Annotated in this window: 59 protein-coding genes; 46 read left to right on the forward strand and 13 right to left on the reverse strand. The window is 51.3% G+C overall.

The window, feature by feature from the left end:
• Positions 1-145: 145 nt before the first annotated feature.
• The 10 genes from KOI40_RS03275 (at position 146) to KOI40_RS03320 (ending at position 6,399) form a co-directional block, all read left to right on the forward strand.
• Positions 146-820: a hypothetical protein gene (locus KOI40_RS03275; RefSeq protein WP_216096044.1), complete on the forward strand. Its 675-nt coding sequence runs from the start codon at positions 146-148 to the stop codon at positions 818-820.
• 33 nt (positions 821-853) lie between these two features.
• A complete protein-coding gene (locus tag KOI40_RS03280; protein ID WP_216096045.1) occupies positions 854-1,153 on the forward strand; it encodes a hypothetical protein in 300 nt (99 codons plus the stop codon).
• Between the two features lie 95 nt (positions 1,154-1,248).
• Positions 1,249-1,611: a hypothetical protein gene (locus KOI40_RS03285; RefSeq protein ID WP_216096046.1), complete on the forward strand. Its 363-nt coding sequence runs from the start codon at positions 1,249-1,251 to the stop codon at positions 1,609-1,611.
• A gap of 113 nt (positions 1,612-1,724) precedes the next feature.
• The gene (locus KOI40_RS03290; protein WP_216096047.1) at positions 1,725-2,045 is read left to right on the forward strand and encodes a hypothetical protein; all 321 of its coding nucleotides are present in this window, start codon (positions 1,725-1,727) and stop codon (positions 2,043-2,045) included.
• Positions 2,046-2,144: 99 nt separating this feature from the next.
• The gene (locus KOI40_RS03295; protein WP_216096048.1) at positions 2,145-2,975 is read left to right on the forward strand and encodes a S1 family peptidase; all 831 of its coding nucleotides are present in this window, start codon (positions 2,145-2,147) and stop codon (positions 2,973-2,975) included.
• A gap of 78 nt (positions 2,976-3,053) precedes the next feature.
• Positions 3,054-3,887 (forward strand): pPIWI-associating nuclease domain-containing protein, encoded by an 834-nt coding sequence (locus KOI40_RS03300; protein WP_216096049.1) that lies wholly within the window; start codon positions 3,054-3,056, stop codon positions 3,885-3,887.
• A gap of 98 nt (positions 3,888-3,985) precedes the next feature.
• The gene (locus KOI40_RS18820; RefSeq protein WP_216096050.1) at positions 3,986-4,909 is read left to right on the forward strand and encodes a DUF4253 domain-containing protein; all 924 of its coding nucleotides are present in this window, start codon (positions 3,986-3,988) and stop codon (positions 4,907-4,909) included.
• A 62-nt stretch (positions 4,910-4,971) separates the two neighbouring features.
• On the forward strand, positions 4,972-5,448 hold the full coding sequence (locus KOI40_RS03310) for a hypothetical protein (RefSeq protein WP_216096051.1): 477 nt from the start codon (positions 4,972-4,974) through the stop codon (positions 5,446-5,448).
• Between the two features lie 45 nt (positions 5,449-5,493).
• A complete protein-coding gene (locus KOI40_RS03315) occupies positions 5,494-6,021 on the forward strand; it encodes a hypothetical protein (RefSeq protein ID WP_216096052.1) in 528 nt (175 codons plus the stop codon).
• Positions 6,022-6,033: 12 nt separating this feature from the next.
• A complete protein-coding gene (locus KOI40_RS03320) occupies positions 6,034-6,399 on the forward strand; it encodes a cupin domain-containing protein (RefSeq protein WP_216096053.1) in 366 nt (121 codons plus the stop codon).
• 238 nt (positions 6,400-6,637) lie between these two features.
• On the opposite strand, the gene KOI40_RS03325 is transcribed toward KOI40_RS03320, so the two are convergent.
• Entirely contained in the window at positions 6,638-6,853 is a 216-nt protein-coding gene (locus KOI40_RS03325; RefSeq protein WP_216096054.1) for a dodecin, read from the reverse strand.
• Between the two features lie 292 nt (positions 6,854-7,145).
• On the opposite strand from KOI40_RS03325, the gene KOI40_RS03330 reads away from it, so the two are divergent.
• Positions 7,146-7,445: a YnfA family protein gene (locus KOI40_RS03330; protein ID WP_439653224.1), complete on the forward strand. Its 300-nt coding sequence runs from the start codon at positions 7,146-7,148 to the stop codon at positions 7,443-7,445.
• Positions 7,446-7,503: 58 nt separating this feature from the next.
• Here KOI40_RS03330 and KOI40_RS03335 read toward each other — a convergent pair whose 3' ends face one another.
• Positions 7,504-8,163 (reverse strand): FMN-dependent NADH-azoreductase, encoded by a 660-nt coding sequence (locus tag KOI40_RS03335; RefSeq protein WP_216096056.1) that lies wholly within the window; start codon positions 8,161-8,163, stop codon positions 7,504-7,506.
• 114 nt (positions 8,164-8,277) lie between these two features.
• Here KOI40_RS03335 and KOI40_RS03340 point away from each other — a divergent pair, with 114 nt between their 5' ends.
• The 8 genes from KOI40_RS03340 (at position 8,278) to KOI40_RS03375 (ending at position 16,447) form a co-directional block, all read left to right on the forward strand.
• Positions 8,278-9,162, forward strand: a complete 885-nt coding sequence (locus KOI40_RS03340) for a LysR substrate-binding domain-containing protein (RefSeq protein WP_216096057.1) — start codon at positions 8,278-8,280, stop codon at positions 9,160-9,162.
• A gap of 230 nt (positions 9,163-9,392) precedes the next feature.
• Complete coding sequence (locus KOI40_RS03345; protein ID WP_216096058.1) at positions 9,393-9,890, forward strand: hypothetical protein; 498 nt, start codon at positions 9,393-9,395, stop codon at positions 9,888-9,890.
• Between the two features lie 287 nt (positions 9,891-10,177).
• Positions 10,178-10,699 carry an isopentenyl transferase family protein gene (locus KOI40_RS03350; protein ID WP_216096059.1) on the forward strand — a complete coding sequence of 174 codons (522 nt, stop codon included), beginning with the start codon at positions 10,178-10,180 and terminating at the stop codon, positions 10,697-10,699.
• Positions 10,700-10,844: 145 nt separating this feature from the next.
• Positions 10,845-12,146: a DKNYY domain-containing protein gene (locus tag KOI40_RS03355; RefSeq protein ID WP_216096060.1), complete on the forward strand. Its 1,302-nt coding sequence runs from the start codon at positions 10,845-10,847 to the stop codon at positions 12,144-12,146.
• A 158-nt stretch (positions 12,147-12,304) separates the two neighbouring features.
• Complete coding sequence (locus tag KOI40_RS03360; protein WP_216096061.1) at positions 12,305-12,814, forward strand: O-acetyl-ADP-ribose deacetylase; 510 nt, start codon at positions 12,305-12,307, stop codon at positions 12,812-12,814.
• Positions 12,815-12,977: 163 nt separating this feature from the next.
• Positions 12,978-15,245: a sensor domain-containing diguanylate cyclase gene (locus tag KOI40_RS03365; protein ID WP_216096062.1), complete on the forward strand. Its 2,268-nt coding sequence runs from the start codon at positions 12,978-12,980 to the stop codon at positions 15,243-15,245.
• A gap of 168 nt (positions 15,246-15,413) precedes the next feature.
• A complete protein-coding gene (locus tag KOI40_RS03370) occupies positions 15,414-15,779 on the forward strand; it encodes a hypothetical protein (RefSeq protein WP_216096063.1) in 366 nt (121 codons plus the stop codon).
• A 152-nt stretch (positions 15,780-15,931) separates the two neighbouring features.
• Positions 15,932-16,447: an OmpH/Skp family outer membrane protein gene (locus KOI40_RS03375; protein ID WP_216096064.1), complete on the forward strand. Its 516-nt coding sequence runs from the start codon at positions 15,932-15,934 to the stop codon at positions 16,445-16,447.
• An 11-nt stretch (positions 16,448-16,458) separates the two neighbouring features.
• Here the strand turns inward: KOI40_RS03375 and KOI40_RS03380 are convergent, their stop codons facing one another.
• Positions 16,459-17,985 (reverse strand): glycosyl hydrolase family 79 N-terminal domain-containing protein, encoded by a 1,527-nt coding sequence (locus KOI40_RS03380; protein WP_233710000.1) that lies wholly within the window; start codon positions 17,983-17,985, stop codon positions 16,459-16,461.
• 190 nt (positions 17,986-18,175) lie between these two features.
• On the reverse strand, positions 18,176-18,382 hold the full coding sequence (locus tag KOI40_RS03385; RefSeq protein WP_216096065.1) for a hypothetical protein: 207 nt from the start codon (positions 18,380-18,382) through the stop codon (positions 18,176-18,178).
• Positions 18,383-18,653: 271 nt separating this feature from the next.
• Between KOI40_RS03385 and KOI40_RS03390 the strand changes: the two genes are divergently transcribed.
• Positions 18,654-19,835, forward strand: coding sequence for a magnesium transporter (locus tag KOI40_RS03390; RefSeq protein ID WP_216096066.1), 1,182 nt, complete (start codon positions 18,654-18,656; stop codon positions 19,833-19,835).
• A 32-nt stretch (positions 19,836-19,867) separates the two neighbouring features.
• Here the strand turns inward: KOI40_RS03390 and lpxC are convergent, their stop codons facing one another.
• Positions 19,868-20,818 carry a UDP-3-O-acyl-N-acetylglucosamine deacetylase gene (lpxC, locus tag KOI40_RS03395; protein WP_216096067.1) on the reverse strand — a complete coding sequence of 317 codons (951 nt, stop codon included), beginning with the start codon at positions 20,816-20,818 and terminating at the stop codon, positions 19,868-19,870.
• Between the two features lie 146 nt (positions 20,819-20,964).
• Between lpxC and KOI40_RS03400 the strand changes: the two genes are divergently transcribed.
• The 5 genes from KOI40_RS03400 to KOI40_RS03420 all read left to right on the forward strand — a co-directional run bounded on the left by KOI40_RS03400 (position 20,965) and on the right by KOI40_RS03420 (position 26,054).
• Positions 20,965-21,963: an AraC family transcriptional regulator gene (locus tag KOI40_RS03400; protein ID WP_216096068.1), complete on the forward strand. Its 999-nt coding sequence runs from the start codon at positions 20,965-20,967 to the stop codon at positions 21,961-21,963.
• 60 nt (positions 21,964-22,023) lie between these two features.
• Positions 22,024-23,043: an alpha/beta fold hydrolase gene (locus KOI40_RS03405; protein WP_216096069.1), complete on the forward strand. Its 1,020-nt coding sequence runs from the start codon at positions 22,024-22,026 to the stop codon at positions 23,041-23,043.
• Between the two features lie 270 nt (positions 23,044-23,313).
• Positions 23,314-24,282, forward strand: a complete 969-nt coding sequence (locus KOI40_RS03410) for an NAD(P)H-dependent flavin oxidoreductase (protein WP_216096070.1) — start codon at positions 23,314-23,316, stop codon at positions 24,280-24,282.
• A gap of 65 nt (positions 24,283-24,347) precedes the next feature.
• Positions 24,348-25,535, forward strand: coding sequence for an aminotransferase-like domain-containing protein (locus KOI40_RS03415; RefSeq protein ID WP_216096071.1), 1,188 nt, complete (start codon positions 24,348-24,350; stop codon positions 25,533-25,535).
• 96 nt (positions 25,536-25,631) lie between these two features.
• Entirely contained in the window at positions 25,632-26,054 is a 423-nt protein-coding gene (locus KOI40_RS03420; RefSeq protein ID WP_216096072.1) for a TrbC/VirB2 family protein, read from the forward strand.
• A gap of 53 nt (positions 26,055-26,107) precedes the next feature.
• On the opposite strand, the gene KOI40_RS03425 is transcribed toward KOI40_RS03420, so the two are convergent.
• Entirely contained in the window at positions 26,108-27,295 is a 1,188-nt protein-coding gene (locus tag KOI40_RS03425; protein ID WP_216096073.1) for a PilT/PilU family type 4a pilus ATPase, read from the reverse strand.
• Between the two features lie 191 nt (positions 27,296-27,486).
• Positions 27,487-27,792 (reverse strand): AMP-binding protein, encoded by a 306-nt coding sequence (locus tag KOI40_RS03430; protein WP_216096074.1) that lies wholly within the window; start codon positions 27,790-27,792, stop codon positions 27,487-27,489.
• A 237-nt stretch (positions 27,793-28,029) separates the two neighbouring features.
• Here KOI40_RS03430 and KOI40_RS03435 point away from each other — a divergent pair, with 237 nt between their 5' ends.
• A complete protein-coding gene (locus tag KOI40_RS03435) occupies positions 28,030-28,800 on the forward strand; it encodes a TonB-dependent receptor plug domain-containing protein (protein WP_216096075.1) in 771 nt (256 codons plus the stop codon).
• Positions 28,800-29,021, forward strand: a complete 222-nt coding sequence (locus KOI40_RS03440) for a hypothetical protein (protein WP_216096076.1) — start codon at positions 28,800-28,802, stop codon at positions 29,019-29,021. Before KOI40_RS03435 ends, KOI40_RS03440 begins: the two co-directional genes overlap by 1 nt.
• A gap of 227 nt (positions 29,022-29,248) precedes the next feature.
• On the opposite strand, the gene KOI40_RS03445 is transcribed toward KOI40_RS03440, so the two are convergent.
• The 3 genes from KOI40_RS03445 to cysQ all read right to left on the reverse strand — a co-directional run bounded on the left by KOI40_RS03445 (position 29,249) and on the right by cysQ (position 31,227).
• Complete coding sequence (locus tag KOI40_RS03445; protein ID WP_216096077.1) at positions 29,249-29,758, reverse strand: hypothetical protein; 510 nt, start codon at positions 29,756-29,758, stop codon at positions 29,249-29,251.
• Positions 29,759-29,910: 152 nt separating this feature from the next.
• The gene (locus KOI40_RS03450) at positions 29,911-30,135 is read right to left on the reverse strand and encodes a hypothetical protein (protein ID WP_216096078.1); all 225 of its coding nucleotides are present in this window, start codon (positions 30,133-30,135) and stop codon (positions 29,911-29,913) included.
• A 252-nt stretch (positions 30,136-30,387) separates the two neighbouring features.
• The gene (gene cysQ / locus KOI40_RS03455) at positions 30,388-31,227 is read right to left on the reverse strand and encodes a 3'(2'),5'-bisphosphate nucleotidase CysQ (RefSeq protein ID WP_216096079.1); all 840 of its coding nucleotides are present in this window, start codon (positions 31,225-31,227) and stop codon (positions 30,388-30,390) included.
• Between the two features lie 331 nt (positions 31,228-31,558).
• Between cysQ and tkt the strand changes: the two genes are divergently transcribed.
• From tkt to doeB2, 9 genes are all read left to right on the forward strand, one after another.
• Entirely contained in the window at positions 31,559-33,559 is a 2,001-nt protein-coding gene (gene tkt, locus KOI40_RS03460; RefSeq protein WP_216096080.1) for a transketolase, read from the forward strand.
• 130 nt (positions 33,560-33,689) lie between these two features.
• A complete protein-coding gene (gene gap, locus KOI40_RS03465; RefSeq protein ID WP_216096081.1) occupies positions 33,690-34,748 on the forward strand; it encodes a type I glyceraldehyde-3-phosphate dehydrogenase in 1,059 nt (352 codons plus the stop codon).
• Positions 34,749-34,805: 57 nt separating this feature from the next.
• Positions 34,806-35,969 (forward strand): phosphoglycerate kinase, encoded by a 1,164-nt coding sequence (locus tag KOI40_RS03470; RefSeq protein WP_216096082.1) that lies wholly within the window; start codon positions 34,806-34,808, stop codon positions 35,967-35,969.
• Between the two features lie 80 nt (positions 35,970-36,049).
• Entirely contained in the window at positions 36,050-37,114 is a 1,065-nt protein-coding gene (fba, locus tag KOI40_RS03475) for a class II fructose-bisphosphate aldolase (protein WP_216096083.1), read from the forward strand.
• Positions 37,115-37,216: 102 nt separating this feature from the next.
• Complete coding sequence (locus KOI40_RS03480; RefSeq protein ID WP_216096084.1) at positions 37,217-38,212, forward strand: alpha/beta hydrolase; 996 nt, start codon at positions 37,217-37,219, stop codon at positions 38,210-38,212.
• 115 nt (positions 38,213-38,327) lie between these two features.
• Complete coding sequence (locus KOI40_RS03485) at positions 38,328-38,852, forward strand: peroxiredoxin (RefSeq protein ID WP_216096085.1); 525 nt, start codon at positions 38,328-38,330, stop codon at positions 38,850-38,852.
• An 11-nt stretch (positions 38,853-38,863) separates the two neighbouring features.
• Positions 38,864-39,058 (forward strand): CPXCG motif-containing cysteine-rich protein, encoded by a 195-nt coding sequence (locus KOI40_RS03490; RefSeq protein ID WP_216096086.1) that lies wholly within the window; start codon positions 38,864-38,866, stop codon positions 39,056-39,058.
• 301 nt (positions 39,059-39,359) lie between these two features.
• On the forward strand, positions 39,360-39,716 hold the full coding sequence (locus KOI40_RS03495; RefSeq protein ID WP_216096087.1) for a hypothetical protein: 357 nt from the start codon (positions 39,360-39,362) through the stop codon (positions 39,714-39,716).
• 97 nt (positions 39,717-39,813) lie between these two features.
• Positions 39,814-40,995 (forward strand): N(2)-acetyl-L-2,4-diaminobutanoate deacetylase DoeB2, encoded by a 1,182-nt coding sequence (gene doeB2, locus KOI40_RS03500; RefSeq protein WP_216096088.1) that lies wholly within the window; start codon positions 39,814-39,816, stop codon positions 40,993-40,995.
• Positions 40,996-41,053: 58 nt separating this feature from the next.
• Here the strand turns inward: doeB2 and KOI40_RS03505 are convergent, their stop codons facing one another.
• Complete coding sequence (locus KOI40_RS03505) at positions 41,054-41,926, reverse strand: hypothetical protein (RefSeq protein WP_216096089.1); 873 nt, start codon at positions 41,924-41,926, stop codon at positions 41,054-41,056.
• 700 nt (positions 41,927-42,626) lie between these two features.
• Here KOI40_RS03505 and ectB point away from each other — a divergent pair.
• The 4 genes from ectB to KOI40_RS03525 all read left to right on the forward strand — a co-directional run bounded on the left by ectB (position 42,627) and on the right by KOI40_RS03525 (position 47,490).
• Positions 42,627-43,877 carry a diaminobutyrate--2-oxoglutarate transaminase gene (gene ectB, locus KOI40_RS03510; protein WP_216096090.1) on the forward strand — a complete coding sequence of 417 codons (1,251 nt, stop codon included), beginning with the start codon at positions 42,627-42,629 and terminating at the stop codon, positions 43,875-43,877.
• 5 nt (positions 43,878-43,882) lie between these two features.
• On the forward strand, positions 43,883-45,232 hold the full coding sequence (doeA, locus tag KOI40_RS03515; protein ID WP_216096091.1) for an ectoine hydrolase: 1,350 nt from the start codon (positions 43,883-43,885) through the stop codon (positions 45,230-45,232).
• A gap of 97 nt (positions 45,233-45,329) precedes the next feature.
• The gene (locus tag KOI40_RS03520) at positions 45,330-46,706 is read left to right on the forward strand and encodes an NAD-dependent succinate-semialdehyde dehydrogenase (RefSeq protein WP_233710001.1); all 1,377 of its coding nucleotides are present in this window, start codon (positions 45,330-45,332) and stop codon (positions 46,704-46,706) included.
• Positions 46,707-46,794: 88 nt separating this feature from the next.
• On the forward strand, positions 46,795-47,490 hold the full coding sequence (locus KOI40_RS03525; protein WP_216096092.1) for a class I SAM-dependent methyltransferase: 696 nt from the start codon (positions 46,795-46,797) through the stop codon (positions 47,488-47,490).
• A 25-nt stretch (positions 47,491-47,515) separates the two neighbouring features.
• On the opposite strand, the gene djlA is transcribed toward KOI40_RS03525, so the two are convergent.
• Positions 47,516-48,316: a co-chaperone DjlA gene (djlA, locus tag KOI40_RS03530; protein ID WP_216096093.1), complete on the reverse strand. Its 801-nt coding sequence runs from the start codon at positions 48,314-48,316 to the stop codon at positions 47,516-47,518.
• A 216-nt stretch (positions 48,317-48,532) separates the two neighbouring features.
• Here djlA and KOI40_RS03535 point away from each other — a divergent pair, with 216 nt between their 5' ends.
• A complete protein-coding gene (locus tag KOI40_RS03535; RefSeq protein ID WP_216096094.1) occupies positions 48,533-51,439 on the forward strand; it encodes a DUF748 domain-containing protein in 2,907 nt (968 codons plus the stop codon).
• A 54-nt stretch (positions 51,440-51,493) separates the two neighbouring features.
• Positions 51,494-53,086, forward strand: coding sequence for a phospholipase D family protein (locus tag KOI40_RS03540; protein WP_216096095.1), 1,593 nt, complete (start codon positions 51,494-51,496; stop codon positions 53,084-53,086).
• A gap of 17 nt (positions 53,087-53,103) precedes the next feature.
• On the opposite strand, the gene KOI40_RS03545 is transcribed toward KOI40_RS03540, so the two are convergent.
• Positions 53,104-53,673, reverse strand: a complete 570-nt coding sequence (locus KOI40_RS03545; RefSeq protein WP_216096096.1) for a DNA-3-methyladenine glycosylase I — start codon at positions 53,671-53,673, stop codon at positions 53,104-53,106.
• A 245-nt stretch (positions 53,674-53,918) separates the two neighbouring features.
• On the opposite strand from KOI40_RS03545, the gene KOI40_RS03550 reads away from it, so the two are divergent.
• The 4 genes from KOI40_RS03550 (at position 53,919) to KOI40_RS03565 (ending at position 57,285) form a co-directional block, all read left to right on the forward strand.
• Complete coding sequence (locus tag KOI40_RS03550; RefSeq protein WP_216096097.1) at positions 53,919-54,530, forward strand: hypothetical protein; 612 nt, start codon at positions 53,919-53,921, stop codon at positions 54,528-54,530.
• Between the two features lie 26 nt (positions 54,531-54,556).
• Positions 54,557-55,528 (forward strand): prolyl aminopeptidase, encoded by a 972-nt coding sequence (gene pip, locus KOI40_RS03555; RefSeq protein ID WP_216096098.1) that lies wholly within the window; start codon positions 54,557-54,559, stop codon positions 55,526-55,528.
• 46 nt (positions 55,529-55,574) lie between these two features.
• Complete coding sequence (gene dtd / locus KOI40_RS03560) at positions 55,575-56,012, forward strand: D-aminoacyl-tRNA deacylase (protein ID WP_216096099.1); 438 nt, start codon at positions 55,575-55,577, stop codon at positions 56,010-56,012.
• 148 nt (positions 56,013-56,160) lie between these two features.
• Positions 56,161-57,285 (forward strand): HD domain-containing phosphohydrolase, encoded by a 1,125-nt coding sequence (locus KOI40_RS03565; RefSeq protein WP_233710002.1) that lies wholly within the window; start codon positions 56,161-56,163, stop codon positions 57,283-57,285.
• Positions 57,286-57,369: the final 84 nt, after the last annotated feature.

Genomic DNA, 57,369 nt, shown 5'->3' on the forward strand with positions numbered 1-57,369 from the left:
AATAATGAGGAATTTGCGCGCAAATGTCATCTGGGTCAGTGTGACTACACAAAGACCGAATAGATATATGCAGTCGAATGTGGTTTTATCTTGATTACCTTGCAAACCGAGGAGAGTCCATAGATAAGATGTTACGTGAAACAATATGGAAAGATTTGAAACATATTCCCGCTTAGGTGGAGACGATAGGTTTAGATGGATTGCGGAGAGCAATCTAGATACCTTCGAGAAAATCAATCCAAAGGTGCAAAAACTTTGGGATGATATTTCTTCATTGCTATCAAACTGTGATGACCCTGAAAACCCACCGCCAGAATACTATTCTCTGCATATAGAATTAGATCCACTAGAAGAAACTAGAGACCAATCCTGTATTATTGCTGTCGTATTTACAGCAATGTACTTTGAAGCTTTCATTTATGACTATGCTGCATCTTGCTTGGGTGACAAATATTCTAAAGATCATTTAGATAAATTGGACTTCATATCAAAGTGGTTAGTTATCCCTAAATTAATCACAGGAAAAGAAATATCTAAATCAGGTCAAGCCTACGAATCACTAAAGCGTCTACACAAGGATCGAAATTCTCTAGTTCACTTGAAATCAAGAGAAATGAATTTTGATAGTGAAGAAATGGCAAACTTCCTAAACGCTCGTGAGCAAGATATACAAGAATCTACAAAGAACTGTAGAAAAGCATTAAAGCACGTAATACAAGAGCTTTTGGTAATTGACCCAGATCATCCAAAGGTTATGCTTGCAAGTCAATCACGTAACAAGTCAAAGCACTCGGACGCCGTAAACGGCGCCGGTGTTTGAGGCGTTATAGGTCACGCCGTAAGGAAGTTTAGTGTGGAAGAAGAGATTCTAATAGAAAGAGCAAGAATAGCTTTTAGTTCATATTTAAAACTCACCGCCGTAATGGGTGTGTGCTTGGGGTTCTTGCTGCTCATCATTAACGCAGTTTCATATTTAATCCAAATTATTGGTGGCGACCCTGATGCAACCATTGGGGGTTTTTTGCTTAACTTTGTGGTTTTACTTACTGCGCCACTGTCAGCTGTAATAACTGGTCTTCTTTCTTATCCTATGTATAAGTGGCTGGCTAACAATAAGTTCAGCATGAATTTGGTTGTATATAAATTAAAATAACCTATAACAAGGCGGTGTTGTCGCCTTCGGCTGGGACGGCCATTCCGCTGGCGCTCCATGTCCGCCCCAAACCGCGGCGTTAAGTGAATATGCTCATGGAGTTCATCGTAATTTTAGCATCTGCATTTTCGGGACTTATTCTCGGTTCGGTATTTGGCTTTGCTATTACCGGCCATACTCAAATTATGGAAGGCTGTGAATTTTATCCTCGCAACCCAATAATGCGCTTTTTCGTAACTGCACCAAAAGACCGAACAATCACGCAAAATCTAATATATTTTGTGCTTATGGTATCTTGGTTTTTTGTTTTTATTGGTCTCGTTGCTTTACCTTTTATATTGAGTGAATCCTTTGGGCCACTGCGATCTTGGTCAGATATAGCAATATTCATGTTTCTAGGTTTAGGCTTATTCTGTGGAAAAATTATAGGCGGTATGTTATGGCTACGGTGTAGATAGCGTCACTTAACAATCCGCTCAAATTCGTTCCGGCCACAAAAAGCGTGGCCTCCACCGGACTCGCTGACGCTCGCCGTTTAGCGTGGCGTTATAAGCCATTTTGAGTTCGAGCTATGTGGGAAGAAATCGATTCAAAAGATTGGAAAAATATTCCAGTAATCTCCGGCAGGACTGCTACTGAAAAGGACGTAGAGGAAGGTAGGGCTGTATTTCACGTTCCATCTGGCAGTGAACCTTACAATACAGAATTGCCCTTGTTTGCGGTGCAGTTAGATAGTGAAAATAATTCCAGAGTACCTTGCGTCGTCATACAAATCGAGAATTACCCAGAAGGCACTGCGGTTGGTGTCAGGTACTTCAATGGGGGCAATGGAGTTGGCATGGCAAACGAGTTTGAGTTTTACAGTGAAATTACCGAAGAGTTCAGCTTATAACAAGCCGCTCAAATACGTTCCGGCCACAAAAAGCGTGGCCTCCACCGGACTCGCTAACGCTCGCCGTTTAGCGGGGCGTTAGAAGCTCGGATATAAAACATGCAATCATTAGCGGAAGAACTTTTACATACGACAGTCAGGCTTGAGGGTCAAACCAAAAATGGAAGCTCTGTTGGAACAGGCTTCTTCTTTCTGCATGAACAGAGGCTTTTTGTTGTTACGAATAAGCATGTAATTGATGGAGTGGTTCAAGGAAACTTCGTGATGTTGCGAGGTGAAATAAAAGAAGAATCTAAAGAGCCTCTAATAGGTCAGGGAGTTGCATTTCCATATAGTCAATCGACATTTATAGGTCATCCCGACCCATCTGTGGATGTAGCTGTAATGAATGTCTCGGTAATGATCTCATCTGCTGAACAGGCCGGGCAGATTTTATTTTGGAAGAATGTTACGAAAGACAATTTTCCTAATGATGAACACTATGAGAAATTCATCGGGCCAATGGAGGAAGTCATTTTTATTGGCTATCCAAGTGGGATCTGGGATCAGAAGAATATACTTCCTGTAACTCGTAGGGGACTTACTGCAACTCCTTGTTACACCGACTTTAATGGAGAAAAAGTCTTCCTAATTGATGCGTCTGTGTTTCCAGGTTCAAGTGGAAGCCCTGTTTTCATATATTACGCAGGTGGACATCCAGATAAAGCCGGTGGCTTGTATGCGGGAAATAGAATGCATTTTCTCGGTCTCGTAGCGAAGGTATATCAACGTCAAGAACAGGGCGAGATTAAAGTTATCGATATACCAACCAATCAAAAGGCTGTGGCAGAGGTAAATCAGATGATTGATTTGGGTATAGTCTACAAGGCTGAAACTATATTGGAGGCCACCGATCATTACCTCAAGGTGGCCAACGCTTCTAACAAATAAAGGCACAGGACGCCAAAACCCGCCGCTTCGCTTTGGTTTTGTCGCCCGTGCTTTAAGCGTTAAGTTCCATAGGAAGCTATGAAGCTAAAGAAACTACAAAGCTTAGACTTTATGAAGGAATTTCAATCTCTCTTAGAGACTGAATTTGAGAAAAAGCTATTCGTCGCAAGTCTGAGAAACTATGCATCCCATGGGAATCCGCTAAGATTTCACAATTTTGCATTCTCAATGCGTGAGCTTGTGCTCCATGTGCTTAAACGGAAAGCGCCCGTCAAAAAAATCAAGACAGTTTCATGGTATGAGCGGGAAAGTGAAAAACATGAAGTAACCAGACGCCAGCAACTAAAGTATTGTGCTCAATCAAACATATCAGATGAATATCTAGGGCAAGATGTGCTGGAGCATCTGAATGAATGTATCTCAGAGTTCTTAGATGAATTTCGCTTCTTTAATAAATATACACACATCACTGAAAAATATTTTAAAGCATGTCCCAGAAAGTTCTTTGAAGATGCACGGCAAGTTATAAAGATAGCAAGTGATTCCTTGAGCCAAATAGATGACCTGGAACATATCGTTATCGAAGCTCTTGAAGAGAAAGTCCATGATTCAGTGGTAACGACAGCCGTTGGGGCTATACCCGATAGCCTTTCCATTATTGCAAATCACGTATTTGTCGATTACTCAGAAGTAGAAGAAATTGAGTGTACGAGTATTGATCATGAGTACATTTTCGTCACTGCAAGAGGCACTGTTCATGTTACCCAAGAGTACGGGCCGAAAGATGATTTATGCATCATGAATGAAAGTTATCCATTTTCATTAGATATGAAATCACACGTTGAAAATCCTGATGATTTTCAGGTCGAAGCAGAAGAATTGGATGTTGATACATCATCTTGGTACGAATAGAACTTAACAAGGCGCTGCTACGGAAAATTTACTCGCTAGCGCTCGCAAATTTCCGCAGAGCGCGGTGTTAGATTTTGGTTGCACGAAGGAAGTCACAGGTGAATCGGATTCTTGAAGAGATTGAAAAGTTTGGGAAAAAGAATGGCGAACTGGTCGAATTACCCCTGCCAGGCTGTTCCAAGAAAGCGATTGCGGTAAAAATCTCGCCCGAAGAGAGATACGAGATCTGGGATCATTTCTTTTACCTTAGAAAGGAATCCGGATTATATCCAGTGGTAACCGCTATATGGTCCGGAGCATCCTCTGGCTGGCGCGAAGCGGTACTTAATGAAGATATATTCTCAAGATTCTACTTCACCGAAGAGGAATCAGGAGAGAATGCGCTCCCGAGCCAAATATTGGCTTCGGTCCAGCCTGCAAGCATAGAAACAATGCTAAATGAGCATAATCGGATTTATACGGAAGACGCCGTTGATTCTATTGGCTGGCTTATAGACTCCTCCCAACGTAACTTCGGTAGCGCACCAGCGGAGCAGGATATCCTATCGAGAATGTCATCTGGAGAGATTTCAGACTACTTCGGACTCAACGAGTGGTTTCTTAGGTGGCAGGTTGAAAATATTGGACTGGAAAAACTGGCCGGAGAAGATCGCACTTGTATGAGTTGGTTTGAACCAACCGACCCTCAACTTGAACAGCTAATATTGCTGCCGGTATCAGCTGGCCCACACATTCTAGCGTACCTGCACTGGTATGGCGCCTGTAATAACCTAACACCTCCATCCATTAAGATGTTGATGATGTGGCAGGAGTTATATGGCGCAGAAATCACCGCGCACTACGGGACGATGCTTCATGTGAAAGTAACAAAGCCGCCCAAAGATATAGAAGATGCATTTGCTCTCGCAACCCAAATAGAGGCTTTTGCTCCATGTACAACCGCCCTGCCAGGTGTATCTCTGCCGGAGTTGGCGGTAGGCCTCATTGGGCGAAATACGTGGTTTCTACATGAGAGGCCATGAAAATCCAACAAGGTTGAGCGCGCGACAAACGCGTGTCAGCGGTGTTAAAGCGAGAACGTGCCGTGCGTAAGCCAACCATAATTACAAATGTCTTCTTGGGCATGCTTGCCCTGATGGTAGCCGTTGACCTGACTTTAGCCATTCACCATGAGCACAAATACGGCCCATATGAAGTTACCCGCATAGAGGTATTATCTTCATCGGAACAGTGTGTCTGGAATGTAAACCAATACTCTGTTGAATACGAAGTCGAGCTCGTCCTTGATCAACAGAATAAATTAATCCGGTCACCTTACGTTGGGCTTTATCCCATGAGAGTTTGCGCTTTCGGGAGATACTATCCGCTCTATGAAACATTAGGCATTGCATCTTTAGAAAAAGGCGAAGCATACTTGGGAAATAACGGAGAGGTATTTTTGAATCGTACGCCATATCTCTTCAACGGCATTCTCCTTTTGGTTCTCTGTACCGCCATGGGTGCTATATTCCGTTTTAACAGGCACAGGCAAGCGGACGCCGCAAAATGCGCGGAGCCTTAGTTATGAACGTTAGGCTCCAGGAATAACCGAAGAGATTGCATCCATATGGAAATATATCATCGTAGAGCATGGTGGCTAGGTCTTGTGTTTATTGCTCCTTCAGTTTGGCTTTCCTTGTCTCTGGCTGGATTTACTTCAACGAGTATTGCCAAATCAGAAGTTGTAGCTGTATACGTAATAATAGGTGTTTGTCTTCTCGTATCCATGCAGTGTTTTTTTGGAAGTACACGTTTCTATTTTGACAACCGCGCTGGAGCGGCGGTACAAGTCAGGAAACATTTCTATGGTGAAAAGGTAATTCATTTTCCTTACTCAACAATTATTGATATCTCTGTTCTCTGCTATCAACGGGGAAAGGATGGTAATAAGTCTTATCGGGTTGGTATCACTCAGAGCGAAGTAATGTTTGGGAAAAATTCCAAAAAGTTTACAGAGATGAGATCTTTTTGTGGTACCGAAAATGATCGTAAAGCAGCGCTGGATTTCGTTAAAGAAATTAGTACGTATACACAGATAAGTATCAATGATAACTCTGATGTTGTACGGCCAGACACTGGGCATCACTATCACTGAAAAGGAGTTTACATGAACTATCAGGCGATTAATTTCAAAAACAAGCTCGGCCTCTTCGATGAGCAATGGTCACCGAAAGTCATCGCTGAGATGAATGACTATCAGTTCAAAGTCGTAAAAATCCAGGGCGAGTTTGTGTGGCATGATCACAAAGACACAGACGAAACTTTCATAGTCCTTGAGGGCAGTCTTAGAATTGATTTCAGAGACGGGCATGTGGATCTGTCTGAAGGCGAAATGTATGTGGTTCCAAAAGGCATCGAACACAAACCTTTTGCGGAATATGAGGCAAAGGTTCTGCTCATCGAGCCACGAGGCGTTGTGAATACTGGTGACGAAACTGGTACCAAGACGGCAGCGAATGACGTTTGGGTTTAAATCAGTTAACTAAACCATTAAGTCTGTTGCGGGCCGATGGCCCTCCACTGACGTCTTTGGTAGGGCGCCGCTTATGGCCGGCGTTATGTGTCCGAGTTACCCACGAGTTGTAGACACCCTCTATAGTTATATTGAACTGGATGGATGTGTCCAAATGGGACGTAAAAGGCAGAAGACTATACTGATGCGTTTCGCCACGAGGCGGTGAAACGGTCAGAAAAGTCTGATGAGAGATATATCAACTGCCCTCAATACGAAAACCAATTTTCAGCGTGACCTGAAAGTGGCCAACCTGATCATGGACGATATGCCCGCGGGTCTCGACAACTTCGAACCACTCCAGGTTTTTTACGGTCACCGCGCATTCCTGAATCGCATTTCTGATGGCTTCATCGATACTGTTTTTTGAAGAACCGACCACTTCGAGCTTTTTGTAGGTGTGATGATCCGACATAAGGCCTCCTTCCGTCAGGGATTTAGCTTTTGTCCCCAGTATAGACCACGGTGGCTGGTCCGGCCGAAACGCTAATGACTCTCCTCAGACGTTATAGCCTAGGGTTATGAATATCGCCTGATGCCGTAAGGTCAAAAAGCATTGCCCCTGGAAAGACTTACCCCTGGGAAGACTTGCCGCATTGCCCAACCCGGTATTCCTCAGCATAATATTCATCTAATCCCATACATCGCGAATCACAAACCAGAGGTAGCATCTTTTGCCTGAAGTCAAAACAGTAGGTCTTTTTTTAATGACGGCGTTGGCAGAGATTGTTGGCTGTTACCTGCCATATCTTTGGTTGCGTGAGGGCAAGTCAGTCTGGTTACTGATTCCCGCCGCGCTTAGTCTTGCTGCATTTGCCTGGTTGCTGTCGTTACATCCAACCGCTGCGGGCAGAGTGTATGCCGCTTATGGTGGTGTCTATATTTTTATGGCTATTTTGTGGTTGTGGGTTGTCGATGGTATTCGCCCAACCAGCTGGGATCTGGTGGGTTCTGCGGTAGCCCTTTTGGGCATGGCCATTATCATGTTTGCGCCACGCAGCACATAACCATCACCGGCAGTCAGGGCAAACCCTTCACTGGCGTTCCAGGTTTGCCCGGCGGGTTTTAGGCGCTCATAGCCAGACTTGTAGAGAGCTTACTGACCATTTCAGGGATCGCTTTGTAAGCCTGCTCGATGGATGCTTTATGCCTGGCATCACCGAACTCCTGATATTCGACGCGGAGTTCATGGGTTTCCTCCACACCAAGGTATTTACTGACGGTTCGAAGGTGAGGCGTCAAATGGTTCATGTTTTCTCTCGCTTCGCCCTTTCCAAAACCAAATTCTCCACAGGATGTCAGCAATACAAGGGCTTTGCCTGAAAGAATGGGTTCCAGCGGAAAATCACCTCGGCTCAGGTCAAAGCTGAAGGTTTTGTTAACCCTGACAATTTGATCAACCCAGGCTTTCAATGCTGCGGGCATACCGTAGTTATACATGGGCGTGGATATGACGATGACCGATGCTTCAGATACTTCATCAATCAACAGGTCAGATTGGCTGAGCAGTGAAGCCTGCTCTTCTGTCCGTTCATTTTCCGGAGTGAACGCAGCGTCTATCCAGCTTTCACCAATAAACTCCGGAGGCGCACTACCCACATCTCTATAGATGAATTTATCTTCTGCATTAGCCGAGAGCCACTGGGTTTTAAACGCGGTGCCCAGCGATCGTGTAATCGAGCGCGATTTGCGCGCACTCGCGTCGATATGAAGTAAAGTTGCCATTGTGTTTACCTGCGGTTGCCGTGATGTTTGTTATGGATTATTCGCAGATGCGGCTGTCTTGACAAATGGTCAAAATGCACTTATAGATGAATTTTATGCATCTATAGGGGCGCTATGTTTACCCATTTACCGCCATTGAATCAGCTGCGGGGGTTTGAAGCCGCTGCCCGGTCAGGCAGTTTTAAAGCAGCAGGCGAGGAACTGAACCTCTCTCCTACGGCGATCTCTCACCAGATATCCAATCTGGAAGACAAGCTGGGCGTTTCACTGTTTGAACGGCAAACACGGGCAGTCGTACTAACCCCTGAAGGCGCTCAGTTGGCAGAGGCGGCGTATCAGGCATTGCAGAGGTTGTCTGCAACCATTGAGGATATATCAAACGCCAAATCGGTTTTGAGAGTCTCTACCACTACATCGTTCGCATCGATGTGGCTGGTTCCGAATTTGGCGGATTTCCAAAAGCAGTACCCGGAGATTCAGATAGAGATAAATGCCACAGAAGAGTTGGTCGATATCCATCGGGATCGGAGCGTTGACCTCGTCATCAGATATGGCAGCAATACCGATAACCGTGATGACGCAACCAAACTGCTAACCGAGAACATCAGTGCGTATGCAACAGAAGCGTATTTAGCCAGACATCAAAATCTCGAAGAGGCCACGTTTATCGAGACCCAGTGGAAAAACAAAAGCTTGCCGCAGGTCTCATGGAGCATGTGGTTAGCGGCGTTTCGCCCGGATCTCTCTCCTTCAAATATCATAAGCTTCGATCAAGAGCATCATGCCATCCAGGCGGCGTTGGCTGGTCAGGGTCTGGTGTTGGCCAGCTCGTTGTTGGCCAACATGGCAATACAGCAGGGTTGGTTAAAGCCTTTTGATCGTGATTGCGCAATGCCAGGGCTTACTTACTGTGTACTGGTTTCACCTCATAGTGATCATTTGAAGAAAACCCTGGCCTTTAAAACGTGGTTGGTTGACACATTGGCGGCGAAGGCCTGACAAATTATGTCGCAAGGGAAAACAATTCACTGTGCTGAGTTCGCTCACCTTTATTCATGGATTCCTGACACTGTAGGCGAAGGGGGGGCAAAACCGAACCTTGTAGTGAAAGGCAGCCTGGTTGACAATGGCGGTAGATTAGCGCGCCATGAGCCGGGCAAGGAATCTTGACTAAAATACGGTACGCCGCACGGAAGGCGTGAAGCAATAAGCCTCGGAGACATCGATCAATGCAAGCATCTCAAGCTGTCATCATTCTTCTTCTGGTTGCCAACCTGGTTGCAACCGTATGGTTTGGCCTCAATGACGAGCCTGTGACTATAGCTACGCAAACACAGACAGAGAAAACCGCGGAGCATGAATTGCCGGCTGTGATAACTTATGAAGTCAGAGACCGGTTGTACAACAGGTTCGTGAGAGCCTTTAACGCCAAAGATTACGATGCGCTGTACGATATGTTTGGTCCCGGTGCAAAAGCTCAATTTTCCAAAGAGTTGGCAAACGCCGAGTTTCAGAAATTAACGAAGTACTTTCACTCGGTTGAAGGTGGGGGCTTTACTTACTCTGAGTTATCCGGAACACAGGGCAATACCAAAGTTTATATTTTAAATTATGCGGTCACGTTCCCGAAAAGCAGTGAGCTGGGTACATCCGGCACCCTCAAGATAACGGTTGCCGTACAGGGTGGTGATTATCAGGTCTATGGTATTAGGATCAATGCTGGATAAAGAATTTAAGGTCGTAGTCTTTCGAACTGAAGGTAAGAGACAAACTATTTCTTTTGATGGAAACGAACTACTGAAACAATAAGATATTTTTTACAAGTTGACTTTGAATGGCTTGTCGGTAATCATCAAGCTATGAATACAAACACTTCTTGCCCATCTTTTCGAATTATTACCATCATTCCATAGGAATGGTGGGTTCTGATGCGTAAGCCGTTTTCTAACCCGCCCAAGAGGCGGGTTTTTTGTTGTCTGCTCCTTGGGTTTTTACAATAGCCACAGGAGGCAACATGAAGAAGGTCGCCATATTTGGCAATGCCGGCGGCGGTAAATCTACGCTGGCCAGACACTTGGCCGAAGCCACGGGTCTTCCGCTTTTTTCTCTGGACAAGATCAAGTGCCAGACAGGTGGCGGAGACATTCCGCACGATGAATACCTCAAGATCCACTCCGACCTTTTAGGTCAGGAGCAATGGATCATTGACGGGTTTGGCTGTGTGCCATCGGCCTGGGAGCGATTTTCCGCTGCCGATACGCTAGTGTATATTGATTTGCCTTTACCACACCATGCACTCTGGGTGACAAAACGCTGGCTTAAAGGGATGTTTGTAAATCCTGAAGGTTGGCCTGACGATAGCCCAATTTTTAAAGGAACCATGAACAGCTATCGGGTGTTGTGGTTGTGCCATCGCAAGTTAACACCCGCATACCGACAGTTGGTTACCGATTCTAAAAGCTCAAAACAGGTTCATCATTTAACATCATCGCGGGAAATCTGGCGCTTTTTAAATAATTTTAAGTCGGGTAGATAGGCATGCCATATAGCCTGACATATATTGGACGGGGTCTCAGAAAACTCCATTTCGTATTTCAGGGTGTTGACAAGTCGGATACCATTTTAAATAAATCTGTTCACTGAATGTTCGGCTCTTGCCAGGAAAGGAATCAAAAAGACATATGATGAAATGGTTGTTGATAATTGCAGGTATTGTCTGCGTGCCGTTTATGCTGGGTATGGTTGGCTTTGGTGTGTTTAATTCTGCTCGCGTGAATGGTGTCGAAGCCTTCGACAAATCCCGGAGTGAGCAGTATTACCACGATGGCGATCATGTGTATTACGTGCAGGGTGGGAATTTCTTCGAACTGGGTAAACGACTTCTGGAAATGGCTGATCTGGAGACCTTTACGGTATTGTCGAATGCTTATGCCAAAGACAAGCAGCAGGTGTATTTTTCTGGCGAAGTCATTCCCGAGGCCGATGCGCAAACGTTCGAGCTGTTGTTTGCCGATAGTGATCAAAAGGAGTCCATTTACTCGCGAGATTGTCAGCAGGTGTTTTTCTTTCGGCTGCCTGTTGCTGGTGCGGATGCTGAGACCTTCGTGAATATTGGTGGTGGTTACGGTGTCGATAAACATCAGTTCTATTACGATGGTGAGCCGATGTCGGTTCCTGCTGCATCCTATGAATATCTCGGTGCTGACGGTGGTCATGCTTACCTGGCGATCGAAGAACAGGTCTATTATCAGGGCAGGCTGCTAGTGGGTGCTGTGCCAGAGAGTTTTACCGTATTGGAAAACAATTTTGCCAGGGATAAAGATAAAGTCTATTTCTATGGCACTCCGGTGGTTGAAGCTGACGCGGACAGCTTCGAGGTAATAAACCAGTGGATTCAAAAAGACGATCAGCGTGTCTTTTTTGATGCGGAACCCCTGCCTTTTGGTGACCCGGCGACAGCAGAAGATGTTGACGGGTATTTCTGGAAAGACAAGGACGCGGTCTACGAAGGGAAAAAGCGTTTGCTGGGTGTTAAACCCGCATGGTTTGGTAAAACGGATGCGGACAGCTTCCGAGAATATAAGTATCAGGAAGTAAAGATTGATGAATATACGTCCCGCTATGTGAAACGCAGCAAACTGGACTGGTTGAGTGAAGGCTACTTCACCTATGAAGGCGCGGTATTTCATCATTCTCAGGGGTTGCTGGAAGCGGCTTCGGCAATCAATGTAAAAGTCTATGGTGCGGGCTTTGAGCACTGGTATATTGTTCTCGATGGCAAGGCTTACTTTGGCAACACGGTTATTGACGGTGCAGATGCTGATCACTTTCAGCCTTTGGGACGTAATTTTTCTACAGACGGAAAGCAGGTGTTCTGGAGTGCCTTTCCTGTGGTAGGGCTGCATCCGGCTGATTTCAATGTAGAGGAAGCAGATTACCCGGAGGAGGGGGAAGACGGTCGCTATTATCTGAAAGAGGCTTAAGCGACCAATAGCATTGATGTCAACGTAAATGGTCTCGATACCGAGGGGCTGACTGATGATGTCACGGTCTAAACCGGGAGCAAAACACTCACAAGCTGGCTCACAAAAGTCAGGCGTGCAACAGCAAGTTCAGTTTGAGGCTGTAGTTGGGAGAGAGTATGCAGAATATTCAAGTGGTTGAAGGTGATATCACTACCCTGCGCGTCGATGCTATTGTCAATGCCGCGAATAACTCGTTGCTGGGCGGTGGGGGCGTCGATGGGGCGATTCACCGGGCGGCAGGGCCACAATTGCTGGAAACGTGCAGGACTTTGGCTGGTTGCGAAACCGGACAGGCAAAAATCACCCAGGGATATCGTTTGCCGGCTTCTTATATTATTCACACGGTGGGGCCGGTCTGGCGCGGTGGAGATTATGACGAAGAAGCCTTGCTGGCTTCCTGCTATCGTGAATCTCTGAATCTGGCTGAGTCCAGCGCCATAACGTCCATAGCCTTTCCGGCCATCAGTTGCGGGGTCTATGGTTTTCCTGTAAATCGAGCCTGCGAAATCGCTGTTTCAACGGTGAACAGCTGGTTGAAGCAACACTCATCCAAAATCACGGTAATCTTTGTTTGCTTTGGTGGTGATCTCAAGGCTTGCTATGACCGTGTGCTAAGTAAAGGCTAACTTCGCCTCCTTGCCTGATTGCCATTGACTCCCTGCTGCTTGTGCAGGGGGTGGACTGGTTATTACTGAGCCAGCCTGTCCATTAATCTTGTACTTGTTCAAATTGTAATCCAAACTCGCTTAACATCTTCTAATATAAGCAGTATTGCGGTTATAACTTGATTTGGATAAGACATTGATACGACGTAATTTCCCTGTGCTCTATGTGCTGCTGCTTTTGGCGGGCTTGGGGCTGTCTTCTGTCAGTTGGTCGTCTTCTTTCGTGGAAAATCAAGTGGCAAGCCAGGCGATTGACGTGGTAAAGGATCATCCTGAAACGGCTCTAAATGACGGTTGGGCCTATCGTTGGGGGGATTCTCCGTTTTCTCCGGCGGGTGTTCCGCAATGGACGCTTCCCGGGAGTACTCTGGATTGGCAGCCTATTGAGTATCCTGCGGATCCGGTGGCTCGAGATGATCAGAGCAATATCTGGTTTCGTGTGACATTGCCCAATGCCAACCTTCGGGATCCTGTGCTTTATGCGTCCAGTATCGATTTTCTGGTCGAGGCTTATGTGGATGGCCAGTTGATCTATCGACATGGCGAGTTTGATGATCGGGGCAGGGGGGAGTTCGCCGGCTGGCCGTGGCATATGATCACATTGCCAGAGGACTTCGCCGGCAAGTCGATCTACTTCCGTGTGTTTTCAGACTACAAAAATATTGGTTTCTGGGGCGAGGTAAAGATCGCAGAAAGAGTCAGTATTCTCGATCAGGTGGTGAAGGAGTCTGCGCAGGGCTTGTTGGTGTCCGGGATTACGTTGCTGATTGCGTTAATGGCGGGAGCATTTGCCGTACTGCAGGGACAGCGTCGTCGATTTTTGTGCGTGTGTCTTTTTTCTTTGGCTGCGGCCGGGCTGGTTATGGGGGATATTCCGGTAATGAAGCTGGTCTGGAATCAGCCATTATTTTGGAATTACATCGGCGCATTTGCTTATTTTATGCTGCCAATTCCGATGTTTATGTTATTGGCTGATTGGCTTTCAAAATCCAGCTTTGAGGTTCGTCACTTTACCGGGTTGTGGATGTTTCATTTGGCATTTCTGGTGGTGGCGGCCATCAGTAGTCTGCTGGGCATTGTGAATGTCACTCAGCTTTACCCGATTTTTGATGGGATCTTTATCGTTTCTTTATTGTTTCTGATTGTCTCGGTGTTGTTTATTTTTCACCGGGTGACGGGTGAACAAAAAGTATTGATTCTCGCGTACTTTGGCTTTTGTGCGGTGATGATACTGGATATGGCTGTGGCTCATAGCTGGCTGTCATGGGCCAATGTACCGGTTTCCAGTGGCGCATTGATATTTTCGCTAGCGATTATTGGGTTGTCGTTTAATCATTATCTGATGACGCAACGACAGTTTTCAGAATTAAACTCGCTGCTGGAGACGAAGGTCGAGGAGCGTACTAAGCAGTTGGAAACGTTGGCAGAAAAAGAACGCTTACGCTCTGATTTTCTGCAGTTTCAACAAGATAAGTTAGAAAGAATTAGTGACATCACACTGGCTTTGGAGGGCTGCCACAGTTTAGAAGCAGGTGTTAATAAATTGGGGGATCTGATTGTGGATCTCTGTGAGCCGTTCTCAGGGGTGTATCGAATTGCTACTCAAGAACGGTGGGACGTCGCTCATCATTGGGGGGATTATGGTTCGCTACCTGCAGTTGACGAAGGGTTAATAACACGCACAGAGCTTTGGGATGATGGAGGTTTTTTTTCATTAAATGTTACGGACACCCGAGGTGTGGTTCATTGTGTGGCAATTCTTCAGGTGAAGTTAACCGGTGAGTCCAAAGGCTATACAGTTTATGGCTTTTTGCCATTGCTGAAACGTGCAGTAGAGAAAATCAGTATGGTTCTGACGAATATCGCCTTGCGAGAGGAATTGCAGAGATATTCTTATGAAGATGATTTGACCGGCTTGAAAAACAGACGTTTCCTGGATGATGTTTTGGAGTATGAAGTGGCTACAGCTGAGCGTGTCGGTCAGCCGCTCTCATTATTAATGTGTGACATTGACCACTTTAAGAAATTTAATGACAGTTATGGACACCCGGCAGGGGATCAGGCTTTGAAGGTCATAGCAGGACTGTTGAAAGACTCTTTCCGCAAAGCAGATATTGCCTGTCGTTTAGGTGGCGAGGAATTCGTCGTATTGATGCCAATGGCCAGTGCTGAAGAGTGTTTGCAAAAGGCAGAACAATTAAATCTGGCAGTTGCCAATACAGAAGTCACACATGAAGGTGTGCCCCTGGGGCATGTAACACTGTCTATCGGTATTGCCAGTTACCCAATGCACACCCGGGACCCTGATAAATTATTAAAACTCGCAGATATGGCGCTGTACGACGCGAAAGAGAGTGGCCGGGACTGTATTCGGCTGGCTAAACAAAATTAAGACACGAAATTTTATATCAGAGGTTGCTGGGGCCGCTCACTTTTCCTGACCCAGTACTTTTAAAATGGTTTTTTGAAAGAATTCAATATGCAATATTTAATACCCTTGATGCTCCTGGTGATTTCACAATCTGTGTTTTCCTGCAGTTGCAAAAGGATTCACGGGAGTGTGGAAGAGAAAATTGCACATTATTATAACAACAGCGATGCCGTGTTCTTTGCCCTCATTACTGATTCAAAGATTGAAGGTGATCCCTCCGGGTTTTCGGCGGTTAATAACCGTTTCCATGTAATTCACCAATATCGGGGCAATCCCTCTCAATGGGAAGTTCTGACGACGGAAGGCAGTAATGGTACCAGTTGCGCAACACGTTTGATTACCGGTGGCCGGTATTTGTTTTTCCTCAATTACAATCATATCAATCACTGCAGTTGGTTTATCCCGATTGGCGGGCCTTATGACGATAAAAAATACCGGCACATTATGGAAAAGGTCGTTGCGCTTGAGCGGTTAAATCTTGATTCGGAAGAATGATAACTACTGAGTCTTGACCTGCAGGGTTAATGACAATATTGCAAAACTCACGCACTGCTCTAAGCTGAGAAGTTATGTGCCCGCAGAAATATGAAGCTGGAACAGCCTGCATCGGGGCATTTGATAATGAACGTACCTGCAAGGATGGATGGATGATGAGAGTGAAGCATTTTTTAACTGTTGTGGCTGTCGCTGTATTGAGTTGGGGGGCAGTATCCGCTGTGGCCGCTCCTGATGCAAAGTATGGGTATGTGGATATAGAGCAGTTGTTTAATACGCCTGCGGCTCAGGAAGTGTTATCCAAACAGGAGATTTATCAGAGTGAGACAAGAGCGGAGCTAACCCGATTGCAGCAGGATCTGGAACGGCAATATCAGGAGTTGTCTGATTTGCGGGGCACCAATCCGATGGAGCTTACGGCCGAGCAAAGAGGCCGCCTGGAAAAGTTTCAAAATGATCAGGCGCAGTTTGAGGATAAGGTTAATTCGGCACAGGAGCTACCGCCTGAGCTGACGCAAGAGCTGGAAAAATTTCAGCAAAATATTACCTCTGTGATTGGCCAGGTTGCTAAAGAGAAAGGCGTAACCATGGTGGTCAATAAAAGTGCCATTCTCTGGTCGGAGTCCTTTCACGATCTCACAGAGGATGTCATGGAAAAAATGCAGTAACAAAACTTCAATTATCCAGCTGGTTCTGCACAGTACCAAAAACTGATGCTGTGCGCGGCCACGATTCCATCGAATGTCTTTTCCGGAAAGTGTTGCAGTTCAACCTTTCCGCCTTTAAATCGAAGTTTCTCTCCGTTGAGTCTGACTTTGCGGCTGGTGAGGTTTTTGGCCGTCATTTCATAGCCAGTCGTTAAAGCCGAGCGAAGTTGAGTGGGCATCTTCAGTTCTACCGGATACTCTTTCAGATTGATCAGCAACAGGACTTTTCCCCGCTGTGATTTTGCCGAGTGAAGGTAACAGCGCAAAGACGGATCGCTGCTGGTGATCTCGTAGGCTTTTGTGCCCATAAGATTTCCCCAAAGCCAACTGACCCAATAATCCGGACGGGGTTTGAGCGTCAGGCGGACAATCATGCCGTAATCACCGCCGATTAAGGATTGCCGCACCATCACTTTTTGTCCGAGTTTGGCTCCCATACCCAGTTGATCTGCCCACCAGAAACTGGACACCCAGCGATCAGACAGCTCCGGTTGGCCGCCGCATTGGGCAGAACCGGTTTCACCGGTCCAGAGTTCGGCCTGGGGTTGCAGGCGATTGCGCAGTCTGTTCAATCTTTCACTGTACAGGCGAAAGTATTCAAAGGACTTGGGATCGAGCAAATGATGTATTCGCGCCCGACGGGTGCGTATGGGGCTGCGGTCACTCTGAAAAGGGTAGTAGTGCCAGTCGATGATATCGATAGGCTGATTCAGTTCCGATAAAAACCTGGGTGTGATATTGCTGATGGGACGAATGGTCTCGCCCAGTTTCGGCCAGAAGGCACTGCCGGGGCCGGAAATCCTGGCGTTTGGAAACAGAGAGCGCACCAGCTCGCTAAAACTGTCGTAATCCTGCGCCAGGTGTTTGGCTCGGGGCTGTGACAGTAATCCGTGAAACGCCCAGTAAGAATTCAGTTCATTGCCAAGCTCAAAAATATCGATCTGATAATTTTTCGTTTGTGTGTAATGCAGCAGTTCCAGCAGTTCCGAACCCTGCCAGCGACCGTGGTGCTTGCGTTTGAACAGACCGTACTTGCAGGTAAAGATCAACTTGAGGTTGTTGCGCTGAATAAACTGGTGCAGAGCATCCCACTGTTGATGCGTCAGCGTCAGGGCTTCCGGCTCGTCATCTGGTTGGGCAAAGTAGTGAATTTTATCCGCTTCAGAACCGCCGATACGAAGGTAGGCGGGACCTAACAATTGAACCATTCGATCCAGTTTTTTGGAATTCAACTTCAGCGGTGACACTCTGAGGGTCCCGAGCCCGCGTCGGGTATTGAGGGCACCCTCCCACCAATACCCGCCCGCCAATACGGATATGTCGATGGAAAAAGACAGGTAACGTTCATGGGTTTCGGCTACCGGTTCGGACGGTTGCCAATTCAGGGTGACCTGGTCAGTGGGCTTGTTTGACGGGGTAGCAAAGATGCCGGAACCTAACTGTAGCATCCATGAATGCAGAACTTTAAAGCGGGTGTTGCTTCTTGCGGACTCGGACATTAAACGCTGATATCCCGTTAATCAGTTCTGAGTAATAAGCTGCAGACAAAAACCGGTTCAAAAGTAAGAGTGGAACACAGGAAAAGTTTCAGAATGATGAATTTCAGCAGTCCCCGAGATAAATCCGGAGGGAGGGAAAGCTGCAAGCCCTGAAGAATCAGAGCTTGTAGCGTGGCTTCGTTTGATTGAATTAATCGTGATGCGCTGGGTGCCAGTGTTTCCAGACAGAATGACCTATCAGCCAGGCCACCCCTGCGAGCATGGTCAACGCCGACATCATGGCCTGTGATCCCGGGGAGGCATCAATGTAAAACAGAAAGCCCATGGTGATGACAAACAGTGAAAGAGCTGTTTGAAGGTCGAGTTTTTCACCGTTTTTAAAATCCGGATGCAACATGGTTACCTCCAGTGTGTAGCGTTAAAAGAATGGTGACTTACCCCAAGTATAGTGTTGTCAGGTGTCATCAGGTGAATGCTATTCGTATAACAGAAGCTTTGCTGAAAATTGATAGTTATATAGCTTGTGCGGATGGGCAATCCTTCAGGGATATTGCGGAGGCATTCCCGCCTGTCGCCTATAGTATGTTGATAGAGATGAGTATGTTGATAGAGATCGCGAGTATGTTGATAGAGATCGTGAAGAGAATCATAACCCTCAGGAGAACAGCATGACACAAAGCCCCGGTATGTCTGATTTGGTGAAGGAACTTGAGTCGAAATCACCGGAAGAAGTGGCGGATGTGTTGTCCTCCCGCGCATCCGACGACGTTCAGTTTATTTTGTCGCGGCTCCCGGAACCTCTGTCACGGGAAGTGTCAGCTCATTTGGCGGAAAAAGCCGAAAGCGAAGAGGACACCATCGCCGCCGTCAGTGGTGTCGAGTCAATTATCGGAGAATTGATGACGCCGGCGCCGGCGATCATGCCAGAAACCAAGACGGTCGCCGAGGCTATCGCTCATCTGGTGCGAACTACCGGTTTAACGGAAATTACCTATTTTTACGCCACCAACTCGGACACGGGTTGTCTGTCCGGGGTGGTGGGCATGCGAGATCTGCTGTTGGCCAAACCTTCCCAGTTATTATCCGAAGTGATGGTGCAGGAGCCGTTTGCTTTTGAGCCAGAGACACCCATGGCGGAGGCGGTCAAGGAAGCCCTCTATCGTCACTATCCTGTGTATCCAGTGGTGGATGAAAACCATTACATCATTGGTGAGGTGCGCGGCTGGAAGTTGTATGAACGTATCGCGACAGAGTTAAGTGCCCAGGCCGGCGCGCAAGTGGGTGTGGCTCGTGAAGAACAGGTCACGACACCGGTGTTTGCGGCGTTTCGCATGCGTCATCCCTGGCTGCAGGTGAATTTGCTCACCGCGTTTGCTGCTGCCTTTGTGGTGGGAATGTTCGAAGACACCATTACTCAGGTTGTGGCTCTGGCGGCATTTTTACCGGTGCTGGCGGGGCAAAGCGGTAACACCGGTTGCCAGGCGTTAGCAATCACCTTAAGAGGGATGACGCTGGGCCAGTTAAAAGATTTTCCGGTACACCGATTGCTGAGCAAGGAAATCCGTCTGGGCGCCCTGAATGGCTTTCTGGTGGGGTTGGTGGCCGGTGCTGCCATGTTTGGTTACGCACTGGCGACCGATGCCATGCAGCCGATGTTGCTGGGGGCTGTGATCGTGATTGCCATGACCGGCGCCTGCATCAGCAGTGGCATCTTTGGGGTGATGGTGCCTTTAACCCTGAAGCGCTTTGGGGCGGACCCGGCCACGGCCAGCAGTATTTTTCTGACGACCTTTACCGACATCATTGGTATGGGTTTGATGCTGTTCCTGGCAACCATGCTGATTTTGTAAAGATAGCCATTGCCTGTTTATTTTCTGGCTGTTCAGAACTCAAACTGCCAGCCCTGACGGGCAGGGTCTTCCATAATCTGATCCCAGTTGACGATCGCATCTTCCAGTGTGGTTAATGCCCAGGTATCTTCTTTGTACATGAGTTTACGCAGCAGTTGATTGTTCAGCCGGTGGCCACTGCGGTTACCGACAAAGCGTCCGACAATGTGAACGCCCAGTAATGCCAGATCGCCGACCGCATCGACCATTTTGTGGCGCACAAACTCGTTGTCAAAACGCAAACCTTCCGGATTGGCCACCATATCGTTTTCTACCAGAATGGCGTTGCGCATGGAGCCACCCTGTGCCAGTCCCAAGGTTTTCATGGTCTCCACATGTTCCGAGAAGCCAAAGGTGCGGGCCGCACAGATATAATCGCTGAAGTTTTTTTGATCCAGCTTCACCGAGATATTTTGCTGCCCAATGGCTTTCGATTTGAAATCAATGGACATGTCCATCCAGGGTTCGGGGAAGGGCATGATTCCAGCACTGGCGTTGCCTTCGTTCACCCAGAGCTCTTCTTTCATCACCAGAGCCATGCGTTTTTTCTTCTGGGTCTCTGTGCCAATCGCAATAATTTGCTCCACAAAAGGTTTGGCACTGCCGTCCATAATCGGGATCTCGGGGCCATCGATTTCGATGTGGCAGTTATCGACACCACAGGCAAACAGGGCGGCGACCAGATGTTCAACGGTGGTGACGGTTACCCCGTGGTTGTTGCCAATGGTGGTCGACAGGCGCGTTTCCGTGACGGTCATCCAGCGAGCCGGCACCACATTGTAAGGTGGTTGCAGGTCGGTACGGCAGAAGACGTATCCGGTGTCCGGGGCTGCAGGGTGCAAGGTCAGACTGACATGCTTACCGGTGTGCAAACCGCGACCGATAAAATGAATCGGTTGTTTAAGAGTGTGTTGCAGATAATCGGTATGGGTTGTCTGTTTCATTGGAGCATCCTCGTTGTGTTCCATTGAGGACAATCTTATGAATCGGTGCCTGTGCAGGCTGATCAGCTCAAGCCAATTGCTGGTCAGTCATTTGTCTTTTCGCGCCAAAGACTTATCCTGTAAAGATCAAACTGGGAAAAGTGACCATGGCTGCATCAACATTGACCTCTTGGGCCTTATTGCTCTGGGAAGAATTACGCGCCCGTCAGCTGGACGCCAATGCCCTGTTTCAAGAGGCCGGGCTGGATTCGTCAAAGCTGAGCAACAATGTGGCGCGCTATACCATCAGCCAAATGCAGCATCTCTGGGGGCTGGCGCTGGAAAAAACCAGTGAGGATCTGGGAATCTCCGTTGGTTTACGCTGGAGCCCAACCACGTTCCATGCGCTGGGTTTTGCCTGGCTGGCCAGTTCATCCCTCGGGGATGCGCTGTATCGGGCGGCCCGCTACGGAAAGTTTGTTAACGATGGCATTCACTATGAGCTGGTCTCGGAACGGTTGCAGTACCGCTTCTCTCTCCATTCAGTTTTGGAACCCGGGGTCGTTTTGACCCCCGCTTCCGTAGACGCCAGTCTGGTGGCCCTGTTAAAAATGATTCGTATGTTGCTGGGGGAGGGCTACAGTCCTGTGGAAGTGCATTGTCCACATCCTCCAAATTCTGCGGCGCTGTTGCTTGAGCGACAGGCCCGCTGTCCGTTACTGTATGGCAGTGACTCTCTTGATATTATTCTGGATCGAATGGATGTCGAGAAAGTTTTGACGACAGGGAATTCAGAGCTCAGTTTGCTTAACGAAAAGATCATTACCCAACACCTGTCCAATCTGGATCAGGATAATCTGGTGGCAAAAGTTGAGCTGGAGATCGCCAATCAACTTCCTTCAGGACAATTAAAAGAGGACAGTGTTGCCAAGGTGTTAAACCTCAGTCGCCGAACCTTGCAGCGGCATCTGGCGGAAGAAGGTACCTCCTTTGCCAGTTTGCTGGAAACCAAACGCAAGGCACTGGCTGAAACCTATGTGCGCAATCATGCGCTGGCGATCAGTGAAGTTGCTTACCTTTTGGGGTTTTCTGAACAGGCAAACTTTACCCGGGCGTTTAAGCGCTGGTATGGCCAGTCACCCAGTGAATATCGACGCGCTGGCTAGTGAACGCGCACTCGTTAATGTCGATATTTTTTATTTTTCGATCAACATGACGGAAGTCTCATGAAACAATCAATTTTGAATGCGGTGTCAGTTCTGTGTGTTTTTTTTCTGACGGTTATATCAACTGCTCAGGCCGAGATGGCGGATAAGCCAGTGTCCTACGATGCGCAATTGACCGGCTACAAGTATCCATTTCCGGTTAAGCATTATGTGTTTTTATCGCAAAACCAGTCGCTGAAAATGAATTACATGTGGCTGCCGGGTGACACTGAAAAACCCGTGGTGGTTTTGTTGCACGGCAAAAACTTTAACGGCGCTTATTGGCAGCAAACCGCACAGTGGCTGTCAGATCGGGGATACAGTGTTTTGATTCCGGATCAGATTGGCTTTGGCAAATCCTCCAAGCCGGTCAACTATCAGTATTCGTTCTCGGTGTTGGCGCACAACACCCGCCAGCTGATGTCTTCGCTCAAGATAGACAAAGCCATTGTGGTCGGTCATTCCATGGGCGGCATGCTGGCGACCCGCTTTGCGCTTAACTACCCGGAGACCACGCACAAGCTCATCCTGGTCAACCCGATAGGCCTGGAAAACTACCTGCACTATGTGACCTATCAGGACGTCGGCTTCTTTATGAAAGGCGAATTGAAGAGCACCGCTGAGGGGGTTGTCGCCTATCAGCAGAAGAATTATTACGACGGTCAATGGAATGATACCTATGCGGCTCTGGCCGAGCCTTTGATCGGCTGGCTACAGGGGTCGGACTGGCCTCAGCTGGCGCAGGTGAGCGCCTTGACCTACGACATGATCTTCACCCAGCCGGTGGTGGAGGAGTTCAAGGACCTGCAGGTCCCCGCGGCCTTGATTCTCGGCACTCGCGACCGTACCGGGCCTGGACGCAACTGGATGAAGCCGGGTGTGGATTATGAGCTGGGACGCTACGACCGCCTGGGTGATCAGATTCGTCAGCGCAACCCGGCGATAGATGTCTATGAACTGGACGGTTTGGGTCATTTACCCCAGATTGAAGACTTTGAGCGTTTCGAGGCCGTGTTTGACCGTGCCCTGACCGGGCCTTGAGCAGGATCCGGGTGAAGCCACCAGCTGCCCTTGGTGTTACTTTGTCATTTTTGCCACCAATTCAGCCAAAACCGCTAAGTGGGGTGGTTTCTGGCAGCATTTGTCGAGATTGGTGGGGTTTTGGATTAGAGTTCAGCCTCCACTGCGGGAGCTGCCGTACACAGGGTCTGTGCCTGCAGTGACACGAATAACAATCAGGCGAGGCTTTGGCCCTGGCCTGGGGTGACAGAGAGACATTCGGCGTCAGCCGATCAGAGACAGGTAAAAAATATGAAAACACGTTTAACGGAACTTCTGGGCATTGAATACCCGATCATTTGTGGCGGCATGATGCGCGTGGGCACGGCCGAGCTGGCAGCGGCAGTTTCCAACACCGGTGCTCTGGGTGTGATGACCGCTCTGACCCAGCCAACGCCTGAGCTGTTGAAGCAAGAAATCGAAAAGTGCCAGTCTCTGACTGACAAGCCCTTCGCAGTCAACCTCACCGTAGGCGTGGTGGCGACCGCCATCAATTACGACGACTACGTGGATGTGATCTGCAACAGTGGCGTTAAAATCGTCGAAACAGCCGGTCGCAGCCCCGAGCCGTTTATGGAGAAGTTCAACGCTCACGGCATCAAGGTGATTCACAAGTGTGTGGCTGTGCGTCACGCTCTGAAAGCCGAGAAAATCGGCGTTGCCGCTGTCAGCATTGACGGTTTTGAGTGTGCCGGTCACCCGGGTGAAGAGGATGTACCGGGTCTGGTGCTGATTCCTGCCGCGGCTGACCAGCTGACCATTCCCGTGGTGGCTTCCGGTGGTATTGCCGACGGTCGCGGTCTGGTTGCTGCGCTGGCACTGGGCGCCGAAGGGATCAACATGGGTACCCGCTTCGTCGCAACTCAGGAGGCGCCTGTGCACGAAAACGTGAAGCAAGCGATCGTTGAGATGAAAGAAACCGACACCTCTCTGATCTTCCGCAGCTACCGTAACACCGCTCGTGTGTACGATAACGATGTCGCCAAAAAAGTTCTGGAAGTCGAGAAAGCCGGTGGTGAATTCGGTGAAATCCACGAGTACGTTTCCGGCAAAAACCAGGAAAAAGCCTGGACGACCGGTGATGTAAATGCGGGTATGGTTACCTTTGGCATGTGTGGCGGTCTGGTAAAGAGCGTTCCTACCTGTCAGGAACTGGTGGACGAGATTGTCTCTGATGCCAAGCAAATCATTACCGAGCGACTGAACAGCTTTGTGGGTTAATCGTTAATTCACAAACCGCGCTCTGTAAAAGCCAGCGTCTCTGACTCGGGGACGCTGGCTTTTTTATGGCTGCACGCCAGACAAGGGATGTGAATCTCGCGCTTGTCATTGTAAAACCCCATGCCTTTCGGCAGTCTTACAACATGAGCATGCAAATTCTAAAACCCGATGACCGGATTGATCTGGGCGTTGGTCAGCCCGATCCGGCGTTATTGCCGCAATCCCTGTTTCAATCCCTGTCGATACCAAGACAGAGCCTGGCTTACGGCCAGGAAGCCGGCGCAATTGACTTCCGTGAGCGCCTGGCGCAGTGGCTTTCTGCCGATGTCCGGCAAACGGTGCAGGCCAGTGATCTGCTGGTGACGACCGGTTCCTCAAATGCACTGGATATGATCTGCAGCCGGTTGGCGAAACCCGGTGATACGGTGCTGGTGGAAGATCCCACTTATTTCATTGCCCTGAACCAGCTGCGCGAGCACGGTCTCAAGGTGGTGGCGGTGCCAATGGATGATCGGGGCCTGCAGCCAGAAGCGCTGGAGCAAGCGATACAACAGCACGCCCCTGCGTTTATTTATACCGTACCCACCTACCATAACCCCACAGGCATTACTCAGCCGGATGAGCGCCGCCGGAATTTGGTCGCGATGGCGAAACGTTACGCCTGTCCATTGATTGCGGACGAAGTCTATCAATGCCTCTACTTTGATCAGCCTCCGCCACCACCGCTGGCGTGTTACGACCGTGATGCACCGGTTTTATCGGTGGGCAGTTTTTCGAAAATTCTCGCACCCGGTCTCCGTCTGGGCTGGATTCAGGCCTCCGGTGATGCATTGCAGCCGTTGCTGAATGCTGCCCTGTTGAAAAGCGGTGGCGGACTTGCGCCGGTGACTTCAGCCATCGTTGGTTCTTTGATTGAAACGGGTGCTTTCCAGCAATACCTGCAATCGTTGAAGCAAATTCTGAAAACGCGGCGGGACGTCTTGTGGCAGGGGTTGACGACTGAACTCGGTGAGCGCTGGCAGATCAATCGGCCGGAGGGTGGTTATTTTATCTGGGCGAGCCAACGGGACGGGTTGTCGGTAGCAGACCTGCGAGAAGCGGCGATCCATCAGGGCGTCAGCTTTTTAGCGGGAACCAAGTTCTCTGCCAATAATAACTTTGTGTCGAGCATGCGAGTATGTTTTGCCTGGTATGACGCCGTGGAGCTTGAGCAAGCCTGTGTTCGACTGGGAAAAGTCTTCGCCGATCACTGATGTCCCATCTCGCTGACAGGTGAAAACTTTTTTCCTGCAGGATGACCCATAACACGCTAAAGTGGACAGTAATATCTGTCTCAGAGGGAATGGATCATGATCACCTATCTGTATTGGTTTCTGGTTATCGTTATTGCCATAGGGCTATTGGCGCTGTTTGGAAAAAAGGATAAATGGAAGCCCGGTTTTATCGTCTGCGGTATTGTCTTGCTGGTTGGCTTGCTGGCGTACTACTTCCATTTTGAGCAGATGTTTGTGAAACGCTATGGCGGGGTTATGTCAGTGTCGGTGCCCGAGGGCCAGCAGCACATCACCGCTACCTGGAAAGACGACAATCTGTGGATTGAAAACTACGACCCCGAAACCAACACCTGCCACTTCAACGAATACTCCAAAGGCAATTTGCTGCAGGGCAAGGTGGTGATTAAAAACTGTAATCCCGTCGCTCTGCCGCCATCCCCCCGAGTCTTTTCGCCGGCAACTGCGGATGCCAAAACCACTAAGCCGGTTGTACCTTGATAGATCCCGTCCTTAATAAAAAAAGGCCAGCTCAGTGAGCAGGCCTTCACCGCTTAAAATTTTATACCGGGATCTTCTTCGTCTTCTTCAATGGCTTCAAGGCTGAGCTCGAGGCCGGAAGACGTTGCTCCAGAACTTTCGCTGGATTCTTCACGGGTCTCTTCCGGCGGCTTGTTACCTTCTTCATACAGTTTGATACGCAAGCGCAGATTGTTGGCGGAGTCGGCGTTGTGGATGGCCTGATCGTAATCGATGCGTCCCTCCACATACAATTTGAACAGCGCGGCATCGAAGGTTTGCATACCGAGGTTTTCAGATTTTTCCATCATCTCCTTGATGGAGTGGAATTCGCCTTTCAGAATCAGTTCATTGATGGTCTGTGTGCCCAACAGGATTTCAACCGCAGCACAGCGCTTGCCGTCCACGGTGGGTACCAGGCGTTGTGAAACAAAAGCGCGGATGTTTTGCGACAGGCTCATCAGCAACTGTGGCCGGCGCTCTTCCGGGAAAAAGTTAACAATGCGGTCCAGTGCCTGGTTGGCGTTGTTGGCGTGCAGGGTCGAGATCGCCAGGTGACCGGTTTCGGCAAACGCCAGTGCGTGCTCCATGGTTTCGCGATCACGGATCTCCCCGATCAGAATGACATCCGGCGCCTGCCGCAGCGTGTTCTTCAGGGCGGCGTGGTAGCTGCGGGTATCAACACCCACCTCGCGCTGGTTGATGACACTCTTCTTGTGCTTGTGAACGTATTCCACCGGGTCTTCAATGGTAATGATATGTCCACCGCTGTTGCTGTTGCGATGATCAATCAGCGCCGCCAGCGAAGTGGATTTACCGGAGCCGGTGCCACCGACAAACAGCACCAGACCGTTTTTCTCCATCACAATGTCTTTCAGGATGGGTGGTAATTTCAGATCGTCAAACTTGGGAATTTCCATCACGATATTTCGCGCGACGATGGAGACTTCGTTGCGTTGACGGAATATGTTAATGCGGAAACGCCCGACGCCGGGAATGCCCATGGCCAGGTTCATTTCCAGATCCTGCCTGAAATTCTCCTGTTGCTCCTCGTCCATGATCTCCATGGCGATGGCTTCTACCTGACCGGGAGACATGGGCTCTTTCGACAGAGGTTTCAGGGTGCCCTGAAACTTCGCACAAGGCGGTGCACCGGTGCTTAAATACAAGTCAGAGCCGTCGTTTTTGGCCAGTATACGAAGGTAGTTGGTGAAAGTCGTCATGTTCCTATCCTGTTGCGAGTTCCGCGCACTGTTATTTTTAAGCCGACATCCGAGCGTGTCTTGGATGTCCGGCAATCATTCGATGGGGTTATCTTATTTCACGGGGCAGTCATATCCAATTGGCGACATTATGCGCCCCTTGTGGCTGCCAGGGTTCACTCGTTGACAGCGCCAGCTGCTTCAGCTCACTGTTATAGCAGCCAATCCACGTCGTCCTGCTCTGCCAGTCCGCGCATGGCTGGTTCAATGGCCATCAGGTTGATCATTTTGTCGCCAGTTTTGGCGAGGCGAGTGTAGCGGTTTACCACCGTGAGGAAGCCGTCGTTGTCCAAATGGCCTTTGTTTCCGGTTTTGTACCAGCGACGCCCGTCCAGTATGACAAGGCTATCGGCCGTTTTCTTATCATCATTAAGGTATTCGAGCATGATCTGGCCGCCGTCGATCAGGGGCAGCTCCGAATACCCTGCCGGCAATCCCCCCAGAGTCCCAAGGGGCAAAAATTGCGGAACACTTCAGGGAAATAGCATATCGCCTTCACGCGAAATTTGTCTGCAAGGGCTGCCACTAATTGACTGTTGCGGATAAGCAACCCTGCGTGTGGGCGAAGTTGACGTCTGTGCAATTACAACCCTTCACCAGGTTGAACTGGTATCAGAGTATTAAAATGGCCAACACTGATGTTCATTAATAGGTGGGGGCCTGTTTAATAAGAACGATAACCTCTGGAGAATCTCGTGAGAAACCTGTCTGACTTGTTCTTATCTGTACTTGCTTTATTCATCGCTGCCAGCCACTCCGGTTACGCCCAGGAAGCTGATGGTGGCTATTCCGGTGTCCTCGAAGAAGTTACGGTCACTGCTCAACGTCGTTCCGAGCGGTCACTGGATGTCCCTATCAGTATTACCGCTCTGAGTGCCGACCAGTTGGGTAAAGGTGACGTGCAGCAACTGGGCGACATTATGAAGCTAACCGCTGGCGTGCGTTTTGATACGACCAGCGGCAATACCCAACCCACCATTCGTGGTGTGGGTAGCGTGGTGGTTGTGGCGGGTGGCGGTTCCAATGCGGCGGTGTATACCGATGGTCTTTATTCCCCCAACCCCATGATGGCAAATATGGAGCTGATGAACATCGAAGGTGTGCAGGTATTGAAAGGGGCACAGGGCACGTTATTCGGTCGTAATTTCACTGGTGCCGTGCTGATGACCACCAGTGATCCCAGCAACGAGGCGAGTTTCAAGGGTGATCTGTCCTATGACAGTTACAATGCCCAGCGTTATCAGGTTTATGTCACCGGTGCAGACGATGATGGCACCTATGATAACTGGGCGGTACGAATCGGTGCCCGCTGGGACATCTCCGATCGGGTGATAGCGGTAATCCGCTACGCCAAAAGTGATAAAGACGTCGCTACCTATGTGGCTGACAACCCCTATGAAGACAATGGACAGGCGTATTCCACCGGTGCGTTATTCCTGTATATGAAGATGCATCGGATAACGTGATGCAGAGATCCCCTGAATTTACCGCTACGCTGGGGGTGAATTATATGACCTCTGTGCTGGAGGGTACGCTGAACCTGTCCGGTAATCTGTGTCATACGTCGGACTTTTATTTTGATTCTTCAGAAAACTACGTACATGACAGCTATCAGCTGCTGAGTCTGCGAGTAGAGAGGACGTCTCCTTCCGACGTTACAACTTTGCCGTGTACGGTGACAAACTGACTGACGAGCACTGCCGCAATCGGGTGATTCCTCAGTTTTATGAAGCCCTGAACTCCTGGGGCACCTCTTACAGTGGGGGTGTCTGTCGGATTTGAGTTCTGATCTGACGGATCTTTAAACTAAAAAGCCCCGAGTGTGCTTGTCGCACTCGGGGCTTTTTTCTCTGTGGTATTGATAAATACTGTATCAATACGGTAACTGGATTCATTCCCATGATTCAGAATTAATTAATCCCGACTTTTCCCTAAGTACCAGACTTCACCGTCACGGTCCAGACTGCACGTCCATTCGTGATCTTCATGGTTAAACTTTAGTACTGCTCCGGATTCGGCAGTCATGTATTCCGCATGTTTGAACTTTTTATTGGTGTGTCCGGTTTTTTTGCCAAACGCCTTGCCGCATGCTTTTTTAGCTGCCTTCTCATCACTGCTCCTGCTTGAAGAGCCATGGGAGCTGGATTTACAAACACCGTTTCTACCTTCTTTGGTTGCGTAAGACACACTCATGGATTCGTCCGGGTTTCTGGAAATCGAAATCGTTGTGCCATGCCGCTTGGCTTCGTAATAGGAGTCACTGAATTTTTTTAAATTGGCTTCTTTTCCATTGATGAAAACGGGGCCTCCTCTATCGGCGTGAACCTCGATATCTCCGGGACAGCTGTAATTCATTTGCGGGATGCCAGCAGAGGCGGTAGCGGCAAAGAGCAGGGCACAGGCACCCAACCATAACTTTTGCATGAGCAGTTCCTAGTTTATCTTGATCAAGAGGTTAGTCAGTAATGTTCCCGGAATTAGGTGACAGCCTTTTAAAAATAGACGAAGTTGAACAGGCATCAAGTCAGGTTGCCTGAATGACAGATGTATCGAGAGACGGGTCAAGAGATTGTCTTCTAACGATTCGCCGCATAGGGCAGTGCCGTGAGCATGCCGCGCCGGGACTGGATCATTTCGCGATAGGTTTGCTGGAGAGAAAAGTCCCGATCGCCGTCGCCGATTTTCAGTTGTTCAAGCTGGCGTTCCAGACCGGTGATTTCGCGGATCAGTTGTTCCCGCAGGATGATGGAGTTCTGGTTATCCACATTAACGAGCTGAGGAGCAGCGGTGCGACCAATCATACTACTTGCCTTTATTGTTGGGTCAGTCGGCTGCCGGTTGATTCACCTCTGCGGATAATCATCCTGACAGGGTTTGTATGACAGGCCGCCTGAATAGTGCTGTTGGTTATTGAACTTGCCGTAATGCTTACAGAAAAGCATAGTCGTTAATTGCTGTGGAACGCTGCCAAATAATGTGACGGACGTCATTATTTTACATAGATGGCGCGTTAGGGGTCATTTTCTTCACGTTATCGTCAATTTCGCTCAATATCAGTGAATTGGGGGCGAGGACAGCAGTGATGACCACCAGTCGTACTCCGGATCGCCAATCACGAAGAAATCGGGATTGAGGAGGCTGTCCTTTTGGTTGTAGCGCAGGGGTTGCAGTCGATCGTTCAGTACCAAGCCGCCCGCGGCTTCCACCACCGCCTGAGCCGCAGCCGTATCCCACTCGCAGGTCGGGGCCAGCCGGGGGTAAAAATCCGCCTTGCCTTCGGCGATCAGGCAGAGCTTGAGGGAGCTGCCGATGTTTTGGGTGTTAACCTCACCGAGATGAGTCGCGACTTTTTCCAGCAGGCGATCCACGTTTTCGGTGCCGTGTCGACGACTGGCCACCACTTCGACAGGGTGGCCGGATTTCTCTGTCGGCATCAGAGGGCGAGTGTGAATCGCTGTGGATTGGCCCTGTACCTGTTTAATGGCTCCCTCGCCGGGGATGCCTGCATAGGTGATGCCCGTGACCGGCACATGCACAACCCCCAACACCGGAGACCCTTGTTCTATCAGGGCCACATTGACGGTGAACTCGCCGTTGCGCCGGATGAACTCCTTGGTGCCATCCAGTGGATCGATCAGCCAGTAGTGATCCCAGCCGCTGCGGGTGGCAAAGTCCGGCTGAGAACCCTCCTCGGAGAGTAGGGGCACGCCTGCCAGCAGCGACTGAAGGCCGGGGGCCAACAGGGCGTGGGCGGCCAAATCGGCTGCAGTCACCGGCGAATCGTCGGACTTGGTGCTGATGTCCATGCCCTCGCTCCGATGGTAGACCTCGAGAATGGCCTCGCCTGCCTGCTGGCACAGGGCAATGACGGACTGCAAAAGGGCGTTATTCATCGGTGCTCCCGTGGACTCGAGTTGTTCAGGCGTGAGCGAATCATTATAGAGGCTCGTTGGCGCGCGCGGGGCAGGGGATAACGCACAAATGGCCCGTCAATGGCCAAAAATGAGAAAAATAAGACGCCGAGGCAAGATTGCGGCATGGAACGGCGACTTTTTGTTCTGTTTTCACCCGCTTTTTGCCCGATCGCCCTTTACCCCATCAGGCCAGTGCGAGAAAATAGCGCCCTTTTTTAATGACCCCCTTTTTCACGATTACCGCACCAGTTCCGGTGGTGGTCATCGAAGTGCGTCATCTTTGCAGTGCATCAACAGGAGCCCCGAGCCCATGCCATCCCGTGCCGAACTAGCCAACGCCATCCGCGCCCTCAGTATGGACGCCGTCCAGCAAGCCAACAGTGGTCACCCCGGTGCCCCTATGGGCATGGCGGATATCGCCGAAGTTCTGTGGAACGACTATCTCAAGCACAACCCCAGTAACCCGGACTGGGCCGACCGCGACCGCTTCGTGCTGTCCAACGGTCACGGATCCATGCTGATCTACTCTCTGTTGCATCTGTCCGGTTACGATCTGCCGATTGAAGAGCTGAAAAACTTCCGTCAGCTGCACTCCAAGACCCCGGGCCACCCTGAATACGGTTACGCGCCGGGTGTTGAAACCACCACTGGCCCGCTGGGTCAGGGCATCACCAATGCGGTGGGCATGGCGCTGGCGGAGAAAATTCTGGCCGACCAGTTCAACCGCGACGGCCACGACGTAGTTAACCACTTTACCTACACGTTCATGGGCGATGGCTGCCTGATGGAAGGTATTTCCCACGAAGCCTGCTCTCTGGCCGGTACTCTGGGTCTGGGTAAACTGATTGCCTTCTACGACGACAATGGCATCTCCATCGACGGTGAAGTGGAAGGCTGGTTCACTGACGATACGCCAAAGCGTTTCGAATCCTACGGTTGGCATGTCATCCCGGCTGTGGATGGCCACGACAGCAATGCCATCAAGGCCGCGATCGAAGCCGCTCGCGCCGAAACCGACAAGCCCACCATCATCTGCTGCAAAACCGTGATTGGTTTTGGTTCCCCCAACAAGCAAGGCAAGGAAGAGTGTCACGGTGCCCCTCTGGGTGACGAAGAGATCGCTCTGGTGCGCAAAACCCTGAACTGGGAGCACGGCCCATTTGAAATTCCTGCCGACATCGCCAGTGCCTGGAATGCACAGGATGCGGGTGCCAAAGCCGAGAGCGAGTGGCAGGGCCGTTTTGAAGCCTATCAAGCCGCTCACCCGGAGCTGGCCGCTGAATTCGAGCGCCGTGTGATCAAAGGCGATCTGCCTGCTGACTTCTCCGAAAAAGCCGATGCCTACATCCGCGAATGTCAGGAGAAAGCCGAGAAGGTGGCCTCCCGTAAAGCCTCCCAGAACACCCTGAATGCGTTCGGCCCTCTGCTGCCTGAGCTGCTCGGTGGTTCTGCGGATCTGGCCGGCTCCAACCTGACCCTGTGGAAGGGTTGTAAAGGTGTTGAGGCCAAGGACGCCAGCGGTAACTACATTTACTACGGTGTGCGCGAATTTGGTATGAGCGCCATCATGAACGGTATTGCCCTGCACGGCGGTTTCGTGAACTACGGTGCTACCTTCCTGATGTTTATGGAATACGCCCGCAACGCCGTGCGCATGGCTGCCCTGATGAAGCAGCAGAGCATCTTTGTTTACACCCACGACTCCATCGGTCTGGGTGAAGACGGTCCGACTCACCAGCCGGTTGAGCAGATCCCCAGCCTGCGCATCATTCCCAACATGCACGTCTGGCGTCCCTGTGACACCGTGGAGTCTGCGGTATCCTGGAAGTCTGCCATCGAGCGTCGCGACGGCCCGTCTTCTCTGATCTTCTCCCGTCAGGGTCTGGCTCCCCAGCCCCGCAATGACGAGCAGCTGAGCAACATCGCCCGCGGTGGTTACATTCTGAAAGACTGCGACGGCGAGCCGGAAGCGATCATCATTGCCACCGGTTCTGAAGTTGAGCTGGCCGTGGCCGCAGCAGACAAGCTGGCGGCTGCCGGTAAGAAGATTCGCGTTGTGTCCATGCCCTGCGCCGAGCTGTTCTGCGCCCAGGATGCCGAGTACCGTCAACAGGTGCTGCCGATCGAAGTGGGTGCCCGTGTTGCCGTGGAAGCGGCTCAGGAAGACTACTGGTACAAGTTCGTGGGTCTGGACGGCCGCATCGTCGGTATGAAAACCTTCGGTGAGTCCGCACCCGGTGGTGAGTTGATGGAGTACTTCGGTTTCACCGTTGAGAATGTTGTCAACGCTGTTGAAGAAGTGCTGGATTAACACCACACTGAATGGGTGGCGCCAGTCGTTTTCCGGCTGCGCCACCCTTATTCAGCCGGTGCTTGATTTGCCGGCAACGAACAGCACAGTTCCCCCGGTTTATCTCCACGTTAATGGGTAAGAGATCCGCTTGAGCACTCCTCAGACCACTGAACAACCTTCATCCTGTCAGCCCTTGCGGCTTGCAATCAACGGCTATGGCCGTATCGGTCGCTGTGTGCTGCGGGCATTGTTTGAGGCCGACTTGCAGGATCAGCTGCAAGTGGTTGCCATCAACGAGTTGGCGGATTGCAAAACCATTGCGCACCTCACCAAATACGATTCCACCCATGGCCGTTTTCCCGGCGCTGTCAGCATTGCCGATGATCACCTGAACATTGACGGGCAGGTGATTCGGGTTCTGCACTGTGAAAACATTGCCGACCTGCCCTGGGCCGAACTGGGGGTGGATCTGGTGCTGGAATGCACCGGTGCGTTCAGTGATCGCGCCACGGCACAGCTGCACATTAATCAGGGCGCCGGCCGGGTTCTGTTCTCCCAGCCAGCGGAAGCGGATGTGGATGCGACCATTGTCTACGGGGTCAATGAGCAGGAGCTTACGGCGGCGCACACCATTGTCTCCAATGCCTCCTGTACCACCAACTGCAGCATTCCGGTGATTAAGGCCCTGCAGGATGCTTTCGGCGTCGAAAGCGGGGTGATTACCACCTTGCACTCGGCTATGAACGACCAGCCGGTGATCGATGCCTACCACCACACAGATTTGCGAAAAACCCGCTCGGCCATTACCTCCATGATTCCGGTGGACACGGGTTTGGCACGTGGAATTGAACGCTTTCTGCCACAATTGGCGGGCCGCTTTGAGGCTCAGGCCATGCGGGTACCGACGGCCAACGTCTCGGCCATCGATCTGTCCGTTGTGGTGCAGCGGGATGTGACCGTGGCGGAAGTTAATGCCATGCTCGCCAGCGTTGCCACCACCGAGTTCCACGGTGTACTCGGGTATACCGAAGAGCTGCTGGCCTCGTGCGATTTCAATCACGATGCCCGCTCCGGTATTGTGGATGCGGGCCAGACCCGGGTGGCGGGCAAGCGACTGGTCAAGGTGCTCACCTGGTTTGATAATGAGTGGGGCTATGCCAACCGGATGATTGATGTCGCCTGCGCCTGGAAGCGTGCCCTGAACTGACCGAATTACCGATTTTTTATTTTACATACAACTGCAAAACACAGAGGAACCACAGCCATGGCTGTAAAACTGATGACGGAACTGGATCTGGCCGGCAAACGCGTGCTGATCCGTGAAGACCTCAATGTCCCGGTAAAGAACGGGGTGGTAACCAGTGATGCCCGCATTCGCGCAGCACTGCCTACCATTGAGCACGCCCTGAAAGCGGGTGCCAAGGTTATCGTCATGTCCCATTTGGGGCGCCCTACCGAAGGTGAATACGCCGACGAGTTCTCCATGCAGCCGGTGGCGGATCATCTGGGCAAGCTGCTCAACCGTGAAGTCTCTGTTGTCAAAGACTGGCAGTCCGGTGTCGACGTGGCGGAAGGCGAGCTGGTGTTGCTGGAAAATGTTCGCTTTAACCCCGGCGAAAAGAAAGATGCCGATGAGTTGGCCAAAGCCTACGCTTCACTGTGCGACATCTTTGTGATGGACGCTTTCGGTACCGCTCACCGCGCTCAGGCTTCCACGCACGGTGTGGCCAAGTTTGCGCCTGTTGCCTGTGCCGGCCCGCTGTTGGCCGCAGAGCTGGACGCACTGGAAAAAGCCCTGGCCAACCCGGCGCGCCCGATGGTGGCGATTGTTGGCGGTTCCAAGGTTTCGACTAAACTTACCGTATTGGAAACCCTGTCTGACAAGGTGGATCAGCTGATTGTGGGTGGCGGTATCGCCAACACTTTCCTGGCGGCCAGCGGCAAGCCTGTGGGCAAATCCCTGTACGAAGAAGACCTGATTCCCAACGCCAAGGCGTTGATGGAAAAATGCGACATTCCTGTGCCTACCGACGTGGTCACCGGCACCGAGTTCTCTGAAACCGCAGAGGCAACTTTGAAAGACGCGTCCGAAGTGACTGCCGATGACATGATTTTCGACATCGGTCCGGATTCTTCTGCTGCCCTGGCAAAAATCCTGCAAGACGCCAAGACCATTATCTGGAATGGCCCGGTGGGTGTGTTTGAATTCGACCAGTTTGGCGGCGGTACCGAAGCGCTGTCCAAGGCCATCGCCGAGAGTGATGGTTTCTCCATCGCCGGCGGTGGTGACACTCTGGCTGCGGTCGACAAATACAACATCGCTGATAAGGTGTCTTACATCTCCACCGGTGGTGGCGCCTTTTTGGAATACGTTGAAGGCAAGGTGTTGCCAGCGGTTGCCATTCTGGAAGAGCGTGCCGCGCAATAACGCGCGTATCGCCAGCTACACAGACGACCAGTTATACAGATAAATAGAAACCTACACAGACAAGAGACAAGGACATAATCATGGCCCTGATAAGCATGCGACAATTGCTGGACCACGCCGCCGAGTACGGTTACGGCGTGCCCGCTTATAACGTCAACAACCTGGAGCAGATGCGCGCCATTATGGAAGCGGCCGATCAGACCGATTCCCCGGTCATCGTTCAGGCGTCAGCCGGTGCCCGCAAATACGCCGGTGCTCCTTTCCTGCGCCACCTGATTCTGGCTGCGATTGAGGAGTTTCCTCACATTCCGGTGTGTATGCACCAGGATCACGGTACTTCACCGTCCGTTTGCCAGCGCTCCATCCAGCTGGGCTTCAGCTCGGTGATGATGGACGGCTCTCTGGGTGAAGACGGCAAGACCCCGGCCGATTACGAGTACAACGTCGACGTTACCCGTCGCACGGTAGAAATGGCTCACGCCTGCGGTGTTTCCGTTGAAGGTGAGCTGGGTTGTCTGGGTTCTCTGGAAACCGGTGAAGCCGGTGAAGAAGACGGTATTGGTGCTGTGGGTAAACTGACTCACGACCAGATGCTGACCGACCCTGAAGAAGCGGCAGACTTCGTTGCCAAAACCGATGTGGATGCACTGGCCATTGCCTGTGGTACCTCTCACGGTGCTTACAAGTTCACTCGCCCACCCACGGGTGACATCCTGGCGATTGATCGCATCAAGGAAATTCACAAGCGTATTCCCAACACTCACCTGGTTATGCACGGTTCTTCCTCTGTGCCCCAGGAGTGGTTGGCTGTGATCAATGAGTTTGGCGGTGAGATTCCGGAAACTTACGGTGTGCCTGTTGAGCAAATCGTTGAAGGCATCAAGCACGGCGTGCGCAAGGTGAATATCGATACCGATCTGCGTTTGGCTTCTACCGGTGCGACCCGTCGTTTCCTGGCTGAAAACCCCAGCGAGTTTGACCCGCGCAAATTCCTGTCGGCCACTGTGACTGCCATGAAAGACATCTGTATGGCTCGTTATGAGGCTTTCGGTACTGCCGGCAACGCCAGCAAAATTACTCCAGTGAGCCTGGACACCATGTTTACCCGCTACGAAAGCGGTGAGCTGAAAGCCAGGGTCAAGTAACCCGAGCTGAACGCAAGAGAGCGGGGCAGTAATGCTGCCTCGCATCTCTGCTCTCCCTTCCTTATACTCGTGATCAACTGCTTTTGTTGATTGTGAACCTCTATGTCTCCAACCCTTGAGTCCCTGCAGCAACTGGCTGCGGATCTGCCTCCGATGGACTTTTCATTGACGACGGACCAGACCGAATGGCTGGCTGGCGCGTCCGTGCAGAGCTATCTGGATCATTACCGAATCAATTTTGCCAAAGAGGGGCTGTGCCAGTCACACCATTTCGGACGCATGTCGGCGGCGGGGTTTGAGGTCGCCGTGCAGATCTGGTTAGCGTCAGACCGGACCGAAGGTGAAATGTCGGCCAATCGCACGGGCACGGTGTTTTTGATTCACGGGTATACCGACAGCGTGGGACTGATGCATCACGCCATCCGGTTTTTGCTGCAACAGGGCTGGAGTGTAGTGGCGTTTGATCTGCCGGGGCACGGACTGAGTTCCGGTGTACAGGCGAGCATCGATTCCTTCGATCAGTATCGGCAAGTGCTGCAGGACTGTCTCGCCTGTTGTCAGCAGGCATTGCCGAAACCCTGGCACGGTGTAGGACAGAGTACCGGTGGGGCGGTGTGGCTGAATTATCTGGGGGCCGAGCCTGAGCAGACTACTATTGAGCAGCTGGTGTTGCTGGCTCCTCTGGTACGCCCAAAAGGTTGGGGGCTCGCGCGCTGGTTGTTTCCTGCGGTGAGAAAAATCACCGATCAGCTGGCTCGCAAATACAACATCACCTCACACGACGAGGCATTTCTGAATTTCGTCCGCCACCAGGATCCATTGCAATCACGCATTACTCCGTTGCGCTGGGCAACCGCCATGGAAGAGTGGGTGCAGGCTTTTCAGGCGTTTGAGGTTCAGCAACGTCCTCTGACCATCATTCAGGGCGATGCGGATACCACCGTGGATTTCCGCTACAACCTGGACGTCATTGGTCGCAAGTTTCCCAATTCCCGGGTGGTCATGATTGCTGATGGACGGCACCAGTTAGTGAATGAATCGGACTTCTATCGCGATCAGGTGTTTTCCGAAATCAAAAGAAGCCTGAGTGAGGGATAACAGCAGGATACGATCTGCATTGTCAATGCAGACCAGCGCGTATCAGAACTGCTAAACTCTGACTCGATCCAACCCGTTTTCAGATACAGACATTACCCTAATAACAGGAGCGGTTATGAACCGGCTTAAGCAGTCATTTTTTACGTTTATGGTTACTTTGTTGTTGAGCGCTTCGGCAAGTGCATTGGAAGTGGGCGATATGGCTCCCGATTTCACCTTGCAAGGCTCAGATGGCAAAACTTATACCCTGTCGGATTTTCGCGGCAAGCAGGCTGTCGTTCTGGCCTGGTTCCCCAAGGCTTACACCCGCGGTTGCACCATAGAATGTAAGTCTTTGGCAGACAATGGTGATTTGATTCGCGCCTATGATGTCACTTATTTCATGGCCAGTGTCGATGATCTGGAAGACAACAAGGGCTTCGCGGAAGAAACCAATGCGGATTTTCCCCTGTTGAGTGATCCCGACAAAACCGTGGCCAAGGCCTACGAGGTCTTGCATCTGTTGGGCTTTGCCAAACGCCAGACTTTTTACATCGGGGTCGATGGTAAAATTCTGAAGATTGATACTGATGTTAAGCCCGCCACGTCCGCCGAGGATATGGCAGCGACTCTCGGTGAGTTGGGTGTTGCCAAACGCTGAGTGATTCCGCTGTGCTCACCGGTTTGGAACCCGCGCACATCGCCTGTCCTTATTGCGGCGAAACCATTGAGGTACTGATCGATTGTTCAGTGCCTCATCAGGTTTATATTGAAGATTGCCAGGTTTGCTGCCGACCTATCTGTTTTGAGGTTACTGTTGATGAGTCTGGTGTTCCTTCGGTCTTGGTGTCTCATGAAAACGAATGATCCGAGATTCCTGTTCCTCCTTTGTTAGCCCTTCTTTCACGCTGCCGCCACGCTATTTTGAATGGGATTGCAGTTCTGCAACGGCGAGCAGCAATGTCAAACACTCCTCAACCCATATCGCAATCGGCACAGAAAAAGGCAGTGGATAAAACGGGAGTATTGCATACACTGGATACAATGCCGGTTACCCAATCCACATCACTCCCGTCATGGAGAGGAGGGGGAAGCCGGATGAGCCCGATGTCATGGAGTTCAAGTCAGTCTGTATCCGCGCTGTGCTGATACGGTGAGGAGGAAACCGGTGAAACCGTGGTCCACAAGTTTTTATCTGCTGTTATCGCTGTGTGTCAGTGGCTGGACAAACGCGTCGGCCGAGGAGCGTGATTACCCTATTTGCAAGCGGCTTGCGGTCAAGTACCTCGAAAGCTGCCTGCGGGATCAGCCGGATGCCGATGCTGACAGTTGCTGGTCTGAATCCAGGCGCGTCTACCAAACCTGCATTGAGGACGCCATCGATCATGGGCTCTCTGACGCCGCGGACGTCCGTTCCGATGCGGCAACCACAAACCGGCAACCGCAACCTGCGGGCAAGACCCAGCCGCGACAGCACGATCAGGAGAAAATCAACGAGGTACGCAAAATCCGGGGAATTATGTAGTCTGTAAGGTGTAGTATGAAGCAAGAGCCGCTTACTGGGACGGGTTCCGGTGTCTCCGGTTAACCCGTCAGAATTGTGAACCCACACAGGAGATGACGTGCAAAGCCCTTGGCAAACGATTCTACAGGATGCCGTTTCCCTGCGGCACACTCTTCACCGCTCACCAGAATTAAGTTGGCAGGAGCAGCAGACCGCACAGCGGGTGCGACAGGCACTGGATCAGCTGAATATTCCCTGGCGAGTGTGCGCCAAACACGGCACCGTAGGCACTCTGGCGCCCCACGCCAAAGGAGAACATATCGCCCTGCGAGGGGATATGGATGCCCTGCCGATTCATGAACTCACTGACATTGACTATCGCTCGGAAGTGTCCGGTTGCATGCACGCCTGTGGCCACGACGGTCATACCGCCGCGCTCTGGGCAACGGCGGCCTGGCTGAAACAGCAGGAAGATCGACTGCCGGGACCGGTTTCTCTCATCTTTCAGCCCGCCGAAGAGGGCGGTCACGGTGCGCGGGAAATGATTGCCGATGGCGCTCTTGATGGCGTGGATTATATTTTCGGCTGGCACAACTGGCCGGCCATTCCACTGGGGCAGGCGGTGTGTCCGGATGGCCCGGTGATGTCGGGTAACGGCACCTTCCGCATCGATGTCACCGGACAGGGTGGTCATGCCAGCCAGCCGGAACTCTGTCGGGATCCGGTGCTCGCGGCCGCGGCGATCACCCTCAATCTGCAGCAGATAGTCAGCCGGCGATTACCTCCACAGGCGGCTGCCGTGGTCAGTGTCAGCTCGGTCAGGGCAGACGCGGCGCCCACGGTTACCCCTGAACTGGCGACCCTGACCGGAAGTATTCGTCTCAGTGATCCGTCATTGAGGGGCACATTGAATGCTCTGATTCAGCAAATCAGCGAGGATACGGCTCGCAGCTACGGTGTGAGCGCCACGGTCACTTCAGAAGCGCGCTACGAGGCGACGATCAATCATGCCAGTGCCGCCAGCCGCTATCGGCAGGCCCTGGAGGAAGAGCTGGGAGCCAACTGGTGTATGGATTCGATGCCGCAGCCAATTATGGCCTCAGAGGATTTCAGTTATTATTTGCAGCAAATACCGGGTGCCTTTGCCCTGATAGGAATGGGCGGCGAACCCAGGTTTCAATACCCCTGCCACAGCCCGCACTACCAGTTTAATGACGCTCTGCTGGCTCCGGTAGTATCCGTGTTTTCTCGTCTGGTGGGGGCGGATATCCCTGCCTCGCCCGAGAACTCTCATCCCTGAAAAAACCGCCAGAGGGCTTCTGGCGGTTTTCTTTACTGTTTTTTCTTCGGCGGTTTTGTTACGGCGCTGTATTGATAGCCCCAAAATCACGGCGCACATCACTGATGTCACTGTGGGATTCCGTGGCGGTGAATTCAGTGGTCGGACCAAAGAAAGCCTGACGGAATTCCTGGCGGGTTGCCGGGTCATTACTCAGTTGGGCAATATTCGCCATGCGGAACAGGGTTCCTATATTGCCACCGCGGCCTGAGGTTGGCTCAAAGTGTCCTTCGCCGGAGGTTTCCACCTGAGTCAGGATGGACGAGGCGTCTTCAACGTTTCTGCGGTTTCCGCTGGCCGGAGCGAGGGAGTCGGAACTGCTCCACAGGGTGATAACTTCAACGTTGCTGTCGAGATCGTCATAAATCTGGGTGGTCCAGCGTGTGTCAGGTTGAACTGGAATGACACAATCTGCACCAATGCGGTTCGCTGCATTGAAAGAACCACCACCGCCTTGCGAGTGACCAGCAGTGCAAACTCGGGCGTCAGCAGCAATGAGCGATGCATAGCGTGAGCGGGCGCTATTGAGGGCGTCCTGCATTTCAGACCCGGTGCCCGAATCTTCCGTATTGGCGGCCGCTACCAGAATACACTGTGATGCAACGGATTCCAGCAAGGTTCTGTAAGTGCTGGAAGTGCCACCGGTACCGTTGCCCCAAACCAGAACATTAAATGTTGCGCTGCTGTTACTGCTGTCGCTGGGAACGTAAAAAGTAGAGTTCAGACTACTGACGACATTCACATTACAGCGTCCATCATCTTCGGCGCGGTCGAACAGGTTGTCAAACCCTTCAGTGGGCGCTGGAGTGCCCGCCATGGCAGAGGTTGAGAGCATCAGCCCGGCGAGGGCGGCAGACAGTTTCCAGCGGTTATTCTGAGTTTTCTTAAGCATTATTATCTCTCTTAATTTGTCTCGATTATTCTCATGCAGCGTCTGCGTTATAAGATCTGGCTTGGTTATTGCAGTTCTTCAAACACAGCACACTGACACACTTCAGCAGATCAGATCGAATGTCATTCTCGAGCGTTTCTCCAGAAATGCGTGAAGCGGAGTCTGGTGTGTGTCACTTTTGTCGGCTATGACGCGAGTTTCGATTTTTATTCGAATTTGGTATCACTCAACATAAAGTTCGTCAGAAACGAATCGTAAGTAATAAACGATCCGGCTTGATGATGCTTAAGTGGGGTATGAGTTGTTGGGAGCTTGAATGGCGTTTCTTCCGGTAATGCGGTTTGCCGTGAAAAAGGAAGAAAAACTATTGCTGATCACAGACTTGCACGACTCTTTGATGTCTCCTACTTTCAAGGTATGAAGGATTTTCCGGCGCACTGCGGACACTCCTCAACGGCTTCAAACGTGAGTAACAGTTTTTAAATGAGTAAATTTACCTTTAAAAAATGGTTCGCCATTCTCTTCTTTTTAGCGCTAATGAAATATTAGACGCCACTCTTTGCTTGAATCTCATGTTTTAAGCAAGCCCGATGTATTCACTGAAAATCTTCGATTGTAATTTCGATTGTAAGTAAGTCCCCGGCGTTTATCCGCACACAATTTGAGTTCACTCAGTCATTCTGACAAATAGGAGTCCCCTATGGAGCTATTCGAACAATGGGAATCTGAAATCCGCGGTTATTGCCGCAGCTACCCCACAGTCTTTAAAACTGCCAGCAATGCGCATCAGGTTGATGAGCAGGGAAAAACCTATCTGGATTTTTTCGCCGGTGCGGGAGTGTTAAATTTCGGTCACAACAACCCCAAAATGAAGCAGGCGATTATTGACTATCTGCAAGGCGATGGCGTGGTACACAGCCTGGATATGTACACCAGCGCCAAACGAGAATTCATCCAGGGGTTTGTGGATACCATCCTCAAGCCTCGCCAAATGAACTACAAAATGCAGTTTATGGGGCCCACGGGCAGTAACGCGGTTGAGGCTGCTTTGAAATTGGCTCGACGGGTAACCGGACGTCATGAAGTCATCGCCTTTGCCCAGGGCTTCCATGGTATGACGCTGGGTTCCCTGGCGTGTACCGCCAACGAATATTTTCGTAATGCCGCTGGAATTCCCTTGCACTTTGCCACTCATCAACCGTTCGAAACCAATAAGGGCGGCGGGGTAGAGCAATTAAAAACCCTGCGTGCTTTATTGGAAAATACGTCCAGTGGCGTTGAAGCGCCTGCGGCGTTTTTGGTTGAGGTCATACAGGCAGAAGGTGGGGTGAATGTCGCCAGTGCCGAGTGGCTGCAGGAATTGCAACAGCTGGCTCGCGATACCGGCGCACTGTTGATCTTTGATGAGATTCAGGTGGGTTGCGGGCGCACCGGTCAGTATTTCAGTTTCGAAGGCATGGGGCTGGAACCGGACATTATTTGTCTGGCGAAAGGCATCGGGGGTTTTGGTACGCCCATGGCCATGAATCTGAACAAACCGGAACACGATGCCCACTGGCAGCCGGGAGAGCACACCGGCACTTTTCGCGGTCAGGATCTCTCGTTTGTGGCCGGTCGCGAAGCGCTGCGTTACTTCGAAGATGACAGCCTGATGGCGCAAACCCGGGAGCGCGGTGAGCTGGTGCAGCGGCGTCTGATGGAGATTCGTGACAGTTACCCCGGCGCTGATTTTGATGTGCGCGGACGGGGACTTATTCAGGCTCTGGATGTCCGCGATGGTGCACTGGCCAAACATATTGCCAAAAGATGTTTTGAAACCGGTCTGTTGGTGGGTCCCTGTGGTGAAAGCGGAAAGGTTGTCAAACTGTTGCCGCCGTTGACGATTGCAGATGATGATCTGGATAAAGGGCTGTCGATTCTTGCTGCGGCTGTAGCACATTGTATGGAGTGATTGATATGCGACATCGTGATGATATGACCTTTCCTTTTGCTGAGTACGAGCGCCGCATGGGAGAGTTGCGGGACCGAATGGCAGACCGATTACTGGATGCGGTGATTATCACTGACCCGGAAAATCTGATGTATCTGACCGATTATCAAACCACCGGTTATTCGTTTTTTCAGGCGCTGGTGGTGCCCATTGATGATGCGCCATTTATGATTACCCGCAAGCTGGAAGAATCGAACGTACACGCGAGAACCTGGCTGGAACACACGCGTCCCTATTCCGATACCGGTGATTCCATCCAGATGTTGGTTGAATCGCTGCGTGAATTTGGTTTGTCGAAAAAAATTCTCGGCTACGAGCGCAACAGTTATTTTTTCCCGGCTTATCACCAGGATGTGTTGAATACATCTTTTCGTGAAGGCCGTCTCATGGATTGCTTTGGCATTGTTGAAGAAGGCCGTAAAACAAAATCCGAAGCCGAGTTGGAAATCATGGGGCGGGCAGCCATTGCCACCAAGGCGGGAATGAAGGCCGGTATTGAAATGGTGCGTCCCGGTGTGACAGAAAATGAAATCGGCGCGGCCATCAGTGAGGCCATGTTCCGGGCCGGTGGTGAGCCACCGGCAGTGATGCCTTATGTGACCTCTGGGCCGCGCACTATGATTGGTCACGCGACCTGGGAGGGCCGAACGGTTCAGCCCAACGAGCATGTGTTTCTTGAAGTGGGTGGCTGTTTCCGCCGCTATCACACCGCCATGATGCGGACGGTTATGTGTGGTCCGATGACGGATGCCATGTACAAGGCGCAGGAAGTCATGAAGTATGCGTTGCGTCAGGTGTATGAACATGTGCGTCCGGGGATGACGGTGTCTGATGCGGACATCTTGATTCGCACAGCGGTCACCGAAAATGATGTCGGTGGTCAGCTGATCACCCGTTCAGGTTACTCCATTGGTATCGCCTTTCCTCCCAGCTGGGATGAAGGTTATATCGTCAGTCTGAAACAGGGTGATTCCACCGTTTTGCAGAAGGGCATGACGCTGCACATCATCCCCTGGATGTGGGGTGTGGAGGGGGATAAAACCTGTGGTATTTCTGACACCATTTATCTGACAGACGATGGCTGTAAATCTTTCTTTCAGGATTTCTCTCAGGACTTTGTGGTGAAAGGCGATCAGGGCAAGATCAAGTTCAAACCCGATTCGACAAAACCGGAATCCGACAAAACGGAAGAAGATAAACGTCTGGTTGCCATAGACAGCCGGGCGTCTGCCAAAGAGGGTCAGGCGAATCAGGAAAAGCCGGCTGCAGAATCCAAAGGCGCTAAAGACAAGCGTGCAGAAAAATCGGGTTCCTGATCCGCTTCTTGCCTGTTTGTGAACAACCGACAGACACATCTTCGCGAGCTGTGTTTAATCGGCTGTTTCATCAAGGCGAAACCATAATGAGGACAAGATGATGCTGAATGTGATTAACCCGACTACGGGTGAAGAGCTGCACGCCTATCCAACACTGGACAGTGCACAAGTTGAAAAAAGTCTTCAGACAGCGGTCGCTGGTTTTGATTACTGGAAAAACGTTTCGTTTGAAGAGCGGGCCGATGCACTGTGTGCCGTTGCCGACATCATGAAACAGGACCAGGAGCGGCTGGCACTGTTGATGACGGATGAAATGGGCAAGCCAATCGTTGAAGCGCGGGCCGAAGTGCAAAAATCCATCTGGTGTGCCGAACATTATGCCGAACATGCAGCGGGGTATCTGAGCAGTCAGACGCTGGCCTCGGATGCTCATCACAGTTATGTTCAGCACCTGCCGCTTGGGCCGCTGCTCGGAATCCTGCCATGGAACGCGCCCTTCTGGCTGGCCTTTCGTTTTTGTGCCCCGGCGTTGATGGCGGGCAATACCTGTCTGATGAAACACGACCCTCATGTGCCCGCGTGTGCGTCGGCCATTGCCGAATTGTTTGTCAAAGCCGGCGTACCCAACGGGCTGTTGCAGAATCTGCCGCTGGCCAATGATCAGGTGGGGCATGTGATTGCGGATTTTCGGGTGCGTGGTGTGTCGTTCACCGGTTCCAGTCAGGCGGGCAGTCGGGTTGCGGGTATGGCCGGCGCGGCACTCAAACCCTGTGTGCTGGAACTGGGTGGTTCCGATCCCAGTCTGGTACTGGCGGATGCCGATCTGGATCAGGCGGCGGATACACTGGTGCTGTCGCGCATGATCAATGCCGGACAATCCTGTATTGCCGCCAAGCGCCTGATTGTTGAGGCTCCGGTCTATGATGCATTTATTGAAAAAGTGAAAACCCGAATGCAGGCTCTGGTGGTGGGAAACCCCAGAGAGGAGACCACCACCATTGGCCCCATTGCCCGCGCTGATTTGCGGGACAACCTCAGCCGTCAGGTAGAGGCAACGATTGAGCAGGGGGCCCGCTGTCTGATGGGCGGGCAACCTGAGACCGGCCCGGGGTATTTTTTCCCGCCCACCTTGCTGGTGGATGTCACCAACGACATGGTCGCCTGTCAGGAAGAAACCTTCGGGCCGGTGACCGTCATCCTCAAAGCGGATAATGCTGGCCAGGCGCTGGCCATAGCCAACGACACCCGCTACGGTCTGGCATCATCCATATGGGGTGGCAGCGAGCAGGCTGAAGCCATGGCGTCTTCTCTGGAAGCCGGGCAGGTTGCCATTAACGGCATCGTCAAAACCGACCCTCGTCTGCCCAGTGGCGGCATCAAAAACTCGGGCATTGGCCGGGAGCTGGGACCTCATGGCATACTCGCGTTTGTAAACGCACAGCAGGTGTGGGTCGGGCCGAAAACCGGAGCCTGACTCTGTCGGTGTCTGTACCTGTGTCTGTGCCCGGACGGGATGAAGCTTCTTGGACCATAAAAACAATGACGTTACTGGCTCGAATGACATGGCAGTCATTCGAGCATGGAAGGCCAATGCGAAAGCCTGGATAAACGTGATTCAGCAAAACAAAGTGGTCAGTCGCCAGGTCACCAATCAGGCGATGATCAACGCGCTGTTGGACCTGCTGCCGACAGCTAACCTGGAACCTTCAGTGCTGGATCTCGGTTGTGGCGAAGGCTGGTTGTGTCGTGAACTGGCTGCCAGAAATATACGTATGACAGGGGTCGATGTGGTGCCGGCTCTGATTGAGCAGGCGCGCCGTACTGCCCCTGACTTGTTCCCGCCGGTCAACTATTCGGTATTGAGCTACCAGGATGTGGCGAAAGGAACGCTGGCCCGGCGTTACGACGGTGTGGTCTGCAACTTTTCCCTGCTGGATGAGCACAGCGTCAGGCTGCTCTTTTCCCGGGTGCATACCCTGCTCAATCCCGGTGGCGTTCTGGTGTTGCAAACACTCCACCCGGATAGGCTACCGATGACCCGTTCGACCGCAGATACCGATACCGGTTGGCAGCTGGAACACTGGCAGGGCTTCGATGAGTCTTTCCCGGCACCTTCGCCCTGGTTCTACCGATCGCTGCAGGAGTGGCAATCTTTGTTTCACCAGAGCAGGTTGATTCCGTTAGAGGTGATCGAACCCCGTCATCCGGATAGTGGTGAGTTGATGTCGCTGATCATGGCCGGGCAATTGCCAGACTAAAGTCTTGTCGGGCCGGGCAGTGGCTCTATGATTTGCGGCTTTTCTGGATCATGTCGTAAGCGGCCTGGATCTCCTGCGAGCGCTCGGTGGCTTCGTGGATCATGTCTTCAGGCAGCCCCTGACCCATCAGTTTATCCGGGTGGTACTGACTCATCAGCTTGCGGTAAGCGCGTTTGAGTTCCTTGTCACTGATGGACTTGTCCACACCCAGTGCATCGTAGGCAAGATCCAGTTCGCTGGCGCTGGGGGCTTGCTGGTAATGGCGATAGTGTCCCTGCCCCTGACCGGAAAACTGGTTCTGGGCCTTGATCATGCGCAGCAGCTGTTCGAAGGCGAAACCGGAAAAACCGATGCCCTGGGCCACTTGCCGCAAGACCGCTTCTTCGCTGCTGTCGATCGCTCCATCGGCCAGCGCGATGCTGATCAGGTAAACCAGCAGCATTTGTTTGAGGTTGGGGTGGCGGCCGCAGGCCTGATTGAATTTGCCCAGCAGCTCAGGCAGGGAGAAATTGTGCTGGCTGCCCTGTTTAAACAGATCAATGGCGGCGCGACGGTGATCGGCAGTGAGCCCCAGCTTATCCATCAACTTTTCGGTTTGCTGAACTTCCGCTTCTGATACGCGTCCGTCAGCCTTGGCCAGATAGCCCAACAGGGTAAACGTGGTACTGAAAAAAGTGTCCTGAATCTCCTGACGATCACCGGAGGGGATATGAAAATGGCTGACCCTGATACTGCGGTCAACGATCGAGCCGATAAACAGGCCCAGCAGGAAACCCCAAAAGCCACCTGCCCAAAAGCCTACTATGGCGCCAATCAACTTACCCATGATGCTTTACCTTGTCTATCTGCCTGCCGGGGCAGTGAACTATAACGGGTTAACGCCAAGGCATACAGGGGAGAGGCGGGATTTCAGGCGTTTTTGTGTCATGGCACGAATACAAAAGACAGGCCAATGACCTGAGAGTCGCCTTCAATGAACTATCATATTGAGACTTAGCTGATACACTTTGTAGACCTTCTTGTAGTCAGGTGATGTTACCTCATGAAAACACGCACATGGACTCGCGCAGCACTGATTTTGCTGTTTCTGTTGCTGATCTTTTTGCCCCTTCTGTTGTCGCTGGTTGTTAAGTATTCACTTTTGTCCGAACTCGAAACCCGGGGGATGAGTGACGTCAGTGTTGAGCGACTGTGGCTGAATCCGTACACGGGCGTGGCTTCCATTCAGAATTTGAAATTTTCCACCGACACCGACCACTACCGCCTGACTGATCTCGAACTGGATTTGACCCTCACGGACTTGTGGGGACAAAAAGTGCGGGTGAGCGGCGTGCGTCTGATCAGTGCCAATCTGAGACTGCAGCAGGATGCCGAAGGCAATTTGATGATCAATGGCATCAATCTGGCGGGTGACGATACTCAGGAAGTTGTGGAAGAGGTGGTTGAAGAGCCTGAAGAAAATGCTTCGACTTGGCAGTTTGCGCTCGATAGCCTGGGTGTTGAAGACGTGCACCTGTTGGTGGATTTGCCGGATGTGGTTGCTGATGTCAGTGTGCAGAAAATTGCCATTGCCCGGCTGGATACTGAGGAAGAGCAAAAGGGCGATGTTGAAATCCTGCTGACCCTGAACCGGCTGGAGTTACCATCAGCTGGACTGGAAGCCGCGGTATCTTTGGAATTCACAACCCAGCTGGCTCTGGAACGACTGGAGCTGGACGACTGGAAAGTGCACTCCACCGCGCAGTCTACTCTGTCGAACCTGAAATTGACCGTCACCGGCAACACCATTTCCCTGCCAGAGACTCAATTGAAACTGGATGCCCGGGCGCAGTACTCAGCCGGTGACTGGACGCTGTCTGCGGACACTGAAACCGCGGTGTCCCGTGCGGACATCAACACGGCAGATGCGGCAGTGGTATTTCCTGAAGCCATCATCGACCTGGTGCTAGAGGCGGCGTCTCAGGGGGGCAGCCAAACCATTGATGCGCAGACCAAACTGGCACTGTCCGATCTGGATGTAAAAGCTTCACAGCTGCAGGCGACATTGCCTAAAACGTCATTGACGCTGGACCTGAACGGAAACGCCTCTGGCGAGAAGCAGGATGCAATCATCAACAGCACACTGGTGTTATCCGATCTGAATCTGGTTGCCGATGACACAACAGTGAAGCTGCCGGAACTGAATCTCAGCCTGGATGCCAAGGGTGGCAGTAACGGCGGCAACTGGCAGGTTTCAGGAAACACCAATACTGTGTTGTCTGAGTTGGATGTGGTGACTCCCCAGGCACTGCTGCAATGGGCCAGGGCAGAAATTGGTGTGGAAGGGGAGGCCTCGTCAGAGGACGCACTGAATTATCAGGCTGTGATTGAGGTTTTGGCCGATCAGGGCGCGGTGCAAACCGGGGCCGAAAGTGCCGGGCTCAAGCAAGCGCCACTGGCCGATCTAAAACACTTGTCTCTGGGAACGACCCTGACTGGCAGTGTCAGTGAAGATCAGTCAGCCAGTGAAGTCAGCGTGAAAAAACTGGCTCTCACTGGTTTGAACCTGCTGCCCTCAAAAGGTCAGCCGACACTGGTCAGCGATGCGGATTTCTTTCTGGAGGGAATGACTGTCAAGCTGCCTGATGATTCACAGGCAATGGATGTGGTGGTCGAGAGACTGAACTTGCCGAAAGCAAAGATTGCCTTTGTCCGTGAAGCCGATGGCAGTATGCCGCAACTGGCGGCCATCCTGTCTCCGCAAGCACAAGCCTCGAAGACAGACAGTACCGGCGAGGTGGCAGAAAGCACCAACGAAACCGGCAGCGATAACTTGGCGACGCTGCAGGCCGATAAAGAATCGAGCGGTACGGGCATTCCTGTTTTCGTGAAGCATCTGATGATTGGGCCCGAGGTATCCGTGGATATTTCCGATGCGGGAGTGAAACCGACGTTTGAAGAAGTGGTGCGTATAAACCAGCTGCAGATTAACAATCTGTCTCTGAAAGAATCGTCGCAGCCAGCGAGTCTGAACATGGCGCTGCTGTTAAACCATGATGCGGCCATAAAGGCCGAAGGCAGCTTCAATGTGGTCGCTCCAAATGCCGATGTCAAAATCACCCTGGACGAATACCAGCTGCTGGGACTCAGTGGTTACAGCAAGGAATTTACAGGCTACGCACTGGAAGCCGGTGTCTTTAATTTAACCTCGACAGTGAAACTGGCAGACAATCAACTGGATACCCATAACCAGGCTATTATCAATCATGTCACGTTGCGACCTGAACATTCGGATACCGTGCAACAGTTTGCTCACTCGTTGACGATGCCACTGGATCAGGCCCTCGACCTGTTGCGCGATAGCAATGATCAAATCAAACTGGAAGTGCCGGTCAAAGGTGCATTGGATGATCCTGATGTGGATATCCAGCAGATCATCAATAAAGCGCTGGGTGGCGCCATGAAAAAAGCCTCCATGCTGGTTTTGCAAACCCTGTTGCAGCCCTATGGTGCGATCATCACTGTGGCACAAATGGCCGGTGAAAAAATGACAGAAGTCAAACTCGACTCCGTCAGGTTTGCCGCTGGCAGTGCCGAGCTCAATGCCGTCGCTAAAGACTATTCCGGTAAAATTGCCGCGATGCTCAAAGAGCGCGATGCCTTGACCCTGAAGATGTGTGGCGTGACCAATTTGGGTGACTTGCAAGTGGTGGCAACCGAGGCCGGAGAAAAATGGCCAGAGGTTACTGCAGAACCTGCAGCCGTGCCGGCGACGGATGCTCCGCAATCGGTGCAACTGCTAGAGGAAAAATACACCAAGGCTTTAAAAGATCTGGCTGTTCTGCGAACCGACAATCTGAAGCGCCATCTGCGCGATGATCTGGGCGTTCCATCTCCGCAATTGCTGGTTTGCCTGCCCCGACATCAAGCTGATAATAAAGTCCCAGCAAGTGTTGAATTGTCATTTTAACGGTTTTGATTTGGAGTGACGTGGCTCAAGAGTCTTGATGGAAAGAGCGGTTAAATGAAGTTAGCGGATCGATCAGGTATTGAAAAAACCACCAAGATCATTGATGTTCAGGAAACCGCTCTGTCACGCCGGGTTCGTCACCACACCGATCAATATCCGGGGCAGAGCGGTGTCTATCCGCTGGTATCGGGAAAAGACGCGCTCGATGCCCGTCTGGCCCTGATTGCTGCTGCGGAAAAGACTCTGGATTTACAGTATTACATCTGGCACCGGGATCAAACCGGAAAGCTGCTGTCCTCCTGTTTACTCGATGCCGCAGACCGAGGTGTTCGGGTAAGACTGTTACTGGATGATGTGGGTTCTCCCATTGGCGATGAGCGACTTCTGTTGCTGAGTCAGCACGTCAATATTGATATTCGCTTGTTCAATCCGTTACTGAGCCGTGTCAGGCGCTTGTGGTCCATGGTGTGGAATTATGGCCGGGCCAATCGTCGCATGCATAACAAGTCACTGACGGCTGATAACACCGTGACTCTTGTGGGAGGGCGGAACATTGGTAATGAGTATTTTGAAGCCGGTGGGCAGGTCGACTTTGCCGACTTGGATATCATGGCCATTGGTCCTGTGGTCGATCAAGCATCCGACGGTTTTGATGAGTACTGGAACTCTGACATCAGTTGCCCGATTGAATTGATCTCTCATAAAAAATTTACGGTAAAGGAATTGGCCAGTGCCAACCGCAATTATCGAGAACACTTCAGGAAATATACCCACAGCTCATGGATAGACGACTTTCTTAAGATAGATGATGCTCCATCAATCACTAGCGACCATGGTGAAAGTCAAATCAACCCAGATGGTCATTCTGACGCTGACATCGCGACAAAGTGGTACTGGAGCCAGGCCAGTATTATGTACGATCACCCCGACAAGGTGTTGGGCAGGGGGTTTGGCAAGTTTAAATCCCTGAGTTCACAGCTGGCGGAATTGTCGAACAGCGTCAGCCAGGAATTGCTGCTGGTCTCGCCTTATTTTATTCCCGGGCGGGCCGGGCTGGAGTACTTCAGTCTGCTCAGATCCCGCGGAGTTAACATTACCATTTTGACCAACTCGCTGGCGGCAACCGATGTCGGCGCGGTGCATTCCGGTTACGCCAAATATCGCAAGCGGCTACTGAAAATGGGCGTGGCTATCTATGAGGCTCGCTCAGAACAGGACGTGCTGTCGCAAAAGCCAAGGTTGAGAAAACGCATACGGCGCTGGGCGTTCAGAAGAAAGAACAGAGCCGATCACACCATGCCCATCACCCGGTCCGCAAGGGCCAGTTTGCACGCCAAGGCTTTTTTTATCGATCAGCAAAGAACCTTTGTTGGATCCATGAACCTCGACCCCCGTTCGCTGTTGATCAACACCGAAATCGGTGTGTTGGTGGACAACCCTGAGATGACCCGCGAGGCGGTGGATGACATTATGATGTCGTTGCCGGGAAACAGTTATCAGCTGGCTCTCGACAAGGGCAACAAGCTCGTGTGGATCTTGCACAGGGACGACGGGGATGTCCGTTTTTATTCAGAACCTCAGGCAACGGTGTTTCAGCGGGTGGCTGTATGGTTGATGGCCCGATTCCCTATAGAGTCACAATTGTAGACGTCGAGTTTATCCGGTCAGGGCTTCACCTGAGCGTGCCGTGGGCAGCTGATCAGATGGTCATTTACCATGCCGGTGGCCTGCATGTGAGCGTAACAGATGGTTGTACCGACAAAGGAAAAGCCATCTTTTTTCAGTGTTTTGCTCATGACATCCGAGACCGGTGTTGAAGCAGGTACATCCTTCAGGGTTTTGAATCGGTTCTGGACAGGCTCTCCGTCGACGAACTGCCACAAGTAGTCGCTGAAACTTGAGCGGCTTTCGACAATGTGCAAATAGGCCTGGGCATTTTTGATCGCGCTCTGTACCTTTAGGCGATTGCGAATGATGTCTGGATTGGCTAACAGCTTTTCAATTTTTTTATCGCTGTAGCGCGCGATTTTTTCAGGATCAAACTGGTCAAATGCCTTGCGATAACCTTCCCGTTTTTTCAGTACGGTGATCCAGGACAGACCGGCCTGTGCGCCTTCAAGCAGCAAAAATTCAAACAGCGTGCGATCATCATAGCAAGGGACACCCCATTCCTCGTCGTGGTATTTTTCGTACAGTGGGTTTCCCCGGCACCAGTCGCAGCGTTTTTCCGTCATGGATAAGTTTTCCTGTTTAAGAGAACTCTTTCATGGAAGTCAGTCGTGATGCCTGCATAATAAACCAAAAACATCTCTCTATCTTCTCCATCACCGGCGCGCTTGTGACGCTGGGGCGGGGTCAGGCAGCGTTTGAGTATCGAATTGGTCTACACTCTAAAATGCACATTGTGTAGAGACATTGTGTACAGGGTAGCTCCCGAATTGGATTTCAGGCGCGGCATCATCGTCAAAGGCTTATTGTTATGAGTTCAGGGCAGTTGCTTAAGGTAGCGTTTGGTGCCATTTTTCTGGTGTGTGCCCCTTTGGCGTCACTGGCTGAGAAGCCAACCCTGGATATGTTCCGGACGCAGAAGGCTGGTTCGGAGACTCCCGTCGAGACGCTGGAGCCCTGCAAGATTCAGAAGTCACAGCAGGTGGATTTTACCGATGCCAAGGTGCCGGATACTCTCACGATTTCGGTCACTGGAGGCCCCTGCAGTGAGGCTGGTGTGGTGTTGAGTGTGACTCAGGCCGATGGTCGCGAGGTTTACCGCTACACGGGGGCGTTAATTGACCATCTTCCTGAGCTGATTTACGAGCCGCAACTGGCAAAGCTGATGTCCTATTACGTGAATAAGGCTCTGCACAGTGCTTTTTTACGGTCCACGAGGGACTTGCCGACATACGCCGAGGTCAGTCAGTACTGTGAAATGACCGGTGATTTTGTGGTGGTGGGGGAAAAACATTTCGATGAACTTCGGCAAGAAGACTTGCCAATTCTCTGGCATAAAACCGGCCACTCGACCTGGGTGCATGTTGTTTTTGATCCTGTTACCGGTGTGAGTGAGGTGATTATGCGCGGGGGAGCCATTTAATCGATCAATACGCTTAGAGGGTTGTTATGCACATACATTATCCCGACATTAAGCCCTATCAGACCCAGATGTTGCCGGTAAGCGATGGCCACACCCTTTATGTTGAGCAGTCTGGCAATCCCGAAGGTATACCGGTTATTTTTATCCATGGTGGTCCGGGAGCCGGCTGCCACAAACAGGACCGCAGTTTTTTTGACCCGGAACGCTATCGCATAATCCTCTTTGATCAGCGGGGAGCCGGGCGTTCGACACCTCATGCATCGCTGGAACACAACAATACCCAATTGCTGGTGCAGGACATCGAAGCCATTCGAGAGTACCTTGGCATAGAACGCTGGCTCCTGTTCGGCGGTTCCTGGGGCTCAACACTGAGTCTTGTCTACGCCGAAACACATCCCAGTCGGGTCATGGGGTTGATTCTGCGAGGCATCTTCCTCTGTCGTGATCAGGATATTCAATGGTTTTATCAACGCGGTGCGAGTCTTATTTTTCCGGATTACTGGGAGGACTTTCTCGATCCCATTCCGGAATCTGAACGAGACAATCTGGTCCAGGCTTACTACCGGCGTCTCACTGGGGATAATGAACTGGCTAAGATGTCCTGCGCCAAAGCCTGGTCGCTATGGGAAGCCCGCTGCGCCACACTGAGACCCAACAATGACCTGCACGATAGTTTTTCCGATCCTCATATGGCGTTGTCCCTCGCCCGGATTGAAGCGCATTATTTTAAGCATCACGGTTTTCTGGAACACAATCAGATCCTGCGGCAAGCGTCGCAGCTGGAGGGCATACCGGGTATCATCGTTCACGGACGCTACGATATGATCTGTACTCTGGACAATGCCCAGTCGCTGCATCATGTGTGGCACGACTCCGAACTGCACATCATTCGCGATGCAGGCCATGCTTCCTGCGAGCCGAGCATTGTTGATGCGTTAATACGTGCCACTCGAACCATGGCCAGACGTTTTTCGGATGACAACCCAACACCCGCCTGAATAGTCTGTACAATACGCGCTTTTCATTAAACGCAGGAGTGAGAGCGTGCGGGGGTTAATTCAGCGGGTCAATCGTGCCAGGGTTGACGTAGAAGGGGAAACGGTTGGGCAAATTTCCCGTGGCATACTGTTGTTGCTGGGAGTCGAACGAGACGATAATGCCGCATCCGTGGATAAGATGATTCATAAATTACTGAATTACCGGATCTTTCCGGACGCTGACGGAAAAATGAATTTAAGTGTCACAGACATCGAAGGTGGCATTCTGGCCGTGTCCCAGTTCACCCTGGCGGCAGATACCCGCAAGGGCATGCGGCCCGGCTTTTCAACGGCTGCGGCTCCGGAGTTAGCGCAGCAGCTGTATAATCAGTTTGTGGAGCAGCTCCGGTCGCGCCACCGTGATGTGGCCACCGGCATTTTTGCTGCGGACATGCAGATAGAATTGGTTAATGATGGTCCGGTCACTTTTTTGCTGGAGACTTAGGTTCTGGTGGTTATTCAGGGCTTTACGGCAAAAACAGCCATCCGTTATATTTGACGGCTGAGAACGGGACGTCGGTCATGAAGGGCTGACAAGCTGGAATGACACGACATTCACACAGGCTTTTTTCATTGAGCGTAAGGGCTATACTTTGGGACAGTCATCTTCTAATACAGCAGGGAATGAAGAGTTGATGCCGGAAACACCGGAAATCATGGATGTCCACGACGGGCGTATTCTGATTGTTGACGACAATCCGGTTAATACGGCGCTTATGGAAAAAATCTTACGCCATGAAGGATACACTCAGATTGATGTGACCTGTAAGCCGGTGAAAGTGGTGGAGATGTATCGTCTCGATCCCTACGATCTGGTGTTGCTGGATGTACATATGCCAACGATGAATGGTTTGCAGGTACTGGCAAAACTTAGGGAGGCTTTTCCCGATGATTATCTGCCAGTGGTGATGCTCACCGCTGATCACAGTGACGAAACCCGCAATCAGTGTTTATCGGCTGGCGCTAAAGATTTTATCGGTAAACCCTTTGATCGCACTGAAGTGGCTCTGCGAGTCCGTAATATTATGGAATCCAGGTTACTTCACAAGGAATTAAAAATTCAGAACGAAGAGCTCGAAGAGCGGGTGCATGAGCGTACCCAGCAGCTCTATGAAGCACAGAGTAAAGTGATTGAGTGTCTGGGCAAGGCGGCGGAATATCGCGACAACGAAACCGGCATGCATGTGATTCGCATGAGCCAGAGTTGCGCGCTGCTGGCCCAGGAGCTGGGTTTGGATGACGAGCAGTGTGAGTTGATTCTGCGCGCCAGCCCCATGCACGATATTGGCAAGATTGCGATTCCGGACGATGTGTTGTTGAAACCGGGAATTCTGAACACTCAGGAGTGGGAGACCATGAAAACCCACTCGGAAGTGGGAGCGGAAATCCTGAGCGGCTATGACACGGAATTGATGCAGACGGCTGCAGAAATTGCCCGCACGCATCACGAACGGTGGGACGGCAAGGGCTATCCCGATGGCCTTAAGGGCGAAGAGATCCCGCTTTACACGCGTATCGTCAGTGTCTGTGATGTGTTTGATGCCTTGACTTCAGAGCGCCCTTACAAAAAAGCCTGGAGTGTGAAAGAGGCTATGGATTATCTGAATGCACACAGCGGGACACAATTCGATCCAATGGTGGTGGAAGCGTTTGTTCGGGTGTTGGATAAGGTGGTGTCGCTACGCTACCGCTTCCCGGATCTGACCGTCATGCACTGAGTGTGGTGACGGGTTGCTCCGTTGCTAACAAAGGCCCGGCGGCAGCAAAGGCATGTAACAGTAAACGCGTAAAGTCACCGTGCG

The sequence above is a fragment of the Pseudomaricurvus albidus genome, from assembly GCF_018863235.1.
Classification (GTDB): Bacteria; Pseudomonadota; Gammaproteobacteria; order Pseudomonadales; family Cellvibrionaceae; genus Pseudomaricurvus; species Pseudomaricurvus albidus.

Bases quoted from the DNA above. Each gene is read 5' to 3' on its own strand.
- KOI40_RS03275 (WP_216096044.1), top strand. From the start codon at position 146: ATGGAAAGATTTGAAACATATTCCCGCTTAGGTGGAGACGATAGGTTT.
- KOI40_RS03285 (WP_216096046.1), top strand. From the start codon at position 1,249: ATGGAGTTCATCGTAATTTTAGCATCTGCATTTTCGGGACTTATTCTC.
- KOI40_RS03290 (WP_216096047.1), top strand. From the start codon at position 1,725: ATGTGGGAAGAAATCGATTCAAAAGATTGGAAAAATATTCCAGTAATC.
- KOI40_RS03295 (WP_216096048.1), top strand. From the start codon at position 2,145: ATGCAATCATTAGCGGAAGAACTTTTACATACGACAGTCAGGCTTGAG.
- KOI40_RS03300 (WP_216096049.1), top strand. From the start codon at position 3,054: ATGAAGCTAAAGAAACTACAAAGCTTAGACTTTATGAAGGAATTTCAA.
- KOI40_RS03315 (WP_216096052.1), top strand. From the start codon at position 5,494: ATGGAAATATATCATCGTAGAGCATGGTGGCTAGGTCTTGTGTTTATT.
- KOI40_RS03320 (WP_216096053.1), top strand. From the start codon at position 6,034: ATGAACTATCAGGCGATTAATTTCAAAAACAAGCTCGGCCTCTTCGAT.
- KOI40_RS03325 (WP_216096054.1), bottom strand. From the start codon at position 6,853: ATGTCGGATCATCACACCTACAAAAAGCTCGAAGTGGTCGGTTCTTCA.
- KOI40_RS03330 (WP_439653224.1), top strand. From the start codon at position 7,146: ATGACGGCGTTGGCAGAGATTGTTGGCTGTTACCTGCCATATCTTTGG.
- KOI40_RS03335 (WP_216096056.1), bottom strand. From the start codon at position 8,163: ATGGCAACTTTACTTCATATCGACGCGAGTGCGCGCAAATCGCGCTCG.
- KOI40_RS03340 (WP_216096057.1), top strand. From the start codon at position 8,278: ATGTTTACCCATTTACCGCCATTGAATCAGCTGCGGGGGTTTGAAGCC.
- KOI40_RS03345 (WP_216096058.1), top strand. From the start codon at position 9,393: ATGCAAGCATCTCAAGCTGTCATCATTCTTCTTCTGGTTGCCAACCTG.
- KOI40_RS03350 (WP_216096059.1), top strand. From the start codon at position 10,178: ATGAAGAAGGTCGCCATATTTGGCAATGCCGGCGGCGGTAAATCTACG.
- KOI40_RS03355 (WP_216096060.1), top strand. From the start codon at position 10,845: ATGATGAAATGGTTGTTGATAATTGCAGGTATTGTCTGCGTGCCGTTT.
- KOI40_RS03360 (WP_216096061.1), top strand. From the start codon at position 12,305: ATGCAGAATATTCAAGTGGTTGAAGGTGATATCACTACCCTGCGCGTC.
- KOI40_RS03375 (WP_216096064.1), top strand. From the start codon at position 15,932: ATGATGAGAGTGAAGCATTTTTTAACTGTTGTGGCTGTCGCTGTATTG.
- KOI40_RS03380 (WP_233710000.1), bottom strand. From the start codon at position 17,985: ATGTCCGAGTCCGCAAGAAGCAACACCCGCTTTAAAGTTCTGCATTCA.
- KOI40_RS03385 (WP_216096065.1), bottom strand. From the start codon at position 18,382: ATGTTGCATCCGGATTTTAAAAACGGTGAAAAACTCGACCTTCAAACA.
- KOI40_RS03390 (WP_216096066.1), top strand. From the start codon at position 18,654: ATGACACAAAGCCCCGGTATGTCTGATTTGGTGAAGGAACTTGAGTCG.
- lpxC (WP_216096067.1), bottom strand. From the start codon at position 20,818: ATGAAACAGACAACCCATACCGATTATCTGCAACACACTCTTAAACAA.
- KOI40_RS03400 (WP_216096068.1), top strand. From the start codon at position 20,965: ATGGCTGCATCAACATTGACCTCTTGGGCCTTATTGCTCTGGGAAGAA.
- KOI40_RS03405 (WP_216096069.1), top strand. From the start codon at position 22,024: ATGAAACAATCAATTTTGAATGCGGTGTCAGTTCTGTGTGTTTTTTTT.
- KOI40_RS03410 (WP_216096070.1), top strand. From the start codon at position 23,314: ATGAAAACACGTTTAACGGAACTTCTGGGCATTGAATACCCGATCATT.
- KOI40_RS03415 (WP_216096071.1), top strand. From the start codon at position 24,348: ATGGCTGCACGCCAGACAAGGGATGTGAATCTCGCGCTTGTCATTGTA.
- KOI40_RS03420 (WP_216096072.1), top strand. From the start codon at position 25,632: ATGATCACCTATCTGTATTGGTTTCTGGTTATCGTTATTGCCATAGGG.
- KOI40_RS03425 (WP_216096073.1), bottom strand. From the start codon at position 27,295: ATGACGACTTTCACCAACTACCTTCGTATACTGGCCAAAAACGACGGC.
- KOI40_RS03440 (WP_216096076.1), top strand. From the start codon at position 28,800: ATGCAGAGATCCCCTGAATTTACCGCTACGCTGGGGGTGAATTATATG.
- KOI40_RS03445 (WP_216096077.1), bottom strand. From the start codon at position 29,758: ATGCAAAAGTTATGGTTGGGTGCCTGTGCCCTGCTCTTTGCCGCTACC.
- KOI40_RS03450 (WP_216096078.1), bottom strand. From the start codon at position 30,135: ATGATTGGTCGCACCGCTGCTCCTCAGCTCGTTAATGTGGATAACCAG.
- cysQ (WP_216096079.1), bottom strand. From the start codon at position 31,227: ATGAATAACGCCCTTTTGCAGTCCGTCATTGCCCTGTGCCAGCAGGCA.
- tkt (WP_216096080.1), top strand. From the start codon at position 31,559: ATGCCATCCCGTGCCGAACTAGCCAACGCCATCCGCGCCCTCAGTATG.
- KOI40_RS03470 (WP_216096082.1), top strand. From the start codon at position 34,806: ATGGCTGTAAAACTGATGACGGAACTGGATCTGGCCGGCAAACGCGTG.
- fba (WP_216096083.1), top strand. From the start codon at position 36,050: ATGGCCCTGATAAGCATGCGACAATTGCTGGACCACGCCGCCGAGTAC.
- KOI40_RS03480 (WP_216096084.1), top strand. From the start codon at position 37,217: ATGTCTCCAACCCTTGAGTCCCTGCAGCAACTGGCTGCGGATCTGCCT.
- KOI40_RS03485 (WP_216096085.1), top strand. From the start codon at position 38,328: ATGAACCGGCTTAAGCAGTCATTTTTTACGTTTATGGTTACTTTGTTG.
- KOI40_RS03505 (WP_216096089.1), bottom strand. From the start codon at position 41,926: ATGCTTAAGAAAACTCAGAATAACCGCTGGAAACTGTCTGCCGCCCTC.
- ectB (WP_216096090.1), top strand. From the start codon at position 42,627: ATGGAGCTATTCGAACAATGGGAATCTGAAATCCGCGGTTATTGCCGC.
- doeA (WP_216096091.1), top strand. From the start codon at position 43,883: ATGCGACATCGTGATGATATGACCTTTCCTTTTGCTGAGTACGAGCGC.
- KOI40_RS03520 (WP_233710001.1), top strand. From the start codon at position 45,330: ATGATGCTGAATGTGATTAACCCGACTACGGGTGAAGAGCTGCACGCC.
- KOI40_RS03525 (WP_216096092.1), top strand. From the start codon at position 46,795: ATGGCAGTCATTCGAGCATGGAAGGCCAATGCGAAAGCCTGGATAAAC.
- djlA (WP_216096093.1), bottom strand. From the start codon at position 48,316: ATGGGTAAGTTGATTGGCGCCATAGTAGGCTTTTGGGCAGGTGGCTTT.
- KOI40_RS03535 (WP_216096094.1), top strand. From the start codon at position 48,533: ATGAAAACACGCACATGGACTCGCGCAGCACTGATTTTGCTGTTTCTG.
- KOI40_RS03540 (WP_216096095.1), top strand. From the start codon at position 51,494: ATGAAGTTAGCGGATCGATCAGGTATTGAAAAAACCACCAAGATCATT.
- KOI40_RS03545 (WP_216096096.1), bottom strand. From the start codon at position 53,673: ATGACGGAAAAACGCTGCGACTGGTGCCGGGGAAACCCACTGTACGAA.
- KOI40_RS03550 (WP_216096097.1), top strand. From the start codon at position 53,919: ATGAGTTCAGGGCAGTTGCTTAAGGTAGCGTTTGGTGCCATTTTTCTG.
- pip (WP_216096098.1), top strand. From the start codon at position 54,557: ATGCACATACATTATCCCGACATTAAGCCCTATCAGACCCAGATGTTG.